General features: G+C 70.3%; 51 protein-coding genes and 1 tRNA gene. 21 read left to right on the forward strand and 31 right to left on the reverse strand.

Going from position 1 to position 50,310, the window contains the following annotated elements:
- Positions 1–227: 227 nt before the first annotated feature.
- Entirely contained in the window at positions 228–1,013 is a 786-nt protein-coding gene (locus OXS49_RS13795; protein ID WP_244003834.1) for an invasion associated locus B family protein, read from the forward strand.
- Between the two features lie 545 nt (positions 1,014–1,558).
- Here OXS49_RS13795 and OXS49_RS13800 read toward each other — a convergent pair.
- From OXS49_RS13800 to OXS49_RS13810, 3 genes are all read right to left on the reverse strand, one after another.
- Entirely contained in the window at positions 1,559–2,548 is a 990-nt protein-coding gene (locus tag OXS49_RS13800) for a DUF4424 domain-containing protein (protein WP_267424959.1), read from the reverse strand.
- Between the two features lie 86 nt (positions 2,549–2,634).
- Positions 2,635–2,973, reverse strand: coding sequence for a heat shock protein HspQ (gene hspQ / locus OXS49_RS13805; protein ID WP_244003838.1), 339 nt, complete (start codon positions 2,971–2,973; stop codon positions 2,635–2,637).
- A gap of 47 nt (positions 2,974–3,020) precedes the next feature.
- Positions 3,021–3,770: a DJ-1/PfpI family protein gene (locus OXS49_RS13810; RefSeq protein ID WP_267424963.1), complete on the reverse strand. Its 750-nt coding sequence runs from the start codon at positions 3,768–3,770 to the stop codon at positions 3,021–3,023.
- 53 nt (positions 3,771–3,823) lie between these two features.
- Between OXS49_RS13810 and OXS49_RS13815 the strand changes: the two genes are divergently transcribed.
- Positions 3,824–4,807, forward strand: coding sequence for a helix-turn-helix domain-containing protein (locus OXS49_RS13815; protein WP_267424965.1), 984 nt, complete (start codon positions 3,824–3,826; stop codon positions 4,805–4,807).
- On the opposite strand, the gene OXS49_RS13820 is transcribed toward OXS49_RS13815, so the two are convergent.
- The 4 genes from OXS49_RS13820 to OXS49_RS13835 all read right to left on the reverse strand — a co-directional run bounded on the left by OXS49_RS13820 (position 4,808) and on the right by OXS49_RS13835 (position 9,655).
- Entirely contained in the window at positions 4,808–5,161 is a 354-nt protein-coding gene (locus tag OXS49_RS13820; protein WP_267424968.1) for a DUF559 domain-containing protein, read from the reverse strand. It abuts the gene before it with no gap.
- A gap of 322 nt (positions 5,162–5,483) precedes the next feature.
- On the reverse strand, positions 5,484–6,533 hold the full coding sequence (locus OXS49_RS13825) for a CoA ester lyase (protein ID WP_267424970.1): 1,050 nt from the start codon (positions 6,531–6,533) through the stop codon (positions 5,484–5,486).
- Between the two features lie 256 nt (positions 6,534–6,789).
- A complete protein-coding gene (locus tag OXS49_RS13830) occupies positions 6,790–8,139 on the reverse strand; it encodes a tlde1 domain-containing protein (RefSeq protein ID WP_267424972.1) in 1,350 nt (449 codons plus the stop codon).
- A 175-nt stretch (positions 8,140–8,314) separates the two neighbouring features.
- Positions 8,315–9,655 (reverse strand): MFS transporter, encoded by a 1,341-nt coding sequence (locus OXS49_RS13835; protein ID WP_244003850.1) that lies wholly within the window; start codon positions 9,653–9,655, stop codon positions 8,315–8,317.
- A gap of 141 nt (positions 9,656–9,796) precedes the next feature.
- Between OXS49_RS13835 and OXS49_RS13840 the strand changes: the two genes are divergently transcribed.
- Positions 9,797–10,150 carry a hypothetical protein gene (locus OXS49_RS13840; protein ID WP_244003852.1) on the forward strand — a complete coding sequence of 118 codons (354 nt, stop codon included), beginning with the start codon at positions 9,797–9,799 and terminating at the stop codon, positions 10,148–10,150.
- 31 nt (positions 10,151–10,181) lie between these two features.
- Here the strand turns inward: OXS49_RS13840 and mfd are convergent, their stop codons facing one another.
- Positions 10,182–13,781 carry a transcription-repair coupling factor gene (gene mfd, locus OXS49_RS13845; protein WP_267424977.1) on the reverse strand — a complete coding sequence of 1,200 codons (3,600 nt, stop codon included), beginning with the start codon at positions 13,779–13,781 and terminating at the stop codon, positions 10,182–10,184.
- A 519-nt stretch (positions 13,782–14,300) separates the two neighbouring features.
- Here mfd and OXS49_RS13850 point away from each other — a divergent pair.
- Positions 14,301–14,648, forward strand: coding sequence for a BrnA antitoxin family protein (locus tag OXS49_RS13850; protein ID WP_244003856.1), 348 nt, complete (start codon positions 14,301–14,303; stop codon positions 14,646–14,648).
- A 21-nt stretch (positions 14,649–14,669) separates the two neighbouring features.
- Here OXS49_RS13850 and OXS49_RS13855 read toward each other — a convergent pair whose 3' ends face one another.
- Together OXS49_RS13855 and OXS49_RS13860 are read right to left on the reverse strand one after the other, a co-directional pair.
- On the reverse strand, positions 14,670–14,900 hold the full coding sequence (locus OXS49_RS13855; RefSeq protein ID WP_244003859.1) for a hypothetical protein: 231 nt from the start codon (positions 14,898–14,900) through the stop codon (positions 14,670–14,672).
- A 23-nt stretch (positions 14,901–14,923) separates the two neighbouring features.
- On the reverse strand, positions 14,924–15,220 hold the full coding sequence (locus OXS49_RS13860) for a succinate dehydrogenase assembly factor 2 (protein WP_244003928.1): 297 nt from the start codon (positions 15,218–15,220) through the stop codon (positions 14,924–14,926).
- 190 nt (positions 15,221–15,410) lie between these two features.
- On the opposite strand from OXS49_RS13860, the gene OXS49_RS13865 reads away from it, so the two are divergent.
- The 3 genes from OXS49_RS13865 to OXS49_RS13875 all read left to right on the forward strand — a co-directional run bounded on the left by OXS49_RS13865 (position 15,411) and on the right by OXS49_RS13875 (position 17,311).
- A complete protein-coding gene (locus OXS49_RS13865; protein WP_267424980.1) occupies positions 15,411–16,388 on the forward strand; it encodes a quinone oxidoreductase in 978 nt (325 codons plus the stop codon).
- Positions 16,385–17,011 carry a bifunctional nicotinamidase/pyrazinamidase gene (gene pncA / locus OXS49_RS13870; RefSeq protein WP_267424982.1) on the forward strand — a complete coding sequence of 209 codons (627 nt, stop codon included), beginning with the start codon at positions 16,385–16,387 and terminating at the stop codon, positions 17,009–17,011. Before OXS49_RS13865 ends, pncA begins: the two co-directional genes overlap by 4 nt.
- A gap of 99 nt (positions 17,012–17,110) precedes the next feature.
- Positions 17,111–17,311, forward strand: a complete 201-nt coding sequence (locus OXS49_RS13875; protein WP_244003865.1) for a hypothetical protein — start codon at positions 17,111–17,113, stop codon at positions 17,309–17,311.
- Positions 17,312–17,369: 58 nt separating this feature from the next.
- Here the strand turns inward: OXS49_RS13875 and OXS49_RS13880 are convergent, their stop codons facing one another.
- The 3 genes from OXS49_RS13880 to OXS49_RS13890 all read right to left on the reverse strand — a co-directional run bounded on the left by OXS49_RS13880 (position 17,370) and on the right by OXS49_RS13890 (position 19,526).
- Positions 17,370–17,627, reverse strand: a complete 258-nt coding sequence (locus OXS49_RS13880; RefSeq protein WP_244003866.1) for a hypothetical protein — start codon at positions 17,625–17,627, stop codon at positions 17,370–17,372.
- A gap of 154 nt (positions 17,628–17,781) precedes the next feature.
- Positions 17,782–18,864: a DNA polymerase IV gene (gene dinB, locus OXS49_RS13885; protein ID WP_244003868.1), complete on the reverse strand. Its 1,083-nt coding sequence runs from the start codon at positions 18,862–18,864 to the stop codon at positions 17,782–17,784.
- Between the two features lie 245 nt (positions 18,865–19,109).
- Entirely contained in the window at positions 19,110–19,526 is a 417-nt protein-coding gene (locus OXS49_RS13890; protein WP_244003929.1) for an EVE domain-containing protein, read from the reverse strand.
- A gap of 444 nt (positions 19,527–19,970) precedes the next feature.
- Here OXS49_RS13890 and OXS49_RS13895 point away from each other — a divergent pair, with 444 nt between their 5' ends.
- Positions 19,971–22,349 carry an EAL domain-containing protein gene (locus OXS49_RS13895; protein ID WP_244003870.1) on the forward strand — a complete coding sequence of 793 codons (2,379 nt, stop codon included), beginning with the start codon at positions 19,971–19,973 and terminating at the stop codon, positions 22,347–22,349.
- A 146-nt stretch (positions 22,350–22,495) separates the two neighbouring features.
- On the opposite strand, the gene OXS49_RS13900 is transcribed toward OXS49_RS13895, so the two are convergent.
- Positions 22,496–23,980: an MFS transporter gene (locus tag OXS49_RS13900; protein ID WP_267425018.1), complete on the reverse strand. Its 1,485-nt coding sequence runs from the start codon at positions 23,978–23,980 to the stop codon at positions 22,496–22,498.
- Positions 23,981–24,160: 180 nt separating this feature from the next.
- Here OXS49_RS13900 and OXS49_RS13905 point away from each other — a divergent pair, with 180 nt between their 5' ends.
- Positions 24,161–25,021 (forward strand): LysR family transcriptional regulator, encoded by an 861-nt coding sequence (locus OXS49_RS13905; RefSeq protein WP_267425020.1) that lies wholly within the window; start codon positions 24,161–24,163, stop codon positions 25,019–25,021.
- A gap of 16 nt (positions 25,022–25,037) precedes the next feature.
- On the opposite strand, the gene OXS49_RS13910 is transcribed toward OXS49_RS13905, so the two are convergent.
- From OXS49_RS13910 to OXS49_RS13935, 6 genes are all read right to left on the reverse strand, one after another.
- On the reverse strand, positions 25,038–25,388 hold the full coding sequence (locus OXS49_RS13910; protein WP_244003874.1) for a TfoX/Sxy family protein: 351 nt from the start codon (positions 25,386–25,388) through the stop codon (positions 25,038–25,040).
- A 73-nt stretch (positions 25,389–25,461) separates the two neighbouring features.
- Positions 25,462–26,454, reverse strand: coding sequence for an NAD(P)H-dependent glycerol-3-phosphate dehydrogenase (locus OXS49_RS13915; protein WP_267425021.1), 993 nt, complete (start codon positions 26,452–26,454; stop codon positions 25,462–25,464).
- Positions 26,451–27,302: a GNAT family N-acetyltransferase gene (locus tag OXS49_RS13920; protein ID WP_244003878.1), complete on the reverse strand. Its 852-nt coding sequence runs from the start codon at positions 27,300–27,302 to the stop codon at positions 26,451–26,453. The genes OXS49_RS13915 and OXS49_RS13920 overlap by 4 nt, the downstream gene beginning before the upstream one ends.
- Positions 27,299–28,360 carry a tRNA (adenosine(37)-N6)-threonylcarbamoyltransferase complex transferase subunit TsaD gene (gene tsaD / locus OXS49_RS13925; RefSeq protein WP_267425022.1) on the reverse strand — a complete coding sequence of 354 codons (1,062 nt, stop codon included), beginning with the start codon at positions 28,358–28,360 and terminating at the stop codon, positions 27,299–27,301. Before tsaD ends, OXS49_RS13920 begins: the two co-directional genes overlap by 4 nt.
- A 222-nt stretch (positions 28,361–28,582) precedes the next feature.
- Complete coding sequence (locus tag OXS49_RS13930; protein ID WP_244003882.1) at positions 28,583–28,792, reverse strand: TOBE domain-containing protein; 210 nt, start codon at positions 28,790–28,792, stop codon at positions 28,583–28,585.
- Positions 28,793–28,867: 75 nt separating this feature from the next.
- Positions 28,868–29,242: a DUF2293 domain-containing protein gene (locus tag OXS49_RS13935; RefSeq protein WP_244003884.1), complete on the reverse strand. Its 375-nt coding sequence runs from the start codon at positions 29,240–29,242 to the stop codon at positions 28,868–28,870.
- 114 nt (positions 29,243–29,356) lie between these two features.
- On the opposite strand from OXS49_RS13935, the gene OXS49_RS13940 reads away from it, so the two are divergent.
- Complete coding sequence (locus OXS49_RS13940; RefSeq protein WP_244003886.1) at positions 29,357–29,671, forward strand: hypothetical protein; 315 nt, start codon at positions 29,357–29,359, stop codon at positions 29,669–29,671.
- Between the two features lie 108 nt (positions 29,672–29,779).
- On the opposite strand, the gene rpsD is transcribed toward OXS49_RS13940, so the two are convergent.
- Complete coding sequence (gene rpsD / locus OXS49_RS13945; protein ID WP_243922244.1) at positions 29,780–30,397, reverse strand: 30S ribosomal protein S4; 618 nt, start codon at positions 30,395–30,397, stop codon at positions 29,780–29,782.
- Between the two features lie 193 nt (positions 30,398–30,590).
- Between rpsD and OXS49_RS13950 the strand changes: the two genes are divergently transcribed.
- On the forward strand, positions 30,591–31,103 hold the full coding sequence (locus OXS49_RS13950) for a GNAT family N-acetyltransferase (RefSeq protein ID WP_244003889.1): 513 nt from the start codon (positions 30,591–30,593) through the stop codon (positions 31,101–31,103).
- Positions 31,104–31,308: 205 nt separating this feature from the next.
- On the opposite strand, the gene OXS49_RS13955 is transcribed toward OXS49_RS13950, so the two are convergent.
- On the reverse strand, positions 31,309–32,943 hold the full coding sequence (locus OXS49_RS13955; protein WP_267425024.1) for an alpha-D-glucose phosphate-specific phosphoglucomutase: 1,635 nt from the start codon (positions 32,941–32,943) through the stop codon (positions 31,309–31,311).
- Between the two features lie 230 nt (positions 32,944–33,173).
- On the opposite strand from OXS49_RS13955, the gene OXS49_RS13960 reads away from it, so the two are divergent.
- Entirely contained in the window at positions 33,174–34,289 is a 1,116-nt protein-coding gene (locus tag OXS49_RS13960) for an alpha/beta hydrolase (protein WP_267425043.1), read from the forward strand.
- A gap of 95 nt (positions 34,290–34,384) precedes the next feature.
- Here OXS49_RS13960 and scpA read toward each other — a convergent pair whose 3' ends face one another.
- The 8 genes from scpA to OXS49_RS14000 all read right to left on the reverse strand — a co-directional run bounded on the left by scpA (position 34,385) and on the right by OXS49_RS14000 (position 45,764).
- A complete protein-coding gene (gene scpA, locus OXS49_RS13965; protein ID WP_267425025.1) occupies positions 34,385–36,550 on the reverse strand; it encodes a methylmalonyl-CoA mutase in 2,166 nt (721 codons plus the stop codon).
- 183 nt (positions 36,551–36,733) lie between these two features.
- Positions 36,734–37,471: an SURF1 family protein gene (locus tag OXS49_RS13970; RefSeq protein WP_267425026.1), complete on the reverse strand. Its 738-nt coding sequence runs from the start codon at positions 37,469–37,471 to the stop codon at positions 36,734–36,736.
- A gap of 74 nt (positions 37,472–37,545) precedes the next feature.
- Entirely contained in the window at positions 37,546–37,950 is a 405-nt protein-coding gene (gene cyoD / locus OXS49_RS13975) for a cytochrome o ubiquinol oxidase subunit IV (RefSeq protein ID WP_244003904.1), read from the reverse strand.
- Complete coding sequence (gene cyoC, locus OXS49_RS13980) at positions 37,947–38,579, reverse strand: cytochrome o ubiquinol oxidase subunit III (RefSeq protein ID WP_243922258.1); 633 nt, start codon at positions 38,577–38,579, stop codon at positions 37,947–37,949. The genes cyoD and cyoC overlap by 4 nt, the downstream gene beginning before the upstream one ends.
- Positions 38,580–38,583: 4 nt before the next feature.
- The gene (cyoB, locus tag OXS49_RS13985; RefSeq protein WP_244003906.1) at positions 38,584–40,584 is read right to left on the reverse strand and encodes a cytochrome o ubiquinol oxidase subunit I; all 2,001 of its coding nucleotides are present in this window, start codon (positions 40,582–40,584) and stop codon (positions 38,584–38,586) included.
- 110 nt (positions 40,585–40,694) lie between these two features.
- Positions 40,695–41,885, reverse strand: a complete 1,191-nt coding sequence (gene cyoA / locus OXS49_RS13990; RefSeq protein WP_267425028.1) for a ubiquinol oxidase subunit II — start codon at positions 41,883–41,885, stop codon at positions 40,695–40,697.
- 202 nt (positions 41,886–42,087) lie between these two features.
- Entirely contained in the window at positions 42,088–43,422 is a 1,335-nt protein-coding gene (locus tag OXS49_RS13995) for an MFS transporter (protein WP_243922265.1), read from the reverse strand.
- A 155-nt stretch (positions 43,423–43,577) separates the two neighbouring features.
- Positions 43,578–45,764, reverse strand: coding sequence for a glycosyltransferase family 2 protein (locus OXS49_RS14000; protein WP_267425030.1), 2,187 nt, complete (start codon positions 45,762–45,764; stop codon positions 43,578–43,580).
- Positions 45,765–46,186: 422 nt separating this feature from the next.
- On the opposite strand from OXS49_RS14000, the gene OXS49_RS14005 reads away from it, so the two are divergent.
- The 5 genes from OXS49_RS14005 (at position 46,187) to OXS49_RS14025 (ending at position 47,891) form a co-directional block, all read left to right on the forward strand.
- Positions 46,187–46,261 (forward strand) — tRNA-Val (locus OXS49_RS14005).
- A gap of 97 nt (positions 46,262–46,358) precedes the next feature.
- Entirely contained in the window at positions 46,359–46,628 is a 270-nt protein-coding gene (locus OXS49_RS14010; protein ID WP_244003912.1) for a hypothetical protein, read from the forward strand.
- Positions 46,619–46,849 carry a hypothetical protein gene (locus OXS49_RS14015; protein WP_244003914.1) on the forward strand — a complete coding sequence of 77 codons (231 nt, stop codon included), beginning with the start codon at positions 46,619–46,621 and terminating at the stop codon, positions 46,847–46,849. Before OXS49_RS14010 ends, OXS49_RS14015 begins: the two co-directional genes overlap by 10 nt.
- 65 nt (positions 46,850–46,914) lie before the next feature.
- On the forward strand, positions 46,915–47,424 hold the full coding sequence (locus OXS49_RS14020; RefSeq protein ID WP_267425035.1) for a hypothetical protein: 510 nt from the start codon (positions 46,915–46,917) through the stop codon (positions 47,422–47,424).
- Positions 47,421–47,891, forward strand: coding sequence for a hypothetical protein (locus OXS49_RS14025; RefSeq protein ID WP_244003918.1), 471 nt, complete (start codon positions 47,421–47,423; stop codon positions 47,889–47,891). Before OXS49_RS14020 ends, OXS49_RS14025 begins: the two co-directional genes overlap by 4 nt.
- A gap of 13 nt (positions 47,892–47,904) precedes the next feature.
- On the opposite strand, the gene OXS49_RS14030 is transcribed toward OXS49_RS14025, so the two are convergent.
- Complete coding sequence (locus OXS49_RS14030) at positions 47,905–48,159, reverse strand: hypothetical protein (RefSeq protein ID WP_267425036.1); 255 nt, start codon at positions 48,157–48,159, stop codon at positions 47,905–47,907.
- 222 nt (positions 48,160–48,381) lie between these two features.
- Here OXS49_RS14030 and OXS49_RS14035 point away from each other — a divergent pair, with 222 nt between their 5' ends.
- From OXS49_RS14035 to OXS49_RS14050, 4 genes are all read left to right on the forward strand, one after another.
- A complete protein-coding gene (locus OXS49_RS14035) occupies positions 48,382–48,519 on the forward strand; it encodes a hypothetical protein (RefSeq protein WP_244003922.1) in 138 nt (45 codons plus the stop codon).
- A 91-nt stretch (positions 48,520–48,610) separates the two neighbouring features.
- Positions 48,611–48,934 carry a hypothetical protein gene (locus OXS49_RS14040; RefSeq protein WP_267425037.1) on the forward strand — a complete coding sequence of 108 codons (324 nt, stop codon included), beginning with the start codon at positions 48,611–48,613 and terminating at the stop codon, positions 48,932–48,934.
- Positions 48,935–49,053: 119 nt separating this feature from the next.
- A complete protein-coding gene (locus tag OXS49_RS14045) occupies positions 49,054–49,833 on the forward strand; it encodes an SDR family oxidoreductase (protein WP_244001885.1) in 780 nt (259 codons plus the stop codon).
- 113 nt (positions 49,834–49,946) lie between these two features.
- Positions 49,947–50,310, forward strand: a 364-nt coding sequence (locus OXS49_RS14050; RefSeq protein WP_267425039.1) for an amidase family protein, incomplete at its 3' end; no start/stop codon positions are given.

Genomic DNA, 50,310 nt, shown 5'->3' on the forward strand with positions numbered 1-50,310 from the left:
GGTGTCATGCCTTCGCCTTATTCCAGGGGAAAGGCAGGCCGCCCGGCCGCCGGGGCGGGAGATGCGCGCAGTCAAGCGCCCGTCCCCTCCGATGGCCGGACCGTTTCATCCGGAGCTCCGGTCGGCGCGCCACGGCGGCGCCCGTCCGGACGGTCCGGCGGACCGGCCGCGAGGCCGGCTCCGCATCAACCCGCTGCACCGTATCGCTTCCTAAGGGGTCAGAGCCGATGTCCTTCACCCGCCCTGCGACGCTCGCGCGCGCCGCCCTCCTCGGTTTTGCGGGCCTCGGCCTCGCGGTCGCCCCGGCCCTCGCGCAGCCCAAGAAGCCTGCGGCCGCAGCGCCTGCTCCGGCCGCGCCGGCGCCGACTGCTCCGGGCACCCCCGCGGCCAACACGCCGGCGGCTCAGACCGGCCCGCAGATCGTCGCGGTGAAGTCCGAGCCGGGCCAGGCTGACTGGACCAAGGTCTGCGGCAAGGACCAGGCCTCCGGCACCGACATCTGCTACACGACCCGCGATTTCGTGTCCGACCAGGGTCAGCCGGTGCTAGCGGTGGCGGTCTACGAGATGAAGAACCCCGCTCAGAAGCAGGAGGTGCGCGTGGTGCGCTACCTGCTGCCGCTCGGCCTGCTGCTGCAGCCGGGCATCCGCTTCAGCATCGACGGCCAGGCGGCGACCGCCGGCCGCTTCGCAGTCTGCTTCCCGAACGGCTGCTTCGCCGAGGCCGGGGGCGTCGATGCCGGCGTAATCGCCGCGATGAAGAAGGGCACGACCCTCAACGTCTCGGTCCAGAACCAGACCCAGCGCGAGGTCACCTTCGCGGTGCCGCTGACCGGCTTCGGCAAAGCCTTCGACGGCCCGGCGATCGACCCGAAGGTGCTCGAGGAGCAGCAGAAGAAGCTCCAGGCGGAGCTGGAGAAGCGCTCCGAGGACATGCGCAAGAAGCTGGAGCAGCAGGGCGGTGCCGCCGCGGGCGCTGCCCCGGCCGCCGGCACCGCTCCGGCCGCGAAGTAAGCCGGCCGCAGGGTCGCGGTTATCTGGAGGGCCGGGCCGCGAGGTCCGGCCCTCCGCGTCTGGCCAGCCGCGGCCTCGTCCCGTCTGCAAGTTCGTAGCCTCAGAGGTCGCCCGCTGCGCCGACGATGACCGCAGCGATCCCCTCGCCTTGCTTGCGTTGCAGATTCACACTTCTCGGGTTTGGGATCGTCGTGCGGTTGCCAAGCGGGGCAGCCCGACTGGCTCATGCGCCCTCCCTCACCCTCTACGAGCCTGCGGAGTCACAGATCGGCTTCGGCCGTACGGCCTCAAGACAGGGCGCGGGTCCCCTCTCTCCCCGCAAGCGGAGCTACGATGTTCGCAGATCTCGCTTGGAAAGGCGAAGGCGGCTCCGCGCGTCTCCCTCCCCCCTCTGCGGGGGAGGGAGAGAAGCGGTGCCGTTCGCGCATGTTCTCCGATAGACGTGTGAATCCCCAAGCCCGCACGGAAGAGAGGGGGCACGTCGCGCCCGCGCGAGCCGCGGCGTGAACGGCGAAGCCTCTCGAAGATCGGGGAGGGCGGCGGCCCTACCGGATCCCCATCGGGCCCGGCCCCGGCAAAACGAACAGGACCCGCAGGTCCTGATCGGGCACGTAGTCCCGGGCCTCCCAGCGGATTGTGGTCGGCCCGATTTTCCGGATGCCGGTGCGGCAGAAACTCACGATCGCCTCCGGAATCCCCTTGTCCACCGTCAGGGTGAAGCGCCCGATCGGCGAAGCCCAGTTGCGCGCCGTGGTCACGATGTAGGGCACCACGAAGGCCCGCAGGTATCCGCTCGCGTTCCGCGCCCTGGCGTGCAGACGCCGGATCGCCGCGAGCCCCGGATCGTCCAGGCAGTAGGTCGCCCGGTAGCTGTCGCGGGACGCTTCCTTCAGATCGAGGACATGGAACCCGCTCACCGGGGCGTAGCTGTGCGCGATCCGGACGTCCTTCCCCGGGAGGAAGGTCTGCAGCCAGTGGAACTTCGCCTCGCTGCGCCAGAGGCCCTCGGTCATCCCCTCGGCGTCCGGGAACAGGCCGGCCTTGACCAGCTCCGCCCAGGCGGCGGTGTCGATCTGCTTCTGGGCCGCCACCAGCTCGGAGACCCGCAGCGGGTTGAGCGGCAGGCCGTGGCGGCGCAGCAGGTCGGTGACCTCGCGCTCGCCCACGAAGGCGCGCTCCTCCAGCTCCGGCTCGACCGGATGGCCATCCACCGTGACGGTGAAGCCGACGAAGTTCGCGCGCTCGGGCTGCGGCAGCTTGAGGGCCGAGAAGCTGAGCACGCGGCCGTCGATCGGCGGCAGCGGGAACGCGATCCGCACCGTGCGCGGCGCCTCCACTTGGCTGCGGAACACGTAGGTCACGTCGATTCGCGCGCGGCTGATCGAGAGATCCTCGCTCGCCAGCGCGATGCCCGGCTCCGGCACGAGGATCAGCCCGCCGGCATCGAGCTCCGCGGCGCTGTCGTTGGCCCATGCCGGGGCGCAGAACAGGCCGGCGGCGAGGAGCAGGGCGGCGGATCGGAATCGGGCGACCATATGGCGTCGGGCTCGTCCGACGGCAGCGGCCGTCGCCTGAGGCTACCGCGGGGCCCTTGTCGAAAGCTTGACGGTCCCCGCGCCGCTCAGTTCGTAGCGCGGGCGCGCATCCGGTAGGCGCCGGCATCGTCGCGCACGAACATCTCGGCGATGCCGGCGTGGCGCAGGGCCTCGCCCGACGTATCGGGCAGGAGGTTCTGCTCCGACACGTAGGCGACGTACTCGGTCTCGGCGTTCTCGGCCAGCAGGTGGTAGAATGGCTGGTCCTTGCGCGGCCGGACCTCCTCGGGGATCGCCAACCACCATTCCTCGGTGTTGTCGAAGACCGGGTCGACGTCGAACACGACGCCCCGGAAGGGGTAGATCCGGTGGCGCACCACGGCGCCGATGGCGAATTTCGCGGTTCTCAGGGTTACGTCCGTCATGGTTCAGTCCGTCCAGACCGGACAGATAGGACCGAAGACGGGGCCTGTCATCCGCCCCGGTTCGCGTCCGCGGATTCGGGGAGGCGGATGCCGAGCTCGGCCGCGATCGCCCGCGCGGTGGCCTCGCGCCGGGCGGTGAGGTCGGCGGCGCGTGCCCGGGCCGCCGCCACGATGGCGGGCGGGGCGGTCCCGGGGGTGCCGCTGTCGAAGGGCGGCTCGGGGGCGTACTGCATCCCGAGCTGGATACCCTGCGCGGCCTCGGCACCCCGCAATTCGGCGGCGAGGCGCAAGGCCCCGTCGATCCCCGCGGTGACGCCGGCTGCGAACACCCAGGTGCGGCTCTCCGCATCGCGGTCGATCACCACCCGCGCATCCACCGGCTCGGCCCCGAAGAAGGGCAGGAGATGGACCGCGTTCCAGTAGGTCGTCGCCCGGCGCCCCACGAGGAGGCCCGCCGCCCCGAGGAGGAGCGCGCCGGTACAGACCGACAGGATGTGGGAGGCGCCCCCGGCCTGCTGCCGGATCCAGCCGAGCACGGCGGGATCGCGCATCAGCGCCTCCTGGCCCTGGCCGCCCGGGACGTGGAGCACGTCGAGCCGGGGCGCCGCGTCCAGGGTCGCGTCCGGCAGGATCCGCAGGCCGCGCACGTCGCGCACCGGATCTGGGGTGGCCGCGTAGATCCGGTAGGTGCTGTTCGGGATCCGGGCCAGGATCTCGAACGGGCCGGTGAGGTCGATCTGGTCGAGCCCTTCGAACAGGAGCGAGCCGATCTGCAGGTGGGTGTCGGGGGGAATCATCGGAGGCCTCCGGGGTGGACAGGGCGACCCTACCGCGTCACGCTCTGGCGCGAATGACAAAGAGCCCTCGTTTTCCGCCAGATGCCCCGCGGGTCGTGGAGGTGCTGGCCTTCCCGGCGGTGCAGCTCCTCGACGTGGCGGGCCCGCTCCAGGTTTTTGCCACCGCCAACGAGCATGGCGGCGTGGGCCAGCCTTACGCGCCGCGGGTGATCGCGGCGGGCGCGCCGCATCTGACCGCTTCGGCCGGCCTGCGGCTGGTGGCGGAGCCGCTGCCGGATCTCGACACGCCGGTGGACACGCTGGTGATCGCAGGCGGCCCCGGTGTCCTGGCGGCCTGCGACGACGCAGCGCTGGTGGCCTGGGTGCGGGCGCGGGCCGGACGGGCGCGCCGGGTCGCCTCGGTCTGCACCGGGGCGTTCCTGCTCGGCGCGACCGGGCTCCTCGATGGGCGGCAGGCCGTGACCCACTGGAAGCATTGCGGGGCGCTCGCCAAACGCTACCCCCGAATCCGGGTCGAGCCGGACCCGATCTTCGTGCGCGACGGTCCGGTCTGGTCGTCGGCGGGGGTCACGGCGGGGATCGATCTGGCGCTCGCGCTGGTCGAGGCGGATCTCAGCCGCCCCCTCGCCCTGGCGGTTGCGCGCCACCTCGTGATGTTCCTGAAGCGCCCGGGGGGGCAAGCGCAGTTCAGCGCGGCGCTGGCCCTCCAGGCGGGCGAGGAGCGGTTCGGGGCGCTCCACGCCTATATCGCGGAGAACCTGTCGGGGGATCTCGCGCTTCCGGCGCTCGCCGCGGCGGCGGGGATGAGCGCGCGCAGCCTCAGCCGGCACTACCAAGCGGCGACCGGCCTCTCCCCGGCCAAAGCCGTGGAGCGCCTGCGGGTGGAGGCGGCCCGCCGGGCGCTGGCCGAGACGGCGCAGCCGGTCAAGCGCATCGCCCGGGCCTGCGGCTTCGGCTCCGAGGAGACGATGCGGCGCAGTTTTTTAAGGCATGTCACGGCGACGCCGCAGGATTATCGGGCGCGGTTTGGGCGGTGATCACACGGTCTCGCGGCGTTCGAGGGTTGCGAGGATGGTCTCGCGCACGCCGTCGCGGTTCTTATGGATGTCCGCATTCGTGATGCGCAGCAGGGTGAAGCCGCAGGCTTCGATGAGTCTGGTCCGCTCGGTATCCCAGGCGATCTCGGCCGCCGTGGAATGCGTCGCTCCATCCCCTTCGACGATGAGTTTGGCCTCGGTGCAGACGAAGTCGACGATGAACCGATCGATCGGGGGCTGACGGCGGAATTTCCGGCCGTTGAGCGCGCGGTTGCGCAACACGCGCCAGAGCTTGGCCTCGGCTGTCGTCCGGGTGCGCCGCAGGGTGCGGGCTCGCGGGATCGACTTGGTCACCGCCCGGCTCCGGCAGTATGGTCGCGGATCGTGGGGATGGTACAGACGCTTCGCTTGCGCGGGCCTGACCCGACGAGCCGTTCGGGTCAGTTCGAAGCCACCGCCGGCGGCAGGACGCAACGCACCCCCTCTCCCGTGCGGGAGAGGGTTGGGGTGAGGGACTAGGACCCTCAGGATAGGTCGTGCGATTGACACGCCAACAGGGCGAGCCTTTTTCGGATAGACCTGATCCCTCACCCTGTCCCTCTCCCGCACGGGAGAGGGGACCCGCGCTTCGCCCTGTCGCCGTTCTGCAGCAAACGATGCGCGGATCCGGCCCCACTCACCCCAGCTGATACACGGCGGCCAGCTCCGGATCCTTCGCGGCCACGAGCTTCGCCAGATCCACGATGACCTTGGCCTGCTTCCACGTGGCGTCGTCCTGCATCTTGCCGTCGAGCATCACGGCGCCGGTGCCGTCCGGCATGGCCTCGACGATCCGGGCCGCGAAGGCCACCTCGGCTGGGTCCGGGGCGAAGACCGTCTTGGCGATCGTGACCTGGCTCGGATGCAACGTCCAGGCCCCGGCGCAGCCCATCAGGAAGGCGTTGCGGAACTGCGCCTCGCAGGCCGCGCCATCGGAGAAATCGCCGAACGGGCCGTAGAAGGCCTTGATGCCGTTGGCCATGCAGGCATCGACCATCCTGGCGATCGTGTAGTGCCAGAGATCCTGCTGCGCCGTGGCCCGGGGGGCGTCGCCGGAGGGATCGCTGAGCACCCGGTAATCCGGATGGCCGCCGCCGACCCGGGTGGTCTTCATGCCGCGGGACGCCGCGAGATCCGCCGGGCCCAGGCTCATGCCGTGCATCCGCGGCGAGGCCGACGCGATGGCGTCGACATTGGCCACGCCCTCGGCAGTCTCCAGGATCGCGTGGACCAGGATCGGCTTCGTCACCCCGTGGCGCGCCTCGAGCTGTGCGAGGAGCTGATCGATGTAGTGGATGTCCCACGGGCCCTCGACCTTGGGCACCATCACGACGTCGAGCTTGTCGCCGACCTCGGCCACGATCGTGAACAGGTCGTCCAAGATCCAGGGGGAGTTGAGGGCGTTGATCCGGGTCCAGAGGCCGGTGCCCGTGGCGGCGAAGTCGGTGGCCTGGGCCATGGCGACGAAGCCCTTGCGGGCCGCCTCCTTCTGGTCGGCCGGGACCGCGTCCTCCAGGTTGCCCAGCACCACGTCGACCGTGCCGGCGAGGTCCGGCACCCGGGCGCGGACCTTGTCGTTGTGCGGCGGGACGAAGTGGATCATCCGCTCCAGCCGCAGCGGAAGCTCGCGGAACGGGGCCGGCGCGCCGGTGGCGAGGGGCTGGAAGAAGCGGCGGGGCAGTTTCATCGGGGCCTCTTGTACGGGCTGGCGTCTGCCCCCGTTAGAGCCGTTCCCGATCGCATTGCAATCGGGAACACGGGCATGTCCCCGAACACGATCCTGGATTCCAAAGGACGAGTCCTTTGGCGGGTGCAGGGCAGGGCTCTGCTGTACGGATCCTGGACCCCCGAAGAGGGGTCCAGGATCCGTAGGCCGGGGTTTCACCCCGCCACCCCACCAAAGGACCCGGTCCCTTTGGAAACCCAGGACCTTCGCGCGGTGGTCAGCCCCGGCTGCCCCCGCGCTCGCCCATGCCGACCCGGCCGAACAGGCCGCCGTCGCCGCCCACGACCACGAGGCGCCGGACCTCGCCCCGCAGGAAGGCCTGCAGGAAGCGGTTGTAGTCGCGGAACGAGACGCAGCCGTTCGAGGCGCCGGGCTGGCGCAGCATGTAGGTGTGGGCGAGCAGGCCGTCACGGCCGTGGATCGACCCGCTGCCACCGACCGGGGTGAGGCGGATCGCCCGAACCCCGTGGAACAGGCGCTCGCGCTCGGTCAGCATGTAGGTGCCCGGCGGCGTCGAGCCGCGCATGCGCAGGTGGACGAAACGCGGGCTGTCCATGGCCTCGCCGAGGCCGGAATGCGCCTCCAGCACCTCGCCGGACGGGAGCGTCACCGTACGGGCGGTGATGTCGTAGACCGCCGTGCCGCCGACGGATTCGGGCTCCGGGCTGATCCGGGTGCGTGGGGCCGCCTGCGGCAAGGTATCGGGGCTGGCATAGGCCAGGGCCTGACGTGGCTCCTGCCGGGGTGCGGCGGCGCCGACGCCGAACAGCTTCTCGAAGAAGGACGGCTCCTCCGCCATGGCGGCGCGGAACACGTCGCGGGTGCGGGGCAGGGCGCGGGCCGCCACCCGGGCGGGCGGCGCGGTGCGCGGTGCTGGGGGCTGCGGCCGCAGCTCGGCCGGGCGGGCCACCGGCAGAGGCACCAGGGCGGATGCCGGATTGGGCACGAAGGCGGCGGGGGTCGGCTCGGCCATGGCAAGCCGCAGGGGCGCGGGCGCCTGCGTGGCAGCAATCCCCTTCGACGCGGCCAGCCCCTCCGGCGCGGTGACCAGCGCATCCGAGGCCTGCGCGGTCCGGATCCGCTCGGCCTTGACCTGCTCAGCGCGCGCGACCTGCCGAGCGATCTCCCGGACCGCCGGGGAGGGCTCGGACAGGGCGACCTGGGTTGTGGCGGCGACCTGGAAGTCGGTCGGCAGCGCCGCTTCGCCGAAGTCGGTCGCGGCGCCGGAGCCCAGCGCGGGGCTCGGATCGAGCATCCAGGCGAGATTCGGCTGCGGCGCGGCGTGCGGCGCGGTGGCGAGGGCGGGCCGCAGCGCGGGGGCCTCGGACGGGGCGGGGCCCTGCGGCTGGATGAGAATCGCCCAGCCGGCCAGGGTCACGGCGGTCAGGCCGATGAGCCCCGTGAGACGGGCGCGGCGGCGAGCCCGGCGCATGGCGCTTGGGTAGGGCACACGGGTGCGGGCGACGGGATCGTAGGGCGTCTCGACGTAGACGATGCGCTGCGGCGCGGCCCGCCGCACGGGCTCCGCGACCGGGTACGCGGTTCGGGACATTGCAGCCTGAGCCATTCGGGGAACTCGCGCACGCGCTTCCCCGGGGGCAGCCGCCGCCGTTCGCCCGCGGAAGCCGTTTCCGCGCACGTGGCCTGGGTTGCCCATCTGGGAAGGACATCAACCGTCCACCCATTAAGCCGCCTTATGGTTAAGTCTTGCTAAAGACGCGCACGCCGCCGCGAATACGCGTTCAGGACGCCCGCGCGGGGGTCTCCATCGGCGCGTCCATCGGCCCATGCCGACGCGCGACCAGCAGGCAGAGCAGGGCCACCGGCACGCCGATTAGGGACGTGCCGACGAAGAACCACGTGAACCCGGTCCATTCGATCACGAAGCCCGAAAACCCGGCGAGCAGGCTGCCCGGCAGGGCGCAGAGCGAGGTCAGCAGGGCGTACTGGCTCGCCGCGTGTGCGGTGGCCGAGAGCCGCGACATGTAGGTGATCAGTACGATCGACGCGAAGGCGTAGGCGAAGCCGTCGATCCCGACGGTCGCCGCGAAGGTCCAGAACGCCGCCCCGCCATGGCCGCCGTGCCATGCGAGATAGGCCAGCGCGAGGTGCGAGGCCGAGGCCACCACGGTGCCGATCAGCAGGCTCGCCATCATGCCGATCCGCGGGATGATGGCGCTCGCCAGGAACGTCCCGCCGAGCGCGATCCAGAAGCCGAACAGCTTGGTCACCGTGGCGATGTCGGTGTTGGAATAGCCGAGTGTCTTGAACAGCGGGATCGCCATGGCGTTCGAGACGTAGCCGGGCATCCGGAAGCCCGCGACCAGCGCCAGCACCGGCACGGCCAGCGGCCCGAGGCGGGCCAGCAGGTCGCGGATCGGCGCCCAGACGGTCTCGACGAAGCCGCCGGTGGCGGGCGTCTCGGGGGCGGGGGGTTCGGGCGCCAGCAGCGCCGCGATCGTGCCGGGGGCCATGAGCGCGGCCATGCACAGGTAGGCGACGCGCCAGCCGTACGCGTCGGACAGGTAGAGGGCGCCGGCCCCCGCCGCGAGGTTGCCGATCCGGTAGCCGATCTCCGACCACGACGACATCAGCGCCTGCTGCTCGGGCGGCGCGGCGGTGATGCGCCAGCCGTCGATCACAACGTCCTGGGTGGCGCCCGCGACGCCGAGGGCCAGGGAGAACGCCACCGTCCAGGCGAGCCAGTGGGCCGGATCGCCGAAGGCGACGCCCGCGAGCGCCAGCGCCACCAGGATCTGCGTGGCGACGATCCAGCCGCGCCTTCGCCCGAGCCAGCGGCCGATGAGCGGCGCGTCGTGGCGGTCGAGGAAGGGGGCCCAGAGGAACTTGAGCTTGTAGGCGATGGTGAGCTCGCTCATCAGCCCGATCGTGGCGAGCGGCACCTTGGCCTGGACGAGCCACGCCGACTGGGTCGCGTAGACGAGCAGGAACGGGATGCCCTGCGCGAAGCCGAGCCCGAGCACCGCGGCGACCCGCCGGTCGGTGAACAAAGGCGTGAGGAAGGCGTTTTTTTGGGACTTCACAGGAGTGGAAGGGGCACTGGCTGCGGCCGGGTTCGCCATCCACGCGTCTCCTGGGGTTCGGGAAGGAGAGAGCAGATCCCGCCTTGCGGCGCAACGAGCAAACCTCGCGACGGCCCGGCGCGACGGCGTACGGGAATCACGCTATGCTGGTGGTGTGAAAGGACGGCAACGGAGGTCGACATGGACGCCCCCACGGTCCTCACGGCCGCCGAGGCCCAGGGACAGGCCACCTACGGCATGGCGAACCTGCGCTCGAAGACCACCGGTTTGCCGTTCATCGTGTTCATCTCGCAGAGGGGCGGCGCCCGGCACGACGCCCGCGTGAAGGTCTCGCTCGGACCTCGGGTCCAGCCCGATCAGATGGGCTCGTATCAGGTGAGACCCTTCCGATACACGGACGGCCCGCGCCTCGATCCCGCCGACGAGGCGCGCCTAAAGGCCTGGGTCGCGCTGAATCGCGACGTGCTCATCAGCTATTGGGACGGGCACATCGAGTTCACGGAAGACGCGATCGAGTTGCTCAAGCCGGTGTGAGGCCACGCCGGCTCAGGCCCTCACGAGATCCTCACGCCGCCTTCTTGCCCCGCCCGGCAATCGTCACCAAGCTGCGCAGCACCTCGGTGGCGGTCTTGAGCCTTGCCGGGATCGTGGTCAGCTCGCGCACGAACACCACGCTCATGTCGGGCCGCACCTTCGCGAAGGAGGCCTGCTCGGCGACAAAGGCCACCAGCCCCTGCGGGTTGGCGTAGGATTTGTCGCGGAAATGGACCACCACGCCCTTCGGCCCGGCCTCGACCTTCTCGACGTTCGCCTTGAGGCACAGGATCTTGATCGTGCCGATCTTGAGGAGTTGCTCCACCTCGGGCGGCAGCGGACCGAACCGGTCGATCATCTCGGCCCCGAAACTCTCCATCTCGGCATCGTCCTGGATGGTGGCGAGCCGCCGGTAGAGCGCCAACCGCACCCCCAGATCCTCGACGTAATCCCCCGGGATCGTGACCGGCGCGCCGAGCGCGATGGTCGGCGACCACGCCTCCTCGGGCAGGTCCTCGATGCCGGCCTTGAGCGCGGTGACCGCGTCTTCCAGCATCTGCTGGTAGAGTTCGTAACCGACTTCCTTGATGTGGCCGGACTGGGCGTCGCCCAAGAGGTTGCCGGCGCCGCGGATGTCGAGGTCGTGGGAGGCGAGCTGGAAGCCCGCGCCCAGCGTGTCGAGGCTCTGGAGCACCTTGAGCCGCTGCTCGGCCTGGGCGGTGAGCTGACGGTTCGCCGGGGTCGTGAACAGCGCGTAGGCCCGGGCCTTCGAGCGCCCGACCCGGCCACGCAGCTGGTAGAGCTGGGCGAGGCCGAACATGTCGGCCCGGTGGACGATCAGGGTGTTGGCGGTGGGGATGTCGAGGCCCGATTCCACGATCGTGGTCGAGAGCAGCACGTCGAACTTGCCCTCGTAGAAGGCCGTCATCACGTCCTCGAGCTGGCCCGCCGCCATCTGGCCGTGGGCCACCGCGACCTTGATCTCGGGCATCTCGGCGTCGAGGAATTTTTTGACCTCCGCCAGATCCTCGATCCGGGGGACGACGTAGAAGGCCTGCCCGCCGCGGTAACGCTCGCGCAGCAGGGCCTCCCGGATGGTCAGGGGATCGAATGGCGTCACGAAGGTGCGCACCACCAGCCGGTCGACCGGGGGCGTGGCGATGATCGACAGTTCGCGCACGCCCGTCATGGCGAGCTGGAGCGTGCGCGGGATCGGGGTCGCCGACAGGGTCAGGACGTGGACGTCCGCTTGGAGCGCCTTCAGCCGCTCCTTGTGGGCCACGCCGAAATGCTGCTCCTCGTCCACGATGATCAGGCCGAGATCCTTGAAGGCGATGTTCTTGGCCAAGAGCGCGTGGGTGCCGACCACGATGTCGACCGTGCCAGCAGCGAGCCCCGCACGGGCCTGCTTCATCTCGGCCGCGGAGGCGAAGCGGGAGAGCTGCGCGATCTGGATCGGCAGGCCCTTGAAGCGCTCGGCGAAGGTCCGAAAATGCTGGCGGGCGAGCAGGGTGGTGGGCACGATCACCGCCACCTGCTTGCCGGAGATCGCCGCCGCGAAGGCGGCGCGCAGCGCCACCTCGGTCTTGCCGAAGCCGACATCGCCGCAGACCAGACGGTCCATCGGCCGGCCGGCATTGAGGTCGTCCAGCACCGCATCGATGGCGTTGGCCTGATCCTCCGTCTCCTCGAACGGGAAGCGGGCGGCGAACTCGCCGTAAAGCCCCTCCGGCGCCTTGAGAGCGGGAGCCTTCCGGACGAAGCGCTGGGCCGCGACCTTGATCAATTCGCCCGCCATCTCCAGGATGCGGCGCTTCATCTTGGCCTTGCGGGCCTGCCACGCGCCGCCGCCGAGCCGGTCGAGGGCGACCTCGGCATCCTCCGACCCGTAGCGGGTCAGGAGCTCGATATTCTCCACCGGCAGGAGCAGCAGGCCGCCAGTATAGGCGAGTTCCAGGCAATCATGCGGGGCGCCGGCTGCATGGATCGTCTTCAATCCGGAAAAACGGCCGATGCCGTGGTCGGCATGGACCACGATGTCGCCGGGCTGGAGCGCCTGCACCTCCAGGATCACGTCCTGGGGCCGCTTGGCCTTGCGCTTCTGGCGGACCAGCCGGTCGCCCAGGATGTCGCCCTCGGACACCACCGCGAGTTCGCCCGCGACGAAGCCGGATTCCAGGCCCCAGACCGCCACCGCCGCGTCGGTGCCGCGCTTCAGCGCGTAGACGTCGGTGAGCCGGGTGATCGCCACGGGCTTCTTGAGGCCGTGATCGGTGAGCACGCCGCAGAGCCGGTCGCGGGAGCCGTCGGACCACGCGCCCAGGATCACATGATGACCGGATCCCTGGAGGTCGCGGATATGCGCCACCGCGGCGTCGAACACGCTGGTGTTCTCCTCGGCCCGCTCCGGCGCGAAGTTCCGGCCGGCCTTGGCGCCGCAATCGATCACCGCGCGCTCGGGCGAGTCGGGCTGGGCGAAGGGTGTCAGCCGCGCCACCGTGGCGGTGGCGATCCGCTCCTTCAGCTCGTTCGGCATTAGGTACAGGGCGCGGGGCGGCAGCGGCTTGTAGGGGGCGACGCCGGCCTGCGGCGTCTTCATCGCGGCCTCGCGGGCCTGATAGTAATCCTGGACCAGCGCGATCCGTTCGGCGGCCGCATCCTCGACCTGCGGGTCGAACACCAGCGGCACGCCGCCGAGATAGTCGAACAGGGTGTCGAGGCCGTCGTAGAACAGCGGCATCCAGTGCTCGAGGCCGGCATAGCGCCGTCCCTCGCTGACGGTCTCGTAGAGCCGGTCGTCCCGGGTGGCGGCGCCGAAGCTCTGGATGTAGCCCTGGCGGAAGCGCCGGATCGTCTCGGTGGTGAGCTGGACCTCGCTCATCGGCATCAGGTCGAGCGAGCGGAGCTGGCCGGTGGTGCGCTGGGTCTCCGGATCGAAGGCGCGGATCGATTCCAGCGTGTCGCCGAAGAAATCGAGGCGGATCGGCGCGGCTAAGCCCGGCGGCGACAGATCGAGGATGCCGCCTCGGACCGCGTATTCGCCCGTGTCGCGCACCGTCCCGGTGCGCAGAAAGCCGTTGGCCTCGACCCAGGCGACCACGTCGTCCATCGCCACGACGTTGCCGATCGCCGCCGAGAACGCCTCCCGGGCGATGTGGGCGCGGGGCGGCACCCGCTGCACCAGGGCGTTGACGGTGGTGCAGAGGATGCGCGGGCGGTCCTCGGCCGAGCGGGTCCGGGCGAGGCGGGCGAGCGCGGTCATCCGGGCGGCGGCCGTGGCCGTGGTCGGCGAGACCCGGTCGTAGGGCTGGCAGTCCCAGGCCGGCAGGCTCATCACCTCCATCTCGGGCGCAACGAAGCCGAGCGCCGCCTGGAACGACGCCGAGCGCCCGGAATCGCGCGCCACGTGGACCAGCACGGCCGGGGCATCGACGGTGGGGGCCAGGGCGCGGGCGAGGTCGGCGAGCGCGAGCGCGTCGAACCCCTCCGGGGCGCTCGCCAGCACCGGGCTGTCGCCGCGCTTGAGGGCGTCGATCGCCTGGGCGAGGGCGGAGGATTTCGGCAGGGCGAAGCGCGCGACCTGCTGTTTGGCGGGCGCGGGCGCAGAAGGCTTCGGTTGCGGCTTGGCCATCGGGTCTTTCGCGGGGGATCCCGCCGGGCGCGTCAGGGGCAGAGGTCGGGTGGCGTTAGCTGATCGGGGCGCCGCGATAAAGCGTTCCCGGGGTCACGGCTGAGCGGACCCTATATGGCGGTTCTGCTGCAGTCACGGAACGGTTGTTGGGCTGCGATTCGGGGAAGCGCGCCGCTGCTGGAGAGACGACGCGACAGGGGGAGCACCGACGAACGTTCCGGACGCGACGAGCCCCCTCTCCCGTGCGGGAGAGGGTTGGGGTGAGGGGCGAGAACGCTCAGGATCGAACATCGCCGCGCCGATAGAGCGCTCCTCTTCCTGAAGGCCCCGATCCCTCACCCTGTCCCTCTCCCGCACGGGAGAGGGGACCCGCGCCTCGTCTGGCGATGACGGCGAGGAGCGCCGGATTACCGTCGGCCAAGCCCGCGATGGGGTCTTCACCGTCGTCTACACCATGCGTGGACCGGTGACGCGGCTCGTCACCGCTTGGCCCGCGACCAAGAAGGAACCGCGCACGCTATGGCGCATGCTGACGCGATCACCTTCACCCGCTTGGCGGACGGTACAATGCTGCAGCGGCAGCCCGACTGGACGTTCCGGCCTGTCGCCACCGGCAGCGACCGTGGACAGCTCGCGGCGCTCACCGAGGAGGCGATCGAGCACATGAGCGCCTTCGACCCGGACCATCCCGGGCTCGACGACGCCTTCTGGGACGATTCCACAGTGGGCTCGCCGGACAGGGAGGCGGTCTCAATCCAGCTGGATAGCGACGTACTGCGCTACTTCCGACGCGCCGGCCGGGGCTATCAGGCACGGATCAACGCGGTGCTGCGGCGCCACATGCTCGCGGTCGGGAAGGGCCGCTGAGCGCTTTCCCGACCGGGCTCCTCACGCGTCGGGCCCGACGATCTCGGCCAGCGCCGCCTCGACCCGGCCGCGGAAGAAATCCGCGTTGGGCATGTCCTGCGTCATCGCCTCCGCGCGGGCCGTGGCCTGCCGCAGGATCTCGCCGCGGAGCGCCGGATCGGAGCGCTCCATCATCTCCAGCATGATTCGCACCACCAGTTCGGTGGCGATCGAGCGGGCCGGGTGGTCGTAATTGGGCTTGGGTTCGTCCATGTCAGGCACTCTGGCGGTCCCTCTCAGGAATGGATCGGCGCATCGTGCCGGTGGAACGCGCGCACGCGCTGCCAGACCGACGTGTCGTAGTTCGAGGGTGTCTCGACCTCGCCGGTGAGCCACTTGAACAGGTCGCGGTCCGGCACCTCGATCAGCGCCTCGAACTGGTCGAGTTCCGCCTCCGACAGGGTGCCGATCTCGGCATCGGCGAAGCGGCCCATGATCAGATCCATCTCGCGGATGCCCCGGTGCCAGGCGCGGAAGAGGAGGCGGCGGCGGCGCGGATCGAGGTCGGCGCTGGTGCGGGTGGTGCCGGACATTTTCTTCGGGACTTCCGGTCGGAGGGACGGGCGGGCGTTCACGCCAAGATAGGCGGCCATCCGCCGAGGATCCAGGATCCGGCCCCGGAGGCCCCGCGGGGCGAGGGCCAAAAAGCAATTGCCTCCGCCCGACGCTTCGTTATCTCGAAGGGCCAACGCCCCGCACGGGGCGGCGAGCGGGAGTCCAGCGATGCCGAAGGCGATCCGGGTCTACGAGTACGGCGGCCCCGAGGTGATGAAGTTCGAGGACGTCCCCCTGGCCGAGCCCGGCCCCGGCCAGATCCGGGTCCGCCAAGCGGCCATCGGCGTCAACTTCATCGACATCTACTTCCGCACCGGCGCCTACAAGTCGCCGCACCTGCCCTACACCCCCGGCAAGGAGGGCGCCGGCACCGTCACGGCGGTCGGCGAGGGCGTGACCCAGTTCAAGCCGGGCGACCGGGTCGCCTACGGCTCGGTGGCGGATGGCTGCTACGCCGAGGAGCCGGTGGTCGCGGCCTCAGCGGCCGTGCCGATCCCCGACGGCGTCGACGAGCAGACCGCCGCCGCCATGATGCTCAAGGGCCTGACCGTCGAGTACCTGCTGCACCGGACCTATGCGGTGAAGCCCGGCGACACGATCCTGTGGCAGGCGGCCGCCGGCGGCGTCGGCCTGATCGCCTGCCAATGGGCCAAGCACCTCGGCGCCACGGTGATCGGCACCGCCGGCAGCCCCGAGAAGGCGGAACTCGCCAAGCAAAACGGCTGCGACCACGTCATCCTGTACCGCGAGGAGGATGTCGCCAAGCGGGTGCGCGAGATCACCGGCGGCAAGGGCGTGCCGGTGGTCTATGACGGCGTCGGGCAGGCGACCCTGATGGGCTCGCTCGACAGCCTCGCGCCGCTTGGCCTGCTGGCGAGCTTCGGCTCGGCCTCCGGGGCGATCACCGGGCTCGACCTCGGCCTGCTCGCCCCGCGCGGCTCGCTCTACGTGACCCGCCCGACGCTGGCGACCTTCTCGTCCAACCGCGCCACCCTGGAGGAGGCCGCCGCCCGCCTGTTCGCGGTGGTCGGCAGCGGCGCGGTGAAGATCGCGGTCAACGCCACCTACCCGCTGGCCGAGGCGCAGCAGGTGCATCGCGACCTCGCGGGCCGGGAGACCACCGGCTCGATCGTGATGCTGCCGTGACACCCGGCGCCTCCGACCTGCTCCTCGTGATCGACGTGCAGGTCGATTTCCTTCCGGGCGGGGCGCTCCCCGTCCCGGAGGGCGACGCGGTGGTCGAGCCGATCAATGCGCTGCAGGGCCGCTTCCGGAATGTGGCCCTGACGCAGGACTGGCACCCGGCCGACCACGTCTCCTTCGCGGACAACCATGCCGGGCGGGCCCCGTTCGAGCGCGTGGCGCTCCCCTACGGCGCGCAGGTTCTGTGGCCCCGGCACTGCGTCCAGGGCAGCCCGGGCGCGGCGTTCGCGCCGGGGCTCGCCACCGACCGGGCGGGGCTCGTGATCCGGAAGGGGCTGGATCCCCGGATCGACAGCTACTCGGCCTTCCTGGAGGCCGACCGGACCGCCCGCACCGGGCTCGCCGGGGCGCTCCGGGAACGCGGGATCACCCGGGTCGTCCTGTGTGGGCTCGCCACCGATTTCTGCGTGGCCTGGAGCGCACTGGATGCCCGCGCGGCGGGCTTCGACGTCTGCGTGGCGGCGGATGCGGTGCGCGGGATCGACGTCGAGGGGTCGCTCGCCGACGCCTGGGCGCGGATGGAGGCGGCGGGCGTCCTCCGGATCGCGGCGGCGGAGATCGGCTGAGCGCCCGCATCGCCCGGGAGGCGAACCGCCGCACGGCAGGCGGGCGACCGTCCCGGCCCCGAAGCGTTGGCCCGGCTCCAGCATCCGACAGGAGCCAGCATGTCAAGCAAGCACCCCAAGACCGCGACCCCCACGGATGCCGACCTCAAGGGCAATCCCGGCATCGGCACCTCGAAGGGCATGAGCGGCGCCGACCCGGCGGATCTGCAGGCCGATTCGACCTTCGAGGGCGACGTGGACAACGAGACGAAGGTGGATGGCGGCATCGACCCGGATCACCGCCCGCGCAAGAACGCCTGAGCGTTCGCAACCTCACGTCGGCCCGAGCGCCGGATGGGCGCCCGGGCCTGCGATTCGTTCAGCGGACCGTGTTGCGGGCCGGAGCCTTCCGCCCATGCGGGGTGGGCGCGACGGTCGGAGCCGCGATGGAGCTGGTGACGATCCGATCCTCGTCACCGGGGGTTGGCACGTAGAGGCGCCCGGGGCTCGCGGTGTTGCCCATCAGGAGCGCCGTGTTGGAGGCGCCAAAGGCGGCATTGCCATCCGCGAGGGCGGCGCCGGCCGGGAGGGTCAGGGTCAGCGCGCAGGCGGCGATCAGCGAAGCGGGCTTCGACATGGGGGAGGGTCCTTCCATTCCGGCGGCGCCCGTCCGTACGGTGCCGCACGCCGTGTCCTCAATCTGGGGTGGCCTCGCCGGACCGAAAGTGCGGCATCGCACAATAGGCGCCGCGTCGCAGCATAAGACTTGTAACCTAAAATTGATCAGACGGCTAAATCTCTAATCCGAGTTGCATCGGCGCCTCATCCTCCCCCTGGGCGAAGCCCGACAGCGACACGCCGATCAGCCGCGCGCTGCGCCGCAGGGGAAACAGTCCGGCGAGCAGATCGAGGCCGATCCGCTCCAGGCTCGCCCGGTCGGGCACGGGGGCGACGAGCGACTTCGCCCGGGTGACCTGGGCAAAATCCGAGAACTTGAGCTTCAGGGTCACGGTCCGGCCGCGCATGCCCTTGGCGACGGCGCCGGCCCAGACCTTGTCCAACAGGGGCGCCAGCCGGGCGGCCAGGACCTCGAAGGCGGCGGTGTCCTCCGAGAAGGTGGTCTCGGCGCCGATCGACTTGCGCACCCGGTGGGCGCGCACCGGCCGCGCGTCGATGCCGCGGGCGACCGCGTGGTAGTACGCCGCCGACGAGCCGAAGATCTCGCGCAGGCGCTCCGGCGCCCAGGCGCGCAGGTCCGCCCCGGTGTGGATCCCGAGCCGCTTCATCTTGGCCTCGGTGACCGGGCCGACCCCGTGGAACCGGCCGATCGGCAGTTCGGCCACGAAGTCCGGCCCCATGGCGGGGGTGATGACGAACAGGGCGTTCGGTTTCTTGTGGTCGGAGGCCACCTTGGCCAGGAACTTGTTGTACGAGACCCCGGCCGAGGCCACGAGCCCGGTGCGCTCCAGGATCTCGGCCCGGATCGCCTTGGCCACGGCGGTGGCGGTGGGCAGCCCCAGAAGATTCTCGGTGACGTCGAGATAGGCCTCGTCGAGGGCCACCGGTTCGATCAGCGCCGTGTGCCGGGCGAAGACCGCGCGGATCTCCTCCGAGACCCCCCGGTAGACCTCGAAGCGCGGCTTCACGAACAGCAGGTCCGGACAGAGCCGCCGGGCGGTGGCCGACGGCATGGCCGAGCGGACGCCGAACGTGCGCGCCTCGTAGCTCGCCGCCGCCACCACGCCCCGCTCCCGCGAGCCGCCCACCGCCAGGGGTTTGCCGCGCAAGGACGGGTCGTCGCGCTGCTCCACGGAGGCGTAGAACGCGTCCATGTCGATGTGGATGATTTTTCGGAGCGCGACCTCCGGATCCATCGCCGCCTCAAAGATCCGCGGTTAGTTCCCGTTCTGTTCTGAAAGAGCGCGGCGGAGCGCTGGGGTCAAGGCGTGTTGAATGGGGCTCAACAGGGAAGTTCCACCCAGCCACCTCATCCTGAGGCGCCCGCGTCAGCGAGCCTCGAAGGAGGGCTCCAGGGATCGCGCGGCCAGCTGGAGGGCTTCTTCGAGGCCTGCGCTACGCTCCAGCGCCTCAGCGACTGTGCCCATTCCGTCAGGCGCGCTCAGTCGAGTCCGCCCAGGACACGCACCCGGGCCCATTCGGCCTCGGTCACCGGCTGCACCGACAGGCGGGAATTGTTCACCAGCACCATGTCGGCGAGCGCCGGATCGGCCTTGATGGCGTCGAGCGTCACCGGGCGCGGCAGCGCCTCCAGGGCGCGCACGTCGACCATGCCGAAGCGGCCGGTCTCGTCGGTGTGATCCGGGTAATAAGGCCGGATCACCTCCACGAGGCCGACCACCGCCTTGCCCTCGTTCGAGTGGTAGAAGAAGCCCTGCTCGCCGACCTGCATGGCCATCAGATGCTTCTTGGCGAGGTGGTTGCGCACCCCGTTCCAGAACGTGCCCACCGCGCCGGCCCGCATCTGCTGGTCCCACGACCAGGTCGCGGGCTCGGATTTGAACAGCCAGTACGCCATCGCCGCATCCCCACCGGCCGCCCGGTTCGGCGGCGCACCCGTCTTGAAGCCTGTCACACAACGCCCGCCGCGCCGTCGCCTGCGGCGGGAGGGCTCCCGGTGATCGGACGTTGTGTGAGAGGCTCTTAGAACTGAGCCCGATCGCGTGGCAATCGCGCGCGGCTCTAAGCCCATGTTGTGGCACGCGCTCTCGCGTCGGACCGGAGTCCACTTCGGCGGTGCGCGCGCGAGCGGCCCCCGATCGCGTTGCCACGCCCCCCTCCGGCATCCTGCGCGTGCCGCGAACCCGTGGCACCGCGCAGCATGCCGGCTCGGTCAGGGAGCAGACTATGCCGACCCGTACTTCGCGCCATGGGGTGTAGACCGTGGCTGTTGTTCAAATATTAAACTCTAATCATTAGTAATTCTATCAACAAAGCCATGTAACTACCGCTGATTGTTCATATGCTGACCGTGATCGGCTGCTTCGTCGGGGAACACAACTTGTGGTTAGTGGCCCTCGCGGCCATGGTCTGCGCGCTGGCGAGCGCGACCGCGACCGGGCTGCTCGCCCATGCCGGGCGGGCCGGCGGGCGCAGCCGCTACACGTGGCTCGCCGTCGCCGCGGTGGCGGGGGGCTCGGGGATCTGGGCCACGCATTTCCTGGCCATGCTCGCCTACGCGCCGGGTCTGCCCTCGGGCTACGGGATCGGCCTCACGATCCTGTCCTACGCCGATGCCGTCGCGATCACCGGGCTCGGCTTCGCCCTGGCGGCCATGGGGGGCCGGGCGCGGGCGGCGGTCGGCGGTGCCGTCGTGGGCGGCGGCATCGCGGCGATGCACTACACCGGCATGGCCGCCTATCAGGTGCCGGGGCATCTGATCTGGAACCCGGCGGTGGTCGCCGGCTCGGTGGTGGTCGGCGCCGTGCTGGGCGCCCTGGCCCTGGTGGCGGGCCTGTCGGCCGTCACCGTCCGGGGCCGGGGCCTCGGCGCCGGGCTGCTGCTCCTGGCGATCTGCGGCCATCACTTCACCGGGATGGCCGCGGTGACCATCCTGCCCGATCCCACGGTGGCGATCCCCGCGAGCGCGATCCGGACCGAATGGCTCGCCGCAGCCGTCGCCCTGGCCAGTTCGCTGATCCTCCTGCTCGCCGGGGCCGCCCTCCTCCTCGACCTGCGGGAGCGGCGGCGCGCCGAATCCGAGCGCGAGCGCCTGCGCAGCCTCGCCAACGCGGCCGTCGAGGGCCTCGTGGTGTGCCGCGACGGCCAGATCGTCAGCGCCAACGAGGCCTTCGCCCGGCTCGCCGGCACGCAGGCCGCTTCCCTGGTGGGCGCCCGCCTGTCCACCTACCTGCCCGGCCTTGCGGCGGCGGCCGGCACGGCCGGAGAGCCCGTCGAGGCCGAACTCGTGCCGGCGGGTGGCGGGACCGTCCCGGTGGAGGTGATCATGCGGCCGGTGGCGGAGTACGGCCGCCAGCCGCACTACGCCGTGGCGGTGCGCGACCTGCGCGCCCGCCGCCGCGCTGAGAGCCAGATCCACTACCTCGCCCATCACGACGCCCTCACGGGGCTCGCCAACCGGACGAGCTTCCACGCCCGGCTGGAGCGGGAGCTGCGCGCGGCAAACGACCAGGGCACCCGGCTCGCCGTTCTCTGCCTCGACCTCGACCGGTTCAAGGAGGTCAACGACCTGTTCGGCCATGCCGCCGGCGACGCGATGCTGCGCGACCTCGCGCTGCGCGTCGGGGGCCTGCTCGATCCCACGCAGCTGATGGCCCGGCTCGGCGGCGACGAATTCGCGATCCTGACGCCCCTGGGACACGGCTCCGCCGAGGGATCGGCCGAGCGGCTGGCCGAGCGGATCCTGGCGATGCTCGCGGCGGTGCCGGCGGCCTCCGGCCCGGTGATCGCCACCAGCATCGGGCTGGCGGTCTATCCCGACGACGCGCAGGACCAGCGCGCGCTCCTGAGCCACGCCGACGCCGCCCTGTACCGGGCCAAGGCCGAGGGGCGCGGCACCTGCCGCCGTTTCGACGCCAGCATGGGCGCCCAGATCCGCGACCGGCGCATGCTGGAGCACGACCTGCGCCACGCGGTGTCCCGGGGCGAGCTGCACCTCGTCTACCAGCCGCAGACGCGGATCGAGACCGGCGCGGTGATGGGCTTCGAGGCGCTGCTGCGCTGGCGCCATCCGGAGCGCGGCCCGATCTCCCCGGCCGAGTTCGTGCCGATCGCCGAGGAGACCGGGGCGATCCTGGAGATCGGCGCCTTCGTGCTTCGCGAGGCCTGCCGGACGGCGGCCCTCTGGCCGCAGCCCCTGGCGATCGCCGTCAACGTCTCGGCGGTGCAGCTCCACAACCCGCACTTCGTCCAGTTCGTCCACGGGGCCCTGTTCGAGAGCGGCCTGAAGGCGGAGCGCCTCGAGATCGAGATCACCGAGACCGCGCTGATCCGCGATCCGGCGCGGGCGCTGCTCACCCTGCGCCAGCTCAAGGCGCTCGGCGTGCGGATCGCCATGGACGATTTCGGCACCGGCTACTCCTCCCTGTCGAACCTGCGCTCCTTCCCGTTCGACCGGATCAAGATCGATCGCTCGTTCATCAAGGCGGTCAATAGCAACCCGCAGGCCGCCGCGATCGTGCGCTCCGTGTTGGGCCTGGGGCGCGGCCTCGGCCTCGCCGTGGTGGCAGAGGGCGTGGAGACCGACGACGAACTGTCCTTCCTGGCCGCGGAGCACTGCACCATCGCGCAGGGCTACCTGCTCGGCCGGCCCGGACCGATCGCGCACTTCGCCGAATACACCCACGGCGACGCGCAGAATCCGGCCGCCGCCGTGGCGTGAGCGGCCCGATCCCGTCATGGTTTCGAAAGGGCGAGCCCTTTCGCGGGTCCAGGGCAGAGCTCTGATGAACGTCAGGGCTTTGCCCTGACAACCCACCAAAGGGCGTCAGCCCTTTGGAACCCCGGGCTTGGCGGGCACGCAGGCACTCAGCCGGCCACGCCCCGCCGGCCGAAGACGAGCCGGCTCAGGCCCGCGAACATCCAGGCGCCGAGCCCCCCGTAGAGCATCACCCCGGCAAACCCCGACGCGAGCGCCTGCCGGGCTAGGGCCGGGCCGATCCCGTCGGCGGGGAGGTTGCCGGCCGCCACGGCCTCGGCCAGCGCATCGAGCGATCCGGCCGCCTCCGCGGGCAGCACCCGGCCGAGGCCCGCCCGGACGCCCTGGAGCAGCAGGACGCCCATCAGCGCGATGTTGACCGCCAGCGTGATCATGCGCGCGCTCATGTCCATGCCGGAGGCCATCCCGGCGCGGTCCGCCGACACCGCGCCGGTGGCGGTGTTGGTGACCGGCGTGTTGGTGAGGCAGAGCCCGATTCCCGCCAGGACGCAGCCCGGCAGCAGCGTCAGCCAGCCTGCCCCGGCCCCGGTGGCGGCCAGCCGCATGAGCAGGAACCCCGCCCCGATGGTGAACAGGCCGAGGGGGATGACCACGCCCGGGCCGTGGCGCAGCAGCAGCCGCTCCGCCACGGGCGGCACCGCCAGGGTCGGCAGCGTGTAGGCGAGCAGCACGAAGCCCGCCGCGACGCTGTCGTAGCCCAGCACCGCCTGCACGTAGATCGGCAGGTAGATCACGAACGGCCAGAAGCTGGCATTCATCGCGGCCGACCCGAGCAGGGCGCCCGAGAAGCGCCGGTTGCGGAAGGCCGCGAAGTCGAACATCGGCCGCGCCGCGCGCAGCTCGACGATCACGAAGGTGATCGCGCTCGCGGCGCCGACGAGCGCCAGGAGGCTCATCGGATCGTCGGCCCGCAGCTTCTGCCCCCGGGTGATCAGGTCGACGAGGCTGAACACGGCGAGCGACAGGGTCGCGATCCCCGCGAGATCGATGCGCAGCGCCTGCGGATCGGCGGATTCGGCGATGCCCGCGCGGCCGAGGGCCAGGGTGACGAGCGCCAGCCCGACATGGACCAGGAACACCCATTCCCAGGACAGCACCGCGACGGTGACGCCGCCGATCAGCGGCCCGAAGCCGAGGCCGAAGCCGAACACGATGCCCCACCAGCCGAACGCCATCCCGCGCGCGGCACCGTCCCGGAACTGGTGGGACAGCACAGCGGTCTGGCAGGCCAGCATCGCGGCGCCGCTCGCCCCCTGGAGGGCCCGGGCCGCGATCAGCACCGGAGCGCTGGGCGCCAGCCCACAGAGCAGCGAGGCCACCCCGAAAGCCGCGACGCCGATGAGGAACACCCGTCGGCGGCCGAAGCGGTCCGCCAGGGTTCCCATGGCCATCAGGCAGGTGGTCATGGCCACCGTGTAGGCGTTCATGATCCACTGGAGCTGCCGGAAATCGGCGCCCAGGACCCGCTCCAGTGTCGGCAGGATCGACGGAATGCTGGAGATCTTCAATCCCAGCATCAGGGCTGACAGGCAGATCGCCGCGAGCGCCGGCGTATTGCGATGTCGATTCCCCACGAATGGCTGGCCCAATCCTGGACCGAGGCCCGATATGGATGCGTTCGATTGCAGATTCTGGTCTCTGACCATCGACAAGACCTTCGGAGGCCGGACGATGCGGCCGAAGGTGTCGTCCCCTTGATCACAACACAATCGGATGGATAACAATTTCAGTGATGACACTTTGGGATGGACCGCATGGCCGTTCTCGACGTCGAGTCCGTGCGCGCCTTCGTGACGGTGGCGGATCACAGGAGCTTCACCCGGGCGGCCGAGGCGCTGGGGTCGACGCAGGGCGCCGTGAGCGTGAAGCTGAAGCGGCTGGAGGACCGACTCGGCCAGCGGCTGATCGAGCGGACGCCGCGTCAGGTCCGCCTGTCCGCGCAGGGGGCGATCTTCCTCGCGGCGGCGCGGGATTTTTTGGCCGCGCATGAGCGGGCTCTGGCGGAGCTGACGGCGCCGCCACGCCGCTTCCGGCTCGGCATCGCGGCCCACGTGATGGGGCCGGAGGTTCCGGCACTGCTGGCGCGGATGAACGCCGTCGATCCGGCGCTGACCGTGGAGGTGCAGATCGACAACGCCCGTCCCCTGCTCGACGCCTTCGAGGCGGGCCGGCTCGACGCGGCGATCATCCGCAGCGACGACGACCGGCGCGCGGGCGAGATCCTGGGGCCGGAGCCGTTCGGCTGGTTCGCGGCGCTGGGCTTCGCGCACCGGTCGGGGGAGTCGCTGCGGCTGGCCGCGTCCCTGCCCTGCTGCGCCGTCCGCGACGTGGCGGCCCGCCTGCTTGACCGGGCCGGGATCGCCTGGACGGAGGTGTTTCTGGGCGGAACGGCTGCGATCGCCGCGGCCCTGTCGGCAGGGCTGGCGGTGGCAGCCTTCCCGCGCCGGCTCGCGCCGGCCGACGTGGTGGATGTCGGCCCGGCGCTGGGCCTGCCGCCGCTCCCCGTGCTGTCGATCGTGCTGCACGCCGCGCCCTCCGACCCGAAGACCCGGGAGACGCTGCGGGCGATCACGGCGGCGTTCCGGGGAGCACGTCACGGGTTTCCAAAGGGCTGAGCCCTTTGGCGGGTCGTCAGGGCAGCGCCCTGACGCGGCGGCGCCCGGCCTTCTTCGCCGCCGGAATCGGCAACTCAGCGGCGGTCCGTTTGATGAGTTCCATCAGCCAATCCGCATCGTCCCACGCTTCTCCGGCGATCAGGAAGCATGGCTTCGCCCCCGGATATGGCGCGGCTTCCGTGACGGAACCGAGATAGGCCCGGCCCGCTGCAGTCGGCTTGACGAACAACCGCTCGTCACACACCAGCCCGACCAATTTGCCGTCGCAGTAGAGGCCGTACTCGCCGAATATCTTCCGGGCGGTGACATGTCCGGCCCCGCCGATCTGCTCGACGATGAATTCGGCAGAGCTCTGCTTGGTCGCCATCGTCCTTCACACTTCGCTTACGCTCGAAGAGCCTTCGACGGGCTGGATAGAGATTTGTCCGGCGGAGAGCGTCTCAATCCGTCTCCCCGCGCAGCGGTCGCGCCAGCAGCGCGGCGACCACGTCGTCGACCCCGGCCGAACCCGCCACGATCGCCGCGACCGCCTGCGCCACCGGCATCTCGACGCCCTGCGCCGCCGCGAGGCCATCCAGGGCCGCGGCCGTGAAGGCGCCCTCGGCGAGCTTGCCGCCTGCGGCCTCGTCTGGAGTTGCCCCGGCGCCGAGCCGCTGCCCGAAGGCGAAGTTGCGCGATTGCGGCGAGGAGGCCGTCAGCACGAGGTCGCCGAGCCCCGAGAGGCCCATCAGGGTCTCGGGCCGGCCGCCGAAGGCGCGGGCGAAGCGCATCAGCTCGGCGAAGGCCCGGGCGATCAGCGCCGCCCGGGCGCTCTCGCCGAGGCCGCGCCCGGCCACGATCCCGCACGCGATGGCCAGCACGTTCTTGCCGGCCCCGCCGATCTCGACGCCGCGCACGTCGTCGGTGTGGTAGAGCCGCAGGCTCGGCCCCGAGAGCAGCGCCGACAGGGACGCGGCACGGCCGGCATCGGCCGCCGCCAGGGTCACGGCGGTGGGCAGGCCGCGGGCCACGTCGGCCGCGAAGCTTGGACCCGACAGGACCGCGACCGGCGTGTCCGGCGGCAGGACCTCCCCCGCCACGGCGCTCATGAAGCTGTCGCTGCCGCGCTCGATACCCTTGGCACAGAGGATCACCGGGCCGGCCGAGGCCAGGGGCGCACGCAGGGATTCCAGCACGCCGCGCACGGTCTGGGCCGGCACCACCAGCAGGGTCGCCCGGGCGCCGGCGAGTTTTTCAGACTGCGCCGTCGCGCGAATGCCCGGATGGAGCGGGACGCCCGGAAGGTAGCGCGGATTCTCCCGCTCGGCCTGGAGCCTGGCGGCGGCCTCCGGGCCGCGCAGCCAGAGCGTGACGGGATGCCCGGCGGCGGCGGCGGCGTTGGCGAGTGCGGTTCCCCAGGCCCCGCCACCGACGACGTTGATCGGCGCGCTCATGCCGGGACCTCCGCGTGTTCGAGCCGATAGAGGCGGTGGAGGCGCAACGGCCCGTCCGGCACCGCCGGATGCGGAAAAGTTCCGGCCGGGACCATGCCGAGGCGCTCCATCACCGCCCGGGAGCGGTCGTTTCCGGCCGCCGTGTAGGCCACGACGGCGCGGATGCCGCAGCGCCCGGCGAGGTCGGCCAGCGTCAGCCGTGCGGCCCGGGTGGCGATGCCGCGGCCCCAGGCATCCCGCGTCAGGCGCCAGCCCAGTTCGATCGTCGCGCCGACCCGCTCGCCCCCCGGGAACGGCAGGGCCCGCATGATCCGGAAGGCGCCGACGAAGCCAAGGAACCGGCCGCCCTGCTCGACCGCCCAGGGTCCGAAGCCGTCGGCCACGAAGCGACGGTCGCAGAGGCCCGCCTCGACGGCGCTCTCAGCTTCCGTCCACGGCCGGGGGAAGTAGGCCATCACCGCCGGGTCGGCGTTGAGCGCCGCGAAGGGCGCCGTGTCGTCCGGACGCCAGCGGCGCAGGATCAGGTCGCCGTCCCGGAGGCAGTTGGGGACCACGGCGCACGCGATCTTGCCCCGCCATGCCAGGGAGCGGCGGTTCAGGAGGGCGAGATCCGCGTGCTCGGCGAGCACGGCCTCGCCCAGCGCGATCGTCATCTCGAGCTGATCGAGCGGCATGTTGGCGTGGGCCGGCGGGCGGACATGGTCGCGCCAGGGGCCGCCGCAGGTGTTGTCGAGCAGGATTCGCGCGAAGCAATGGTCGAGGCGCACCGGCCAGTCCGGCCGGGCGGCCTCGGGCAGGCGGCGTTCGACGAGTTCGCGCCAATGCGCGCGCCGCGCCGCCGCGCTCATCCGGCCGCCGCCGCGGCGGCCGGATCGGCCGAGAGCTGCCAGCGCGGCCGGGCCGGGGCGGTGAGGTCGTCGACCAGGCCGAGGCGCAGGCGCTCCAGACCGGCCCAGGCGATCATCGCGCCGTTGTCGCCGCAGAGGTGCAGGGGCGGGGCGACGAAGCTCAAGCCCGCCTCGCCGGCCAACGCGGCGAGCGCCCGCCGGATCGCGCCGTTGGCCGCCACGCCCCCCGCCGCCACCAGGGCGGTGGGCCGTCCGGCCACGCCCGAGAAGGCGCGCAAGGCGACCCGGGCGCGGTCCACCACGACGTCGACCACCGCGGCCTGGAAGCCCGCGCAGAGATCGGCGACGTCGCGCTCGGCGAGCGGGGCGATCTTTTCCGCCTCGATCCGCAGGGCGGTCTTGAGGCCCGAGAGGGAGAAATCGGCCTCGCGCCGGCCGAGCATCGGCCGGGGCAGGGCGAAGCGCTCGGGATCGCCGGCCTCGGCCATGCGCTCGACTTCGGGGCCGCCGGGATAGCCGAGGCCCAGCAGCTTGGCGGCCTTGTCGAAAGCCTCGCCGATGGCGTCGTCGATGGTGGAGCCGAGCCGGACGTAGTCGCCGACGCCGCGCACCGCCAGGAGTTGGGTGTGGCCGCCCGAGACCAGCAGCAGCAGGTACGGGAAGGCGATCCCGTCGGTCAGCCGGGCCGTGAGGGCGTGGGCCTCCAGATGGTTCACGGCGAGCAGCGGCTTGCGGGTCACGAGCGCCAGGGTCTTGGCGGTGACGAGTCCGACCAGCACGCCGCCGATCAGCCCAGGCCCGGCCGCCACCGCGATCCCGTCGAGCTCGGGCAAGCCGATCCCGGCTCTCTCAAGGGCGCGGGCGATCAGCCGGTCGAGCACCTCCACATGGGCGCGGGCGGCGATCTCGGGCACAACGCCGCCATAGGCCGCGTGCTCGGCGATCTGGCTTAGCACCTCGTCGGCGCGGATCTGCCCGACGCCATCCGCGTCGACCGAGACCACGGCGGCGGCGGTCTCGTCGCAGGTGGTCTCGATACCGAGCACCGTCTTCTGCACGCGTGGATCTCCTGGTTCGGGCAGCCTCGAAGCCGCCAGCAGTCTGGGTGTGAAGGCGGGGCTTGGACTAAGCCATCCTCCCCATCCGCACCCGCGTCCTGTGGTCCCGAAGCGCAGCGGAACCCTCCTCCGAGGCGGCTTCGCTGCACCTCAGGATCAGGCCGTGGCTTGGGGGCCATCGCCGACCCGTACCAATCGAGCCGGCGCGCGTATTCCGCCGCCTCAGTCGACCGCGACCATCACGTCGGAGGCCTTGATCACCGCATAGGCGGAACCGCCGGCGACGAGCTTGAGCGAATCGACCGCCGCGTTGGTGATCGAGGCCGTGACCACTTGTCCGGGGCTGATCTCGATCTTCACGAGGGACGTGGTCGCACCCTTTTCGACCGAGAGGACCGTGCCCTTGATGACGTTGCGCGCGCTGATCTTCATGAATCCGGTTCCCCTGCCGCACCGGGCGGCGCTGGGCCGGTCTCCTACAGCAAGGTGGGCCCGCGCGCGACCGCCTCAGCGCGCCTCCGGGGTCGGATCGCCCTCTTGCTCGTCCCCGGTATCGCCCTCGTCGTCGGTCTCTTGCTCGGCCTCCTCCTCGGGAATCGGCGCCGCGCCCCAGCCGACGAGCGCCGCGTTGAGGTCGTCGAGGACGAAGTGCCGGGCGCTGTCCCGGTCATACCCATCGGCCAAGAGGTCATCGTAATCGGTGAAGACATGGCGGGCATAGGTCACGAGGGCGAGCCGCGCCGCGGTCTCGGGCGCAGCCCGGCGCAGGCCCGGGCTCGCCAGCGCCCGGGCCAGGACGGAATCAGCCTCGAAGTCCGGCAGGCGTGGGGCAAGCCGCGCCAGCGCCGCCGCCACCGCCTCGCGCCGATTACGGGGGGGCATTGCGTCGCTCACCGGGGGCCCTCCGGCGGTGTGATTTCACGGCTCGGATCCGCTAAGATTGCTTTCACACGAGGCGGGACAGGGACACGAACCCCCGCCGGGGAGATCTGGTTCATGGCAACGATCCGTCACGCGGTGATCCTGGGCGTTCTGCTCGGGGCGAGTCCAGCGCTGGCCCAGGCCCCGGGTTCCGACCGGGGTGCCGGCGTCGCACCGGTCCCGGATTCGGCCCCCGGCGTCCGGCGCAGCCGGCAGCTCACCGCCACGGGCCAGACCAAGCCCCCCGGCGCCGGCCTGACGGCCACCGGAGGACCGCGCCCCGTGAACGAGGCCGAGATGATCAAGGCCCAGAAGGCTGCGGAGGCCCGCTCGAAGGCCTGGGACAGCAAGATGCACAACACGATGGGCTCGATCTGCCACGGGTGCTGAGGCTCCGGGGTCCCGTCCCGCGAGCCACCGTTCAGGGACGTGACAGCAGAAACGCGAAGGGGCCGCCCGATGGGCAGCCCCTCCGTCGAGACCGTGTCCGGTCGAATTTTAGCGGGAGTAGAACTCGATGACGAGGTTCGGCTCCATCTGCACCGGGTAGGGCACCTCCGACAGGGTGGGGATGCGAGTGACGCGGGCGGTCATCTTGGCGTGATCAGCCTCGATGTAGTCCGGCACGTCGCGCTCGGGGAGCTGGGTCGCCACGATGACGATCTCGAGCTGACGGGACGACTCCTTGACCTCGATGAGATCACCGGCCTTCACCTGGTAGCTCGGGATGTTGACACGCACGCCGTTGACCTTGACGTGGCCGTGGTTGACGAACTGGCGCGCGGCGAACGGGGTCGCGACGAATTTCGACCGGTAGACCACGGCGTCGAGGCGGCGCTCGAGCAGGCCCACGAGGTTCTCGCCGGAATCGCCACGCTGGCGGATCGCCTCGGCGTAGTAGCGGCGGAACTGCTTCTCGGTGATGTTGCCGTAATAGCCCTTGAGCTTCTGCTTGGCGCGCAGCTGCGTGCCGAAGTCGCTCATCTTGCCCTTACGGCGCTGGCCGTGCTGACCGGGGCCGTACTCACGGCGGTTGACGGGGCTCTTCGGGCGGCCCCAGATGTTCTGGCCCATGCGGCGGTCGAGCTTGTGCTTCGCCTGAATCCGCTTCGACATGTTTCGCGTCCTCTCGTGACCGAGATTGAGGAACGCGCCCTCCTTTTCCCGGACAGGATGTCGGGGACGACAGGGCGGGAGGATCCCGCCCACGGGTGCGCATGAAAACGCCAAGGGGCCCCGTGCGGAGCCCCATCGACGGGCTGCGTCTTAAGGGACGGGGGCGCCGCGGTCAACCACAGGAGGTCGCTTGGTGGACGAGACGATTGCGATCCGGCGCGGGGATCCGGCGGACGCGGAGGCGATCCGCGCGCTGGTCGAGGCAGCCTACACCAAGTGGATCCCGGTGATCGGGCGCCTGCCGACACCGATGCAGGCGGACTACGCCGAGGCCGTGCGGACCCACCGGTTCGATCTGCTGCGGGCCGACGCGGACCTCGCCGCGCTGATCGAGACCGAGGTCGAGACCGACCACCTGCTGATCGTCAACGTGGCGGTGCATCCGGCCTTCCAGGGGCGGGGCCTCGGCACCCGGCTGCTCGGCCTCGCCGAGGGGATTGCCGGAGAGGCGGGGCTGGCGCAGCTGCGCCTCTACACCAACAAGAAATACGTTGCGAACCTGCGCCTCTACGGCGCGCTCGGCTACCGGGTGGAGCGGGAGGAGCCCTATGCCGGCCCGGGCCGGACCCGGGACGACGACATCACCGTGCATATGGTGAAGGTGCTGGGCGATGCCCCCTCGGGCGATCGTGCGGGTGCGCCCTGATGGACGATGCCGTCGTTCCGCGGCACCATCGCCGGCCCGTCAGCGGGTGGGCTGGCGGGTCAGGCGCGTCGGCAGAAAGTCCCGGTTTCAAAAGGCCTTCGACCTTTTGCGGGTCCAGGGCAGAGCCCTGGTGCCGGGCTTCGCCCGATCTCGGGGGCTCCGCCCCCGAACCCCGCCAAAAGGCTCTCCCTGTGGAAACCCCGTTTTAGGTCACCACGCTCGGCTCAGGCCGGCCGGTACGCGGTGCGATCTCGGCGAGCGTGCGGGCCGCCGCCACAACAGAGGCGAGCACCTCGGCCACGGGGAGGTCGAGCCGGTCCGGTGCGTTCTCGTAGCGCTCCAGATAGACCCGCAGCGTCGCCCCGGCGGTGCCGGTGCCCGAGAGCCGGAATACGGCGCGCGCATCCTCGGCAAAGCCGATCCGGATGCCCTGGCGCTCGGTCAGCGAGCCGTCCACCGGATCGCGGTAGGCGAACTCGTCGGCGGTCGACACCGTGAGATCGCCGATCCGCGTGCCCGGCAACCCGGCGAGCTTCTGGCGCAGGGCGTCCATCAGGCCGTTGGCGGCGTCCGAATCCACCTCCTCGTAGTCGTGGCGGGCGTAATAGTCGCGCCCGTAGGTCTGCCAATGGGCTCGCACCAGCGCGTCGGCGCGCTCGCCCGTGGCGGCCAGGATGTTGAGCCAGAGCAGCACCGCCCAGAGCCCGTCCTTCTCGCGCACGTGGTTCGAGCCGGTGCCGGCGCTCTCCTCGCCGCACAGGGTGATGAGGCCCGCATCCAGCAGATTGCCAAAAAACTTCCAGCCGGTGGGGGTCTCGTAGGCCTTGATGCCGAGGGCGGCCGCGACCCGGTCTGCAGCGCGGCTCGTGGGCATGGAGCGCGCGACGCCCGCGAGGCCCCCGGCATAGCCCGGCGCCCGGTGGGCATGGGCGGCGAGCAGCGCGAGGCTGTCGCTCGGGGTCACGAACAGGCCCGGGGCCACGATCATGTTGCGGTCCCCGTCGCCATCCGAGGCGGCGCCGAAATCCGGCGCGTCCGGCCCCTGCATCAGGTCGAACAGGTCGTGGCAATGGACCGGGTTCGGATCCGGATGGTGGCCGCCGAAATCTTCTTTCGGAGTGGCATTGACCACCGTGCCTTTCGGCGCGCCGAGCATCCCTTCGAGGATCGCGGTCGCGTAGGGGCCGGTCACCGCGCTCATGGCATCGAAGCGCATGCGGAAGCCCGAGGCGAACAGGCGCGAGACCGCGTCGAAGTCGATGAGCGTGCGCATCAGCGCGGCGTAATCGGCCACCGGGTCGATCACCGTCACCGTCATGCCGCCGAGGCGGGTGTCGCTGAGCGTGTCGAGGTCGAGATCCGGGGCCTCGACGAGGCGGTATTCGGTCAGCGCCTTGGCCCGCTCGAAGATCGCGTTGGTGAGGGATTCCGGCGCCGGCCCCCCGTTGGCGGCGTTGAACTTGATGCCGAAATCGCCCTCCGGCCCGCCCGGGTTGTGGCTCGCCGAGAGGATGATCCCGCCGAGCGCCTGGGCCTTCCGGATCACGCAGGAGGCGGCCGGCGTCGAGAGCAGGCCGCCGCGCCCGACCAGCACCCGGCCGAACCCGTTGCCGGCGGCGAGCCGCAGCGTCTTCTGCACCACCTCGCGGTTGAGGAACCGCCCGTCGCCGCCGAGCACCAGGGTGGCGCCCGCCTTGTCGGGCAGGGTGTCAAAGATCGCCTGGACGAAGTTCTCGACGTAGTTCGGCTGCCGGAACACCGGCACCTTCTTGCGCAGGCCGGAGGTGCCCGGCTTCTGGTCGGGGAAGGGCGTGGTGGCAACGGTGGTCGGGGTCGTCATGAGCGGGCGTCTCCCGGGATCCTGCGCTTCAATGCCCGTCCCAAGCCGCGGCGTCACCAGGGCGGAGCGCGCAGCGGGGGCTTTTTCAAAACGTTTCGGGAGACGGAACCGGCCCGCTGTCCAATGGAGCGCGCCGCGGAATATTGCGCCGGGCCCGTGCGACCGGCTCAAGTCCCGGAAGCCGCCGCGAAGGCGGGTGGGAGAACGCCATGTCGGACAGATCACCGCGGATGCGACGGTATCGCAACGCATCGCAGCCGGCCCAAGGCCTTCCCCAGGGGCTTCCCCAGGGCCTTCCGCGGCGTCACCTGATCGGGGCCCTGGCCGCCGTCGCGGCGGGCGCGGCCCTTCCGGCGGCGGCGGCCCCGGCGAACCCGCTGGAAACCGAAGAATTCCGCCTGCCCTGGAGCGAGGCCGGCATCGACATCTACGTGCGCAACAAGCGACCCGCCGGGATTGACCGGTTCCCGGGCGACCGGATTCTGCTCTACGTCCACGGTGCGACCTACCCGGCTTCCACCGCCTTCGACCTGCCGCTCGGCGGGATGTCGGCGATGGATTACGTCGCGGGCCTGGGTTTCGACGTCTACCTCGTGGACCTGCCGGGCTACGGACTATCCGGCCGCCCCAAGGTCATGGACGCGCCGGCCTCCGACAACGCACCCTTCATGCGCACGCCCGATGCAGCCAAGGTGGTGGGGCAGGTGGTCGACTTCATCCTGAAGCGGCGCGGGGTCGAGAAGATCGACCTGATGGGCTGGTCCTGGGGCACCTCCACCATGGGGCTCTACACCAGCACCCACAACGACAAGGTCAACCGGCTCGTCCTCTACGCGCCGCAATGGCTGGCGCGCACGCCGGCCCTGATCGGCGGCAGCGGGCCGCTCGGCGCCTACCGCAGCGTCAGCCGGGACAGCGCCAAGGCGCGCTGGCTGACGGGCGTACCAGAGGACAAGGCCGCCGCGCTGATCCCACCGGGCTGGTTCGACCAATGGGCCGACGCGACCTTCGCGACGGATGCGGCGGGCGCCAAGCAGTCACCGCCCGTTCTGCGGGCGCCGAACGGCGTCGTGGCCGACTCGAAGGAATACTGGCAGGCCGGCAAGCCGCTCTACGACCCGGGCGAGATCCGCGTGCCGGTGCTGATCATCCACGCCGAGTGGGACGCCGATCTGCCGAGCTACCAAGCGCAGGAATACTTCACCAAGCTGACGCACGCCCCCTACAAGCGCTTCGTCGAGCTGGGGGAGGGCACCCACACGGTGATGATGGAGAAGAACCGCGTGCAGTTCCTCCACGCCGTCGGGGCCTTCCTCACGGAGGCGGATCCGCAGGCGCTGAACTGAGGCGGGCCGGAGGCCTCCTTCGAGGCTTCGGCGGTGCTCCGACATCGCAGGATCACAGACGCGGCGACCAGCCCGGCCGCCGCGGGAGGCTCGCCCTACTCAGCCGCCTGCCGGGCCTCATACCCCAGCCGCTCGTTCAGCGCCCGGATCAGCTTGACCGCCGCCTCGGCGATCACCGTGCCGGGCGGGAAGATCGCCGCCGCGCCGGCCTCCGTCAGCGCCGCGTAGTCGCCCGGCGGGATGACGCCGCCGATGGCGATCATCACGTCGTCCCGGCCCTGCTCGGTGAGCGCTGCCTTCAATTCCGGCACCAGGGTCAGGTGACCGGCCGCCAGCGACGAGACGCCGACGATGTGGACGTCGTTCTCCACTGCCTGCCGGGCGGCCTCGGCCGGCGTGGCGAAGAGCGGCCCGATATCCACGTCGAAGCCGAGATCGGCGAAGGCCGAGGCGATCACCTTCTGGCCGCGGTCGTGCCCGTCCTGGCCCATCTTGGCGACCAGGATGCGCGGCCGGCGGCCGTCATTCTCCTCGAACGCCTCGACAAGCGCCCGGACTTCCTCGACCACAGGCGACATGCCCCCCACCTCGCGCTTGTAGACGCCGGAGATCGAGCGGATCTCGGCGCGGTGCCGGCCCCAGGCCTTCTCCAAGGCCTCGGAAATCTCGCCCACCGTCGCCTTGGCGCGGGCGGCCTCGACGGCGAGTTCCAGCAGGTTGCCGGCGCCGTCCGCGGCCCGGGTCAGCGCATCGAGCCGAGCCGTGACCGCGGCCTCGTCGCGCTCGGCGCGCAGGCGCTGGAGCTTGTCGATCTGCAGCCGGCGGACATTGCCGTTGTCGACCCGCAGCAGGTCGATGGCCATGTCGTCGTCGGCCCGGAACTTGTTGATGCCGACGATGGTCTGGCGGCCGGAATCGATCCGCGCCTGGGCGCGGGCCGCAGCCTCCTCGATCCGCAGCTTGGGGATGCCGGCCTCGATCGCCTTGGCCATGCCGCCGAGCCCGTCGACCTCGCGCATATGCTCCCAGGCCCGGGCGACCATGTCGGCGGTGAGCTTCTCGACGTAGTAAGAGCCGCCCCAGGGATCGACGATCCGGCTGGTGCCGCTCTCCTGCTGCAGGAACAGCTGGGTGTTGCGGGCGATCCGGGCCGAGAAGTCGGTGGGCAGGGCCAGCGCCTCGTCGAGCGCGTTGGTGTGGAGCGACTGGGTGCCGCCCTGCGTCGCCGCCATCGCCTCGATGTTCGTGCGGGTGACGTTGTTGAACACGTCCTGCGCGGTGAGCGACCAGCCGGATGTCTGCGAGTGGGTGCGCAGCGCCAGCGATTTCTCCGATTTGGGATCGAACCCCTTCACGAGCTTCGCCCAGATCAGGCGCGCGGCCCGCATCTTGGCGATCTCCATGAAGAAGTTGGTCGAGATCGCCCAGAAGAACGACAGGCGCGGGGCGAACTGGTCGATCGTCAGCCCGGCCGCCAGCCCCGCCTTGATGTACTCGACGCCGTCGGCGAGCGTGTAGGCGAGTTCCAGGTCGTTCGTCGCGCCGGCCTCCTGCATGTGGTAGCCGGAGATCGAGATCGAGTTGAACTTCGGCATATTTTTCGAGGTATACGCAAAAATATCCGAGATGATCCGCATCGATCCCTTGGGGGGATAGATGTAGGTGTTGCGGACCATGAATTCCTTGAGAATATCGTTTTGAATGGTGCCGGCGAGTTTCTGCGGCGGCACGCCCTGCTCCTCGGCGGCGACGATGTAGAGGGCGAGGATCGGCAGCACCGCGCCGTTCATCGTCATCGACACGGTCATCTCGTCGAGGGGAATCCCTGAGAACAGCGTGCGCATGTCGTAGATCGAGTCGATCGCCACGCCCGCCATGCCGACATCGCCCGAGACGCGGGGATGGTCGGAATCGTAGCCCCGGTGCGTGGCGAGGTCGAAGGCCACCGACAGGCCCTTCTGCCCGGCCGCGAGGTTGCGCCGGTAGAAGGCGTTCGAATCCTCGGCCGTGGAGAAGCCGGCATATTGCCGGATCGTCCAGGGCTGGGTGACGTACATGGTCGGGTAGGGGCCGCGCAGGAACGGTGCGAGGCCGGGATAGGTGTCGAGGAACTCGATGCCCGCCCGGTCCTCAGGCCCGTAATGGCCCTTCACCGGAATGCCCTCCGGCGTCATCCAGGGCTCGCCGAGCACAGGCGCCGCGACCGCGAGCGATTCGCCGGCGAGCGGGATGTCGGCGAAGTTCGGGATGCGGGAGGTCATGGCGTTGACTCGTTATGGCGTTTGTCATGCCATTATAGGGACGTGCTCGGAGCGGGCTACTCCCCTCAGGTCGATCCCGCACCGTGCCTCTCGTCCGGATTCAAAAGGTCTCGACCTTTTGCGGGTGCAGGGCAGAGCCCTGCGGCGGCGCGGAGTCCCACAGACATCAGGGCTCCGCCCTGATCACCCGCCAAAGGGCTCACGCCCTTTGGAAACCTGTTTGTCCCTGCGCCCGCTCCGCAGCAGGTAGACCATCGCCCCCGCCAGCATCAGCGCCATCCCGTACCACGTGAGCGCGTAGACCAAGTGGCTGTTGGGAAAGGCGATCACCGTCAGCCCGCCCACCGGCAGGCCGCCGGGATTGGGCGTCGCGTCGGCATCCACGAAGTAGGGGGCGACATCGGAGAGTCCCCGGGCCGCTGCGATGGACGCGACGTCGCGGGAATACCAGCGGTCGTCCTTCGGAGCGTTGGAGCGCAGGAACGCGCCCTTCGGCTCGGTCACCCGCAAAAGACCGGTCACCGTGGTCTCGCCTGCCACCTGACCGGCCGCCCGGGTCGCCGGATCCCGGCGGTCGCCGGGCACGAAGCCGCGATTGATCAGCACGCGGCTGCCGTCGGAGCGGCGCAGCGGCGTCAGCACCCAGAAACCGCCGCCGCGCTCGGTCACCGCCTGAACCAGGGTCTCGCGATCGTGCAGGAAGGTGCCCGAGACCGTGACGTGCCGGTAGGCGTCGTCGGGGCCGATCCGCGGCCATTCGGCGGGGCCGGGGGCCGGCATCGCCGGCGCGTGGACCCGGGCATCCACCCGGGCGATCAGGTCGAGCTTCCAGGCCCGGCGCTGAACCTGCCAGGTGCCCAGCCCGACGAGCACTACGAATACGAGCGCCGCGGCGGCCCCGAACACGATGCGTCGCCCCAACGACAACGGGGCCGGGGAGGGGTCCGCACCGGAGCCCCCCGCCGACCCCGACGGGTCCACTGTCGCGCGCCCGCTCAGCGGGCGTTGTTCATGACGTCGTGGGCGTCCATCGGCATCATGTTGTGATTGAGGTGGTACATCACCCACACCGAGCCAGCCAGCATGATCACCACCACCATGATGGTGAAGATCAGCGCCAGAAAGGTCCAGCCGCCCTCCGACTTCGTGTTCATGTGCAGGAAGTAGACAACGTGCACAACCATCTGGACGCCGCCCAGCGCCAGGATCACCAAGGTAGTGACGAGGCTGTTGTCGAGCACATTGCCCATCACCAGCCAGAACGGGATCACCGTCAGGATCACCGACAGGACGAAGCCGGTCATGTAGCTCTGGACGGTCCCGTGCCCGCCCGAGCTGTGGGCGTGGGAATCGTGCGTGTCCTGACCGTGACCGGTGAGGTGGCGTGCGTCGGCGCTCATTCGAGCACTCCCATCAGGTAGACGACGGTGAAGACGCCGATCCAGATAAGGTCAAGGAAGTGCCAGAACATCGACAGGCACATCAGCCGCCGCTTGTTCTCGACGATCAAGCCGCGCTTGCCGACCTGCACCATCAGCACGATCAGCCACAGGATGCCCATGGATACGTGCAGGCCGTGGGTCGACACCAGGGTGTAGAACGACGACAGGAACGCGCTGCGCCAGGGCGGCGCGCCCTCGTGGAACAGGTGGACGAACTCCCGGATCTCCAGCGCTACGAAGGCTGCGCCGAACAGGCCGGTGACGGCGAGCCAGATCTGCGTCTGCTTCACCCGGTCCCGGTCCATCTCCAGCATGGCGAAGCCGTAGGTGATGGACGAGAACAGCAGCATGGCGGTGTTCACCGCGATGCCCGGCAGGTCGAACAGCTCCTTCGGGGTGGGGCCGGCCGCGTAGCTGCGCCCGAGCACCCCGTAGGTCGCGAACAGGGTCGCGAAGATGAGGCAGTCGCTCATCAAGTAGAGCCAGAACCCGAGCATGGTCGAGCCCTCGGAATGATGGCCCTCCTCGTCGGTCTGGTAGAACACCGGCGCCGCGGCGCCGGGGGGTGCAGTCTCCGCGTGCATCATGGGATCACGCCATCTCCAGCTCACGCGTCCGCTGACCTTCCGTCCGGCTGACGGTGTCGGCGGGGATGTAGTAGTCGCGATTGTAATTGAAGGTGTGGGCAATCGCGACGACGAAGATCGCCACGAAGCTGAGCGCCGCCAGCCACCAGACGTACCAGATCATCGCGATGCCGAAGACGAAGTTCAGACCCGCCAGAATCGCGCCGGCCGCGGTGTTCTTGGGCATGTGGATCGGCTTGTAGCCCGTCATCGGGCGGGCGAAGCCGCGGTTCTTCATGTCCCACCACGCGTCCGAATCGTGGACGACGGGCGTGAACGCGAAGTTGTAGTCCGGCGGCGGCGAGGAGGTGGACCACTCAAGCGTCCGGCCGCCCCACGGATCGCCCGTCAGGTCCCGCAGCTTGTCGCGGTTGCGGATCGAGACCACGAACATCACGACCTGCGAGGCGATACCGCACGCGATCAGCACCGCGCCGATGGCGGCGATCACGAACCAGATCTGCAGCGACGGGTCGTCGAAGTGCTGCATGCGCCGGGTCACGCCCATCAGGCCGAGCACGTAGAGCGGCATGAAGGCGACGTAGAACCCGGTCACCCAGAACACGAGGGCGACCTTGCCCCAGAACTCGTCGAGCTTGAACCCGAAGGCCTTGGGGAACCAGAAGGTCACGCCGGCGAACATGCCGAACAGCACGCCACCGATGATCACGTTGTGGAAGTGCGCGATCAGGAACAGCGAGTTGTGCAGCACGAAGTCGGCCGGGGGCACCGCCAGCAGCACGCCGGTCATGCCGCCGATCACGAAGGTGACGATGAACGCCACCACCCAGAGCATCGGCACCTCGAACCGGATCCGGCCGCGGTACATCGTGAACATCCAGTTGAAGATTTTCGCCCCGGTCGGGATCGAGATGATCATAGTCGTGATCCCGAAGAACGAGTTCACGTCCGCACCCGAGCCCATCGTGAAGAAGTGGTGCAGCCACACGAGGTAGGCGAGGATGGTGATCACCACCAGCGCGTAGACCATCGAGGTGTAGCCGAACAGACGCTTGCCGCAGAAGGTCGAGGTGATCTCCGAGAAGATCCCGAACGCCGGCAGGATCAGGATGTAGACCTCCGGGTGGCCCCAGATCCAGATCAGGTTGAAGTACAGCATGGCGTTGCCGCCAAGGTCGTTCGTGAAGAAGTGCGTGCCGACGTAGCGATCGAGCGACAGCATCGCGAGAACGGCCGTGAGGATCGGGAAGGCGGCCACGATCAGAATGTTGGTGCACAGCGACGACCAGACGAAGATCGGCAGCTTCATCATGGTCATGCCGGGCGCCCGCATCTTCACGATGGTGGCGATCAGGTTGATGCCCGACAGCAAGGTCCCGATACCGGCGATCTGCAGCGCCCAGATGTAGTAGTCGACGCCGACGCCGGGGCTCATCGCCGCCCCGGAGAGCGGCGGATAAGCGAGCCACGTGGCGCGGGAGAACTCACCCACGAACAGCGAGACCATTACCAGCATGCCGCCGGCGACCGTCATCCAGAAGCTGAAGTTGTTGAGGAACGGGAAGGCGACGTCGCGGGCGCCGATCTGCAACGGCACGGCGAAGTTCATCATCCCGGTGACGAACGGCATCGCCACGAAGAAGATCATGATCATGCCGTGGGCGGTAAAGATCTGGTCGTAATGGTGCGGCGGCAGGAAGCCCTGCTCGTCACCGAACGCCACCGCCTGCTGCGAGCGCATCAGCATCGCGTCGGCAAAGCCGCGCAGCAGCATGACCGCCGCGAAGATGCAGTACATGATGCCGATCTTCTTGTGGTCGATCGACGTGATCCAGTCACGCCACATCGGTCCCCAGAAGCGGTAGTAGGTGATGACGCCGAGCACGGCGAGGCCGACCACGGCGACGCCCGCGAACGTCGCCTGCAGAATCGGCTCGTGATAGGGGATCTGCTCGATCGTAAATCGTCCGAAGAGCAGTTGCTGTAGATCGAGGTTTGCGAACATGGGATCGGCCCGTTCAGTGGGTTCGACGGCGACCGCCGGTCTCGTGTGTGGGGTCCGCTCGCGACGGGAGCGGCATCTTCGGTTCGAGTTGCATCACGGGTTCAGTCGAATCATTGGTTGAGCTGCTTGGGGGCGATCTGTCCGCCCTCGCTCTGGCCCTCGCCGGAGCCTTTGCCCTGGCTGTCGGGCGCCTTCTGACCCCGGACATCGGGGTTGCCCATGTCGGGCCGCGGCTTCATGCCCTGAGGCTGCGTCTGGCCGTGCGGGCCGGTCTCGGAGGCCGGCGCCGTCGCACCCGGCGCCTCGACACCGCGCTCGGCTAAGCGGTTATCGTATTGCAGCCGCTTGTAGTTGGCCTCGGCCTCCTCGCCGGACGCGCCACCCCTGGCGTCGATCTTGGTCATCTCGCCGACGCACATCTGATCGGGCCGGGGGCACATGCCGATGATCCGGTCGTAGAGGCCCTGCATGTAGGACTTGTAGTAGCGCGCCGGCTCGGCCTCGCTCGGCTCCTCAAGCTTCAGATAGGCCTCCTGGGTCAGCTCGCCGCCCTTGGCCTTCGTCTGGGCGACCCACTGGTCGAAGCCGTCGTTGGTCTTGCCGTGGAACTTGAAGAACATGTTGGAGAAGCCGGCGCCACTGTAATGGGCCGAACGGCCCTCCCAGGCGCCCTCGCGGTTGATCACCGCGTGGAGCTGGGTCTGCATCCCCGGCATCGCGTAGACCATGCCGGCGAGCGTCGGCACGTAGAACGTGTTCATCACGTCGGTGGCGGTGATCTTGAAGCGGATCGGCCGATCGACCGGCGCCGCGACCTCGTTGACCGTGGCGATCCCGTATTGCGGGTAGAGGAACAGCCACTTCCAATCCATCGCCACCGCCTCGATCTCCAGCGGCTGCGTGCCCGCCGGGACGTCGCGCTTGGCGTCGAGCTTGCTCAGCGGCCGGAACGGATCGAGGGTGTGGGTCCCGATCCAGGTGAGCGCGCCCAGCGCGATGATGATCATCAGCGGCGCCGTCCAGATCAGCACCTCGAGCTGGGTCGAGTGGTGCCATTCGGGATCGTAGACCGCATCCTCGTTGGTAGCGCGGTAGCGCCACGCGAAGATCAGTGTGAAGGCGATCACCGGTACGATGATCAGGAGCATCAGCCCGGTGGCAGCCAGCACGAGGTTGCGCTGCTGCTCGGCCACGTAGCCGGCCGGGTGCAGGACGACCATGTTGCAGCCGCCCAGAAGGGTCAGGAGAGGTAGGGCAAGGAGCGGCAGGAGGCGCCGCCCACGGCCGATCCGGGCTCGCACGATGTCGATCCTGTCCGCTCGATGGGTCGTAGAGGTCACAGCACGCGTCTCGTTATCCCATGCCGCTTGCGCGGCGCTTCTGCCAAGCCGCTCACGCGGCGCGTCCCATATGCCGCTCACGCGGCGCTCCAGCCGTACCGCGCGAGGCGGCATTCCTGTCAGCCATCGGGGCCGCGCGGCCGGAGCCGCGGGGCCGGACCGGCTACATCTGGCGCATTTCCGAGCGATCGAAGAACAGCGCCACGAGGCTGCAGACCGCCCCCGAGAGGAGGTAGACCCCGATCATCGCCAGCCCGTAGCGCTGCGACAGGAACAGCGCCACGAGCGGGGCGAAGCCCGCACCGAGCAGCCACGCGAAGTCCGAGGTCAGCGCGGCACCGGTGTAGCGGTAGTGATTGCCGAGGCGGGCGCTCACCGCACCCGCGGTCTGGCCATAGGCCAGGCCGAGCAGCATGAAGCCGATTGTGACGTAGATCGTCTGGCCGATGGCGCTCTCACCGAACAGGAGCGGCGCGATGATGCTGCCGAGGGCGAAGAAGCCGATCAGCGAGCTGCTCATGATCAGGCTGTTGCGGCGGCCGATCTGGTCCGCGATCAACCCGGAAGCGGCAACCGCGCCGGCGCACACGATGGCCCCGGAGAACTGCACGATCAGGAACTCGCCCGGCGAGCGGGTATTTGTGTTCATCAGCGCCAGCCACGCGATCGGGAAGATCGTCACCAAGTGGAACAGCGCGAAGGCAGCCAGCGGCACGAAGGCGCCGCGGACCACGTCGCCCGCATGGTGCCGGAACAGCTCCAGCGCCGGGACCGGGCGCAGCCGGTCGAGGTCCATCATCCGGGCGAATTCGTCGGTCGCCACGAGGCGCAGCCGGGCGAACAGGGCGACCACGTTGATCGTGAAGGCGCAGTAGAACGGGAAGCGCCAGCCCCAGTCGATGAAGTCGGCCTCGTCGAGGTTGACCAGGAAGAACGCGAACAGGGCGCTCGCCACCATGAAGCCGAGCGGCGCGCCGAGTTGCGGGATCATCGCGTACCAGCCGCGGCGCTCGCGCGGCGCGTTCATCGCGAGCAGCGAGGCCAATCCGTCCCAGGCACCGCCCAGCGCGAGGCCCTGCAGGATCCGCAGACCGGCGAGGATGTAGACCGCCGAGATCCCGATGCTGTCGTAGCGCGGCAGGAAGCTCACCGCGGCCGTCGAGCCGCCGAGCAGGAACAGGGCCGTGGTCAGCTTCACGCTGCGGCCGTGGCGCCGGTCGATCGCCATGAACAGCACGGTGCCGATCGGGCGGGCGATGAAGGCGAGGGCGAAGATCGCGAAGGCGTAGAGCGTGCCCTTGAGCGGATCGACGAAGGGGAAGAACACCTTCGGGAAGACCAGCACGCAGGCGATGCCGAACACGAAGAAGTCAAAGTATTCCGACGCGCGGCCGATCACCACGCCGATGGCGATCTCGTTCGGGTGGACCTTGTGGTCACCCATTGCCTGCTGGGCGTCGCGCTCGAGGCCCGTGACCGTCGGGGAATTCGCACTCATCTCTGATTGTCACCCTCGCCGCGCGCTCGTTTGAGCGCCATGGCCGGAACCGCCTCTTGCGGCATGTCCAGAGGTATCGCAACCGGCTTCGGACGCAAGTTCACCCACTGACGCATGCATGGCACCGTACGCGCCCATCGAGTCGGGGCGGCCGCTCAGACGCGGTAGTGCGCGGAATTCCGTGACAGGTTGATGTTGTAGTACGGGTCGGCGCGCAGCTCCGGGCCCCAGCGGTCGAGCATGGTGAGCACCTCGCCCTCGAACCGCTTCTGCTTCTCGGGCGTGTCTTCGGCCCCGCGGCTCTTCGACTCGTGGTGAATCAAACGGGCGAAGGGCGTCCAGACGATCCGGTAGCCGGCCCGGCGGATCTTCAGGCAGAGGTCGACGTCGTTGAAGGCGACCTTCAGGGCGGCTGCGTCGAAGCCGCCGACCTGCCTGAACACGTCGGCCCGCATGGCGAGACAGGCCCCCGTCACGGCCGAGACCTCGTGGGCGATCACCATGCGGCAGAAGTAGCCCGGATCCGCGTCCGGCACGCCGAGATGGCTGTGACCGGCCACGCCCCCGATCCCCAGCACGATGCCGCCGTGCTGGATGGTCCGGTCCGGATAGAGGAGCTTCGCCCCGACCGCGCCGATCTCCGGCCGGACCGCGTGGCGGACCATCTCGGTGAGCCAGTCCGGCTCCAGCACCTCGATGTCGTTGTTGAGGAACAGCAGCACCGGCCCGGTCGCGGCCGCCGCACCCCGGTTGGAGAGATCGGAGAAATTGAAGGCCCCCGGCACCGGTACGACGCGCACCCGCGGATCGTCGCGGTAGCGGGCGAACAGGGAAGCGGTCTCGGGCTCGCGGCTGTCGTTGTCGAGGATGATCACCTCGATGTCGGGGTAATCGGTCGCGGTCAGCAATCCGTCGAGGGTCACAGACAGGATCTCGGCGCGGTCCCGGGTCGGGATGATCGCCGAGACCCGGGGCGGCGGCGCCGGCAGGGGCCGGATCAGGCGGTTGAAGCCGCCGGGCCCGCGCTCGACCCGCCCGCCGAAGGGCGCCACGACCTCTTCGAGGGCGCGCAGGCGCGCGGCCTCGGCCCGGGCGAGCGACCGGTCCGAGAAGGTGCCGGACCCTTGCGCGGCGCGCCAATGGTAGAGCACCCGCGGGATGTGGCGGATGCGGGCGGGGTCGAGGCCGTCGGTCAGCCGGAGCAACAGGTCGTGGTCCTGACTGCCCTCGAAGCCGGGGCGCAGGCCGCCGACGGCGCGCAAGGCTTCGGTCTGCACCACCGTAAGATGGTTGATGTAGTTCTGCGCGTAGAGCAGCTCGCGGTCGAAGCCCGCCTTGAAATGCGGGTCGAAGCGGCGGCCGCGCCCATCGATCTTGTCCTCGTCGCTGTAGATCAACACGAGGTCCGGGTCGCGACGCAACGCCCGGGCAACCTCGTAGAACGCGTCCACGGTGAGCACGTCGTCGTGGTCCATGAAGGCGCAGACCACGCCCCGGGCGAGGCCCAGCGCGTCGTTGGTCGCCCGGGCGATGTGGCCGTTCTCGGCCCGGGTCAGGACGCGGATGCGGGGGTCGGTCTCGGCCGCCCGGGCCAGGATTTTTGGGATCGCGGGGCGCGTCGAGGCATCGTCGACGACGCAGAGTTCCCAGTGCGGGTAGAGCTGCGCGGCGAGCGAGGCGAGGGCGGCCCTGAGCACCTTCGGATCGGGGTCGTGGACCGGCATCAGCACGGAGATCAGCGGCGGGTCGGCCCAGGCGGCGATCTCGGAGGCGATCCCGTCACGCTCGGGCCGGCGCAGGGTGTGGGTGCCGAGCCACGCCTCGTAGCCGGTCACCCGCCGGTGGCGCAGGGCCCGGCCGAGGAAGCCCCGGGCCCGGACCTTCTTGCCGAGAACGCGCCAGTACAGGGCCTGCGCGGTCAGGCCCGGCTCGCGCAGGAGGCCTCGCCCGGCCAGGATCGGCCGGGCGAGGCGGCGCAGGGCGATCCGGCGCAGCCGGGCCGGCACCCGTCCTGACGGGTCGGCGACGCGGAGTTCGACGACGTCCTCGGGCAGGCGGCCGATCCACGCGAAGGCGCCCCCGCCCCGCGCCTCCTGCGGCAGGAGCGAGCCCGGGCGCCCGTCAGCACCGACGAAGCTGATATCCGGGACGGTGTCGCGGCCCTCGGCCGGATCGTTCGCCAGGATGATCTCGACCCAGCGTCCCGCGAGCCCCGGCAGCGCCACGCGCAAGCCGTCCGCCGCCACCCGCGCCGACAGGGGGCGGGGCTTACGTCCGAATCCCGTGATCTGCGCGGGCGGCAGACGCGAGGTGGGCAGCTCGGGGCCCGATGCGGAGGCCATCAGCGCTGACTCTCGTCGGCGGCAGCGACGATCCCGGCCCCCGCGGATCCGAGTTCGCGGGTCGAATCACCCCGATCGTGGTCGAAGATGCAGTTCATGTCTCGAAGCATGAGGCGGCGGGCCGGCGCCCTGCGGCGCGGCCGGATGCCGGGCGGCAGGCCCATAGCGCATTTTGCCGAGCCCGTGCACCTCGCACGGACCGGCCGTGCGCGGCGTCTTCCAAAAGACAGGTTCCGCTTGCGCCCCAGCCGGGCAGGGGCTATAGGCCCCGCCCACCGGAGCCCACACGGCTCCGGCCCGGGCGCGTCGCTCAGCGGGAGGGCACTCCCTTGACAGGGGTGTCGGCACTCCTCATGAGCAGCCGAGAAGTCCGGGCTTTCTCGATGGCTTCCAGGTTCGGTGAATCTGATCGCGGTCGGTAAGGAGACGTAGCACAGCGGTAGTGCATTCCCTTGACATGGGAAAGGTCACAGGTTCGATCCCTGTCGTCTCCACCATTCGCCAGACGGTCATCCGGCCGCGGCGCATTGGTCTCAGGCTCGGCGAGCCTGACACGGGTTCAACGAGCCGCAGCTGAAGGTTCGTAGGGCCGTCATGACCGGCGAGCGCAGGCACTGGTTCTACGATAGCCGATTGCTCGTCTGCGCCTTCTGCCTGCTGCTGTTCGTCGCGATCTTCTGGCAGGTCAGCCGGTTCGAGGGCTTCCAGCCGATCTTCACCTGCGAATCCAAGAACGACATCGATCGCCTACTGCTGACGACCGGCATGGATGCCTGCATGGGCAACGCCCATTCGCAGGACGACAAGGAGCGCTGCATGCGCACCGTCTATGTCCTCGCCTGCATGAAGGAGCGGTGGCGCTGACGGGCTCCGGGGCGGCCACCGCGCTGACCGGCCCGATCCACGCCGACCGCTGCCTGCGCCCCGAGATCGTCGTCCCGCCGGTCGCCCTCGACATCATGATCCCTGTCCGGCCGCTGATGCACATCTCCGGGGATGAACTCGCGGCGTCGTGCGGAAACCCTGCGCAGGATCACGAGGATCACGTACGCGCCAACATTCGCGCGGGCTCGCCCCTGTTTTAACCCTTCGTTAACCATTTTTACCAGTTTAGTTGGATCAGATCCGGCCGGTAGGGAGCATAAGGTCCGTGAGCGAGCTGCAGAGGCTTCTGAACGACCCGCGCTTCCGGCCCGCGGAGAGACTCAAGCAGGAACTCGGCGCCGCGGCCGAAGCCGGCCTCGGCAGCGTGCTGCGGGTCGTCTCGTCGATGCCGGATCCGGTCGAACTCCCGACGCCGAATCCGGCGCCGCAGGAGTGGGACGGTCTGATCCACAGGGTCCAGGCCGCCGCCCGACAGGCGCGCGTGGTCGAGGCGCAGGCCCGGGAGCGGGAGGAGCGCATCGAGCACGTGCTGGAGCGGGTCCGAGAGGACATCAACGCCTCCAACGAGCGGGCCCGCATCGCGGAGATGCAGGCCCGCGACGTCCAGGTGCGCGCCGAAGCGCAGGTCATCGCCGCCGAAGAGCGCGCCAAAGCGGCCGAGGCCCGTGCCCGCGCGGCCGAGGAGCGGGCACGGCACGCCGAGGAATGGCTCGGGCGCGTCCAGGAAGCGATCCTGTCCGAATTCTCCGATATGACCGACCAGGCCGCGGCATGAGCGGCGCGGCGTTCGCGGCGCGCGCCCCGGCCGCCTTCGGAGCCGCTGACGGCCGGAGCGATCCGATCGACCGGGTGGTGGCTTTGTTCTCCGGGCCGATTCCGGCCGCGGAGTCGGCCTCTGAGCCCGACGACTGGTCGGCCTCCCTCACGGCCGTGCGCGGCCTCGCGACTCGGGTGCGCAACCTTCAGACGAACGCTCGGGATTCGATGCGGGAGGCCCAGCGCTCGGTTCGGGAAGCGGACGCGACCGCGCGCGCCGCCGAGGATCGGGCGCTCCATGCCGAATCCCTGCTGCGCGAGGCTGTGGCCCGGGCGGAGCGCGCCGAGGCTCAGGTGCGCGCGGCGGCCGAGCGGGTCGAGCGGGCGGAGGCCCAGACCGCCGAGGCGCGGGCGTGGCTGCGGCGCATGCACGAATGCATGGTCAGCGAGTTCGGCGCCCTGACCCAGGAACCGGCCCTGGCCTGACTCGGCCGGGGCCTTACGCGAGCGCCGGAGCGGCTGCGACGTCAACCGCATGCAGCGTCCAGGCGAAGGGATCACCGGGGCCGTAATACACCGCGATCTCGAGCTGCAGGATCCGGATGCAGGCCTCGGACAGGTCCGGCAGCAGGTCGCGGCCCTGGCCGTCGAGGACGGACGTGAGCGCGGGGAGCGGCCGGCCCTCCCGGTAGGTGACGAGCACCTGCGCCTCGGCATACGGGTCGAGCGGATCGATGCAGTAACGCGCCGTCATCCGAGCCCTCCTCACGCCAGCCGCGAGGGCCGCCGGTAATACGGCTCTGTAACAGGCTGATGAAGCCGGCCGCCCGGGGCACGGGATGGACCGCCGCCAGGCGGGGTTGTCCCGCATCCCGCGGGCCCGGTCTCCGCAATGCGATCGATCGCCTTAAGGCCGTGCATACGCCTGCCGGGACAAGGTGGCCGGATCGGTTCGCACTCTGCCGGCAGGATCGCCGTGACGCTCAGCATCGTCCTCAGCACGGCGCTTCCGCTTCTCACGGGGGTAATGGCGCTGCTCTGGGCCGGATGGGTCGCCCCGGAGCGGGAGACGCTGCCCGACCTGTCCGGCCCCCGCGATCCCCGGACCTGGTGAGGGCGGCCGGAGCCGTTAAGGTCATCTTTACCCTGCCGCCACCCTGCCGCGCGGGGGCGAAACCCTCCGGGGGCGCGGCCGGTTTTGAGGCATGACTCAGTTCACGCTCGTGGCTCCGGCTCAGCCGCTGCCCGCCGGACACGCGCGGAAACGCGCCGCGGCCCATCGGTCGGGGCGCCGGAGCGCCACACTCGAGCGGCTCGCCCGCGAACTCGATCGGCCGGTCGAGGCCTTCTTCACCGATGCGGTGGCAGACACGCAATCCCCGGGCGCGGAATCCCTGGACGCGGATGCCGGCGAGCTCCTGGCCCTGGTGCGCCACTGGCTGGCGATCGACGATGGCCAGGCGCGCCGCCGCGTCCTCAGCCTCGCCCGCCAGGAGGCCGAGCGGTCCGGCTTCCGGGCCTGCGCCTGAGCGCGGGCATCGTCCCGAAGGGTGGTCTCCGGCTTTCGGACTATGATGATGCGAAACCCGCCGCGCGCTATGATCTAGGGGATGCCCCTGCGCGGGGGCCGACTCGGGGAGGCTTCACGATGGATCTCGGCTTGAGCGGGCGCCGGGCGCTCGTCTGCGCGGCGAGCAAGGGGCTGGGCCGGGGCTGCGCCCTGGCGCTCGCCCGGGAGGGCGTCGCGGTGACGATCACCGCCCGCACCGCGGAGACGCTGGAGCGGACCGCGGAGGCGATCCGCCGGGAGACCGGCGCCACCGTCACGGTCGTGGCGGGCGACATCGCCACCGAGGCCGGCCGGGCCGCGGCACTGGCCGCCTGCCCGGAGCCCGACATCCTGGTCAACAACGCCGGCGGCCCGCCCCCCGGCGATTTTCGCGACTGGGACCGGGACGCCTGGATCCGGGCGCTCGACGCCAACATGCTGGCGCCGATCGCGCTCATCAAGGCGACCGTCGACGGGATGATCGACCGGAAGTTCGGCCGGATCGTCAACATCACCTCGTCGTCCGTGAAGGCGCCGATCGCGCATCTCGGCCTGTCGAACGGCGCCCGCGGCGGGCTGACCGGCTTCGTGGCGGGCCTCGCCCGGCAGGTCGTGCGGCACGGGGTGACGATCAACAACCTGCTGCCGGGCCCGTTCGACACCGACCGGATCCGCGGCAACGCCGGGGCGCTCGCCGCCAAGGCCGGCCTCAGCGTGGAGGCCTTCCTCGAAGCCCGGGCCCGGGAGAATCCCGCCGGCCGCTTCGGCGATCCCGACGAGTTCGGGGCGGCCTGCGCGTTCCTGTGCAGCGGACGCGCCGGGTTCATCACCGGCCAGAACCTGCTGATGGATGGCGGCGCCTATCCGGGCACGCTCTGAGTTGACCCGGGAGTCCGGGTTCCCAAAGGGCTCAGCCCTTTGGTGGGTTGTCAGGGCAAAGCCCTGACGGAGTCCAGGGCGGGCGCCGTTCGGCGCAACACGCGGTGAGGACCATGAGCGTACGCGATACGGTCGAGGAGCGTCTGGCGCGGATCGGGGCGGGGGACCCGGCGGTGTTCACCCGCCTCTACCCGGATTCCGCCCGGGCGGCGGCGGATGCCGCCGATGCCCGCCGCCGGGACGGGCTGTCCCTCGGGCCGCTCGACGGCGCGATCGTCTCGATCAAGGACCTGTTCGACGTGGCGGGCGAGACCACGAAAGCCGGCTCGGTCCTGCTCGCGGGGGCGCCCCCGGCCGCTTCCGACGCCCCGGTGGTCGCCCGCCTGCGCCGGGCCGGGGCGGTGATCCTGGCCAAGACCAACATGTCGGAATTCGCCTTCTCGGGCCTCGGGCTCAACCCGCATTACGGCACCCCCG

This window comes from Methylobacterium sp. GC_Met_2, from assembly GCF_026540795.1.
Lineage (GTDB): Bacteria > Pseudomonadota > Alphaproteobacteria > Rhizobiales > Beijerinckiaceae > Methylobacterium.

Excerpts from the sequence above, each read along its gene's own strand:
- OXS49_RS13795 (WP_244003834.1), top strand. The coding sequence starts at position 228 with ATGTCCTTCACCCGCCCTGCGACGCTCGCGCGCGCCGCCCTCCTCGGT.
- OXS49_RS13800 (WP_267424959.1), bottom strand. The coding sequence starts at position 2,548 with ATGGTCGCCCGATTCCGATCCGCCGCCCTGCTCCTCGCCGCCGGCCTG.
- hspQ (WP_244003838.1), bottom strand. The coding sequence starts at position 2,973 with ATGACGGACGTAACCCTGAGAACCGCGAAATTCGCCATCGGCGCCGTG.
- OXS49_RS13810 (WP_267424963.1), bottom strand. The coding sequence starts at position 3,770 with ATGATTCCCCCCGACACCCACCTGCAGATCGGCTCGCTCCTGTTCGAA.
- OXS49_RS13815 (WP_267424965.1), top strand. The coding sequence starts at position 3,824 with ATGACAAAGAGCCCTCGTTTTCCGCCAGATGCCCCGCGGGTCGTGGAG.
- OXS49_RS13825 (WP_267424970.1), bottom strand. The coding sequence starts at position 6,533 with ATGAAACTGCCCCGCCGCTTCTTCCAGCCCCTCGCCACCGGCGCGCCG.
- OXS49_RS13830 (WP_267424972.1), bottom strand. The coding sequence starts at position 8,139 with ATGGCTCAGGCTGCAATGTCCCGAACCGCGTACCCGGTCGCGGAGCCC.
- OXS49_RS13835 (WP_244003850.1), bottom strand. The coding sequence starts at position 9,655 with ATGGCGAACCCGGCCGCAGCCAGTGCCCCTTCCACTCCTGTGAAGTCC.
- OXS49_RS13840 (WP_244003852.1), top strand. The coding sequence starts at position 9,797 with ATGGACGCCCCCACGGTCCTCACGGCCGCCGAGGCCCAGGGACAGGCC.
- mfd (WP_267424977.1), bottom strand. The coding sequence starts at position 13,781 with ATGGCCAAGCCGCAACCGAAGCCTTCTGCGCCCGCGCCCGCCAAACAG.
- OXS49_RS13850 (WP_244003856.1), top strand. The coding sequence starts at position 14,301 with ATGGCGCATGCTGACGCGATCACCTTCACCCGCTTGGCGGACGGTACA.
- OXS49_RS13855 (WP_244003859.1), bottom strand. The coding sequence starts at position 14,900 with ATGGACGAACCCAAGCCCAATTACGACCACCCGGCCCGCTCGATCGCC.
- OXS49_RS13860 (WP_244003928.1), bottom strand. The coding sequence starts at position 15,220 with ATGTCCGGCACCACCCGCACCAGCGCCGACCTCGATCCGCGCCGCCGC.
- OXS49_RS13865 (WP_267424980.1), top strand. The coding sequence starts at position 15,411 with ATGCCGAAGGCGATCCGGGTCTACGAGTACGGCGGCCCCGAGGTGATG.
- OXS49_RS13875 (WP_244003865.1), top strand. The coding sequence starts at position 17,111 with ATGTCAAGCAAGCACCCCAAGACCGCGACCCCCACGGATGCCGACCTC.
- OXS49_RS13880 (WP_244003866.1), bottom strand. The coding sequence starts at position 17,627 with ATGTCGAAGCCCGCTTCGCTGATCGCCGCCTGCGCGCTGACCCTGACC.
- dinB (WP_244003868.1), bottom strand. The coding sequence starts at position 18,864 with ATGGATCCGGAGGTCGCGCTCCGAAAAATCATCCACATCGACATGGAC.
- OXS49_RS13890 (WP_244003929.1), bottom strand. The coding sequence starts at position 19,526 with ATGGCGTACTGGCTGTTCAAATCCGAGCCCGCGACCTGGTCGTGGGAC.
- OXS49_RS13895 (WP_244003870.1), top strand. The coding sequence starts at position 19,971 with ATGCTGACCGTGATCGGCTGCTTCGTCGGGGAACACAACTTGTGGTTA.
- OXS49_RS13905 (WP_267425020.1), top strand. The coding sequence starts at position 24,161 with ATGGCCGTTCTCGACGTCGAGTCCGTGCGCGCCTTCGTGACGGTGGCG.
- OXS49_RS13910 (WP_244003874.1), bottom strand. The coding sequence starts at position 25,388 with ATGGCGACCAAGCAGAGCTCTGCCGAATTCATCGTCGAGCAGATCGGC.
- OXS49_RS13915 (WP_267425021.1), bottom strand. The coding sequence starts at position 26,454 with ATGAGCGCGCCGATCAACGTCGTCGGTGGCGGGGCCTGGGGAACCGCA.
- OXS49_RS13920 (WP_244003878.1), bottom strand. The coding sequence starts at position 27,302 with ATGAGCGCGGCGGCGCGGCGCGCGCATTGGCGCGAACTCGTCGAACGC.
- OXS49_RS13930 (WP_244003882.1), bottom strand. The coding sequence starts at position 28,792 with ATGAAGATCAGCGCGCGCAACGTCATCAAGGGCACGGTCCTCTCGGTC.
- OXS49_RS13935 (WP_244003884.1), bottom strand. The coding sequence starts at position 29,242 with ATGCCCCCCCGTAATCGGCGCGAGGCGGTGGCGGCGGCGCTGGCGCGG.
- OXS49_RS13940 (WP_244003886.1), top strand. The coding sequence starts at position 29,357 with ATGGCAACGATCCGTCACGCGGTGATCCTGGGCGTTCTGCTCGGGGCG.
- rpsD (WP_243922244.1), bottom strand. The coding sequence starts at position 30,397 with ATGTCGAAGCGGATTCAGGCGAAGCACAAGCTCGACCGCCGCATGGGC.
- OXS49_RS13955 (WP_267425024.1), bottom strand. The coding sequence starts at position 32,943 with ATGACGACCCCGACCACCGTTGCCACCACGCCCTTCCCCGACCAGAAG.
- OXS49_RS13960 (WP_267425043.1), top strand. The coding sequence starts at position 33,174 with ATGCGACGGTATCGCAACGCATCGCAGCCGGCCCAAGGCCTTCCCCAG.
- scpA (WP_267425025.1), bottom strand. The coding sequence starts at position 36,550 with ATGACCTCCCGCATCCCGAACTTCGCCGACATCCCGCTCGCCGGCGAA.
- cyoD (WP_244003904.1), bottom strand. The coding sequence starts at position 37,950 with ATGAGCGCCGACGCACGCCACCTCACCGGTCACGGTCAGGACACGCAC.
- cyoC (WP_243922258.1), bottom strand. The coding sequence starts at position 38,579 with ATGATGCACGCGGAGACTGCACCCCCCGGCGCCGCGGCGCCGGTGTTC.
- cyoB (WP_244003906.1), bottom strand. The coding sequence starts at position 40,584 with ATGTTCGCAAACCTCGATCTACAGCAACTGCTCTTCGGACGATTTACG.
- OXS49_RS13995 (WP_243922265.1), bottom strand. The coding sequence starts at position 43,422 with ATGAGTGCGAATTCCCCGACGGTCACGGGCCTCGAGCGCGACGCCCAG.
- OXS49_RS14000 (WP_267425030.1), bottom strand. The coding sequence starts at position 45,764 with ATGGCCTCCGCATCGGGCCCCGAGCTGCCCACCTCGCGTCTGCCGCCC.
- OXS49_RS14010 (WP_244003912.1), top strand. The coding sequence starts at position 46,359 with ATGACCGGCGAGCGCAGGCACTGGTTCTACGATAGCCGATTGCTCGTC.
- OXS49_RS14025 (WP_244003918.1), top strand. The coding sequence starts at position 47,421 with ATGAGCGGCGCGGCGTTCGCGGCGCGCGCCCCGGCCGCCTTCGGAGCC.
- OXS49_RS14030 (WP_267425036.1), bottom strand. The coding sequence starts at position 48,159 with ATGACGGCGCGTTACTGCATCGATCCGCTCGACCCGTATGCCGAGGCG.
- OXS49_RS14040 (WP_267425037.1), top strand. The coding sequence starts at position 48,611 with ATGACTCAGTTCACGCTCGTGGCTCCGGCTCAGCCGCTGCCCGCCGGA.
- OXS49_RS14045 (WP_244001885.1), top strand. The coding sequence starts at position 49,054 with ATGGATCTCGGCTTGAGCGGGCGCCGGGCGCTCGTCTGCGCGGCGAGC.